Origin of the sequence: uncultured Peptoniphilus sp. (assembly GCF_946998875.1) — a bacterium.
In the GTDB taxonomy this organism is placed as follows: domain Bacteria; phylum Bacillota; class Clostridia; order Tissierellales; family Peptoniphilaceae; genus Peptoniphilus_A.
The window spans coordinates 1-57,671 of record NZ_CAMQAY010000006.1 but is presented as its reverse complement, the minus strand read 5'-3'; the positions used below and the strand labels follow the sequence as shown (position 1 = coordinate 57,671).

Below are 57,671 nucleotides of genomic sequence, written 5' to 3'. Positions count from 1 at the left end.
CAAGCCACCCACGATTTTTAATTTTCAGGCGTATTCTACGATGACCATAGTCTTTGTTATTGAGTCTAATATCAAGAATTTCATCTTTTAAAGATTTATCTTTATCTTCTTCGGTCCATTTTTTCTGCCAATACATAAATGTTGATTTTGGAAAATCAACTGCGGAAAGGATCTCTGCTAGCGGGTATTCTTGTCGGTGTTTGGATGTGTTCCTTGCCTTTTGTTCATTGCTTCTTCCCTCTCCAAACTCCTTAGCTGTTCCCAGAATTTTTTTGAATGGTCAATTTTCTGTTTTCAGCTTCTAGCTCTTTTATACGATTTTCTAATTGCTCACGTGTTTCAAGGCTCATTATATTTTGCTTTAAATGTGAAGAATCTTGAATTTTATTTGATTTACCTTTCATTGGTCTATCTACTTCCTTGGAATGCAGACCATCAATACCATTCTCTTTATATTTCCTTCTCCAGTTAGCAATGAGACTATAATTGTGGATACCAAGTTCTAGGGCAAGTTGTTGATAGCTGAGTTCAGTTGTTTCGTATCGTGTGATTGCTTCTAATTTAAACTCTACACTATGCTCGCGATTATTTCTAGAACGTTTTAAACCTTCAGCTCCAAATTCCTTGAAATTATTTACCCATTTGATAATTTGAGTATTGTTAACACCATACTTTTCCTCTAACTGACAATATCTTGTTTTACCTTTTAGATATCCATCTACCAACTTTCGTTTAAATTCATAACTATATTTTGCCATTAAAAGACACCCAAAAAGTTGAATTTTTAGGTCCAAATTTCGGGGGTCAGTGCAATCTAAAGATATTTGCAAAAATTTAAACTTTAAAAAATATTAATAATAGAAATGCTACTTTCTATGTGATAAACTTATTAGCGGAGAGATATATGGAAAAAATAAAAATTTTTGGAGTTGAAATTTTTAACATTGATAATAAAGAGTGTGAAAATATTTTAAGGGACTTCTTAAAGACAGAGGGTCTTAAAAAAATTTACACGCCAAACACAGAGATTGTCATGGCAGCTAAAAGAGACGAGGAGCTTAGACATTTAATTAATTCAGGCGATTTAATTTTGGCTGATGGCATTGGTCTTATCTACGCATCAAAGATGAGAAAGAAGCCTTTAAAAGAAAGGGTCACAGGTTTTGATACTTCTATTAAACTTCTTGAGCTGGCAGATGAGATGGGACTTAATTTATATTTTTTAGGTGGCAAGGAAGGCGTGGCAGAGGATGCCGCAAAGTCCGTCAATGAAAAGTATAAAAATCTTCATGTTGCAGCTTATCACAATGGCTATTTCAATTCTAGGATAGATGGCGAAACTTCGCCGGAAGAAAAAAAGATAATTGAAGAGATAAATTCAAAGGACATTGACATCATCTTTGTCGGTTTTGGCTTTCCCCGTCAGGAAAAGTGGATTGACGAATTTAAAGATGATTTAAAGGCAAAAGTTATTATTGGAAATGGTGGCGTCCTTGACATTTTATCTGGCAGGGCAAATAGGGCACCAGAGATTTTTATTAAGCTTGGGCTGGAGTGGCTCTACAGGCTTATAAAAAATCCATCTAGGTTAAAGAGGCAAATTGATTTGCCAAAGTTTTTGTTAGCAGTTATGAGAGATAAAAATTCAGTTGAGTGAGGAGTGGAATTTTGAATATCGAAAATAAAGCAGTTAATACTATAAGAATGCTGTCAGTGGATCAAATTGAAAGTGCAAACTCAGGACACCCTGGTCTTCCACTAGGTGCTGCCCCAATGGCTTACGCACTTTTTAAAAATCATTTAGTGAGAGATTCTAAGGACTTAGATTGGGAAAATAGGGACAGATTTATCTTGTCTGCAGGACATGGGTCTGCTCTTTTGTATTCACTTTTCTATCTATTTGATTACGGTCTAAGCCTTGATGATTTAAAAAACTTTAGACAACTTGACTCAAAGACTCCAGGTCATCCTGAGTATAATCACACTAGGGGAGTTGAGGCAACTACTGGTCCCCTTGGTCAAGGAGTTTCCATGGCAGTTGGTATGGCCCTTGCAGAAGAAAAACTTGCAGCCCTTTACAACAAAGATGACTTAAAACTTGTAGACCACTATACTTATGCCCTAGTTGGCGATGGCTGTTTAATGGAAGGAATTTCCAACGAGGCATCTTCCCTTGCAGGCACCTTAAAATTAAGTAAATTAATTGTCCTTTACGATTCCAATAAAATTTCCATTGAAGGCTCAACTGACCTTGCCTTCTCTGAAGATGTGAGAAAGAGATATGAAGCTCTTGGCTGGGACACTTTCCTAGTTAGTGATGGAAATAATTTAGACGAAATAAATGAAAAAATTGAAGAGGCAAAAAAATCAGAAAGGCCAGCACTAATAGAAGTGAAGACAAAAATTGGCTACGGCTCACCTAGAGAAGACTCTGCAAAGGCTCACGGCGAACCTCTTGGTAAGGAAAATAGAAAGTCAACTCGTGAGTTTTTTGAACTTCCTGACCAAGATTTTTATGTGGCAGATGATGTGAGAGATCACTTCAAAAAAATTGTAGAAGAAAATACAAGAAAAGCTGCTGAAAAGAAAAAAATTGAAGAAGAGTATGCTAAAAAATATCCAAAGGAATATGAGGACTACAAGGCTTCCTTTAATCCTGAAAAGAAGGAATTATTAGAAGATTCTTATTACGATTCTTTCACTAAGGACATGGCAACTCGTAGCGTATCTGGAGAAGTTTTAAATAAAATTGCAAAAGACAACATCCATATCTTTGGCGGCTCTGCCGACTTAGGTCCATCAAATAAGACTATGTTAAAGGGCGAAGAATATTTTTCAAAGGAAAATAGATCTGGCAGAAACTTAACCTTTGGCGTTCGCGAAAATGCCATGGGAGCCATTACTAATGGAATCCTCCTTCACGGCGGACTAAAAACTTATGCTGCAACATTTTTAGTATTTAGCGATTATCTAAAGCCAACAATTAGACTTGCTGCCCTAATGAACTTGCCTAATGTCTACATCTTCACTCACGACTCCATTGGAGTTGGCGAAGATGGCCCAACTCATGAACCAATTGAGCACTTGGCTATGCTAAGATCAATTCCTGGCATTATTGTTTTGAGACCAGCTGATGGAAGAGAGACTGCAGCGTCACTTAACCTTGCCTTTAATTCTAAGAACACACCTGTTGTTCTTGCCCTTTCAAGACAAAACTTGCCACAACTTGAAAATTCATCAAGAGACATTATGAAGGGCGCCTACATTATAAAAGAAGAAGAGGGCGAGCTTGAAAAAATTGTAATTGCAACAGGATCTGAAGTTTCTCTTGCTCTTGAAGCAGCAAAGGGACTTAAGGGAGTGCGTGTTGTTTCAATGCCTTCTATGGAACTTTTTGATGGGCAATCTTCTGATTACAAGGAAAAAATATTACCTTCAAAAATAGAAAAGAGAATTTCTCTTGAAGCACTTTCATCCTTTGGCTGGCACAAGTACATTGGCATAAAGGGCATGGCAATTTCCATAGATACCTTTGGTGCAAGTGGCAAGGGCTCTGAAGTCTTTGAAAGATTTGGCTTCACAGCAGAAAATATTAAGAAAAAGATAGAAGAACTTTAAAATATAAAATTAGGAGGGCAACCTCCTTTTTTATTTAGGAAAACTGAGAGGTAAAGATGAACTTAATTAAAGAAAAAAAATGGGCGATAATTTTTTCTCTTATGGCCATGCTCCTTTGGGGTTCTGCCATTCCCCTCATAAAGCTCACTTATATAGAAGCTGGGATTTTGCCAAATGACCCTGGCGGAAAAATTTTTATTGCTGGCATAAGATTTTTTATGGCGGGGCTTTTGACCTATATATACTTTTTTATTTTTAACAGACAAAAAGTTGAAAGGGACAAAATAAATTACAAATTTATAATAATTTTGGCCCTAATACAGACAACACTTCAGTACAGCACCTACTACATCGGTCTTTCCAACACGCTAGGCTCACTTGCAGCAGTAATCCAAGCATCAAATGCCTTTATAACTGTAATAATTTCTGTAATTTTAATTGCCGATGAAAAATTCACTAAGAGAAAAGTTGCAGCCCTTATTATTGGTTCTATTGGCATAATCATAATTAACTTAAAGGATGCAGGGAACTTTCACTTTAAGCTTACCGGTGAAGGATTTATTTTAATCGCCACAACACTTAACGCCCTTGCATCAGTTTTAATAAGAAAATATGGAAGAGATCAAAATTCCTTTTTAATGACAGGCACACAATTTCTCCTTGGAGCCACTCCACTTATAATTATTGGTGCTTTGAGTCACAAATCTCCTGTAAATGTTAGCTTAAAATTCTTCCTCATGCTGTGTTATGGAGCTTTTATTTCAGCCACATCTTTTACAATTTGGACATCAGTCCTTCAAAGGCACAGTGCAAGTGAATTTGGCATATACAAATTATTTATTCCGATTTTTGGAACAATTTTATCTGTCCTAGTCCTTGGCGAAGAACTCACAATATATATAATACTTGGACTAATTTTTGTGCTCCTAGGCGCAGTGGTTTTGAATAAAAAGTAAAGAAGGAAGAGATGTTTAAGGCATCTCTTTTTAATTGCAAAAAAATGCAAAAATAATTTTATAAATGTTATAATTAAGTCGGGAGTGATATTTTGAAATTAAAGAAAAATCACGCAATAATTTTAGTTTTATTATTAATATTTTTTGGATTTTTATATTTTAACCACAAAAATTTTTCCAAGGACAGAACCATTGTTAGACTTAAGGGTGTAAGTGTCAATGAGCCCATAAAGGACTTTTCCATTTCATCTAAGTCAGTTTTTTTGTGGGCTGATCCTGTTTTATACATAACAGATAGAGATGGCAACATCATAAAAAAAATTCAGAGAGAAGACGAAAATATTGAGGCATTTTTCGCCAACAATTACGCCTTTTTGTATGAAAAGGACTTGGGCAAGGTCCACATGTACTCTGAAATGGGCGAGCTTCTTTCTACAACAGATGTCAAGGGCGAAGTCTTTAACATTTCCTATGAAAATGCAAATATTATTTTTCATGTAATTGACGAGAAAAATGAAATTTTATACTTAATGGGCAATGACTCTACTCTCACAGAAATTTACAGGACGGGAAATCAAATTTTAACTCACGACATTTTAGATTCAAAAAATCTTTCTGTTGCAGAGATAAAAAATGATGCCAGTGGCTATTCTTCTCTTCTTTATTCTCTTCACAAGGGAAATAAAAAGAGCCAGGTCCTAAATCACGAGATAGTCTTCTTTGTGAAAAAGGACAAGAGGTCTGTCCTCGCCCTTACAGACAAGTCCATTTATAGATTTATGGATGAAGGCAAAAAATATGAGGCGAAGATACCCAATATCTCCGATGTTTTAGTGGAGGGAAGGGACACTTATCTTCTTCACTCAGGCATTATCACCAAGTATGATTATGCTCTAAAGCCTGGCGAGAAAAAAATAATTGCAGCCAATGTCAACAAAATGGAAAATGTCTCTGGCTCAATTTATGTCTATGGACCTAGCGATGTTGGTGGAGAAATAGGAAATCGTGGAGAGTTTTACACGAGACTTGGCTACTCTCTTGACAAAATAAAAATCAACGGACTTTTAATTGGCGCCCTTAGAAATGGCGAGCTAAATCTTTATTCCGTTGTCAATTCAAATGCAGTGAGAGAAGATGAAAATAAAATAGAAACCACTTATAAAGAGGTGTAAAGTGAATTTAAAGAAAAACACAAGCGCTGTTGCAAATGAAGCTGATGCGGCCCTTCAGTCTACCTTTGGAGGTCTTGGCTCTTGGCAGAGGTTTGCTGTAGTTGCAGCCATAATTATTGGAATTTTTATAATTTTACAAATTATAGATGGTTTTATTAATAGACAATTAAATTCAGAAAAGATAAAAGAAAAGAGCTCCTACAACAGGATTGTCACAGTTGCAAATTTAATAAAGAGAATTTTAAAAGTTGTTTTAATTTTTATTGGATTGACAATAATTATGAGCGTCTTTAAAATTTCCATTGCGCCTATACTTGCAACTCTAGGTGTCTTTTCACTGGCAATAGGTGTTGGCGCGCAAAACCTGGTAAAGGATTTAATCAATGGATTTTTTATTATCTTTGAGGACCAATATTCTGTTGGAGACTTAGTTGAAATAGGAGACATTGAAGGTGTAGTGGAAGATGTGGGTCTTAGGGTTACAAAAATTCGCGACTTCAATAAGATTCTTCACATAATTCCCAACAGCAATATCTCCATTGTCTCCAATAAGGAAAGGTCAAATGTGAGGACGAGAATTGATTTTTATGTGGATAATTCTTGCGACCCATCCTTTGTAAGTGAGAAAATAAAGGAAGCCCTAGAAAAATATAGGGACCACGAGGACATGGTCCTGGGACCAAATTTTTGGGGAGTTACTGAAAATGACAAGGACGCCTACAAGATGAGTCTTGTCTATTATACAAGGCAGGGCAACCAATATGACATTGAATATGCAATAAGGGCAGAGATTTTAAAAACTATGCAAAGAGAAAATATAAAAATGCCAATTATTAGAAATAAATTGATACAAAGGGAGGACAGTGATGCTATACTATAACTTGGGTGACATCGTTACGCTAAAAAAAGGACACCCCTGTGGCGAAAATAAATGGGAAATAGTAAGAAAGGGCGCCGACATAAAGTTGAAGTGCCTAGGTTGTGAAAGAATCATTTGGATGAGCCGAATGGATTTTGAAAAAAGGGTTAGAAAAATTTTAGAAGATGATAAATTTGTTAGCATAATCCATCACAAGAAAGAAGGAGAATAAAATGGATGTAAAAGAAATTTATGATGCAAAAGAACGATTAAAGGGTCACATTAAAGAGACGCCAGTAGTTTATGCCCCAAACCTAGGAGAAGATGTTTACTTAAAAGTAGAAGTTTTGCAAGACACAGGCTCTTTTAAACTAAGAGGAGCTTATAACAAAATTGCCACTCTTACTGACGAAGAAGCAGAAAAAGGTGTTGTAGCTTGCTCTGCAGGTAACCACGCTCAAGGTGTTGCAAAATCAGCAACTGAAAGAGGAATAAGATCTATCATCTGTATGCCTTACCATGCACCACTTTCCAAGGTTCAAGCAACAAGAAATTATGGAGCAGAAGTAGAACTTGTTAAGGATTCCTTTGACGATGCAGCAGCTTATGCAGCAAAACTTTCAAAGGAAGAAGGCTTAACTTTTATAGCACCTTTTGATGACGAAAAAGTTATTGCAGGTCAAGGAACTATTGGACTTGAAATTTTGGAAAAACTTCCTGACACAGACATAATAGTTGTGCCAATTGGCGGCGGTGGACTTATTTCTGGTATCGCCCTTGCAGCAAAGAGCATCAATCCTAATATAAAGATTATTGGAGTTCAAACAAAAATTTCTCCAAGCATGTATGAATCTATTAAAGAAGGAAAAATTATAACTGTTAAAGGCGGCTCAACTATTGCCGATGGTATTGCAGTAAAAACTCCAGGAAAACTTACTTTTGACATAGTTAAGGAATATGTAGATGAAATAGTATTGGTAACTGAAGGAGAAATTTCATCAGCTATACTTACCCTTCTTGAAAAAAATAAAATTATAACAGAAGGAGCAGCAGCTTCAACTGTAGCAGCCTTAATGTATAAGAAATTTAACCACAAGGGCAAAAAAGTTTGTTGCGTACTTTCTGGCGGCAACATTGATGTAACAAGAGTTTCAAAAGTTATTGAAAAGGGTCTTTACAAGACTAACAGAAGAATGGAACTTAAGATCAAATTAAATGACCAACCAGGAGAAATGACTCGCATGACAAAACTTCTTGAAAGAGAAGGAGCAAACATAGTTAAAATTGGTCAAAATATAGATGTAGTTGGCGATACAATTGACTCCATGATAGTTAGCCTAGTCATTGACACAAAGGACAAGGCACATCAAGAGCAAATAATCACAGCTTTAAACCAAAACTTCTATGTATTTAAGGCTAATTATAACGACACACAATTTTAAAATAAATTAGCTTAAAGAGAAAGAGGGTTCGCCCTCTTTTTTTCTTTTGCAAAAAAGTTAAAAAATTTTTTAAAAAGGTCAAAAAAAGTCAAAAACACTATTGACATTCTTTGACCAATGGCCTATACTAAAGATGGTTAGCAGATGAGTTAATCGGCTGCTAATAATTTAAATATAAAGGGGAGTTTTTAAATGAGTATTAAACCATATGAAAAAAATTATTTGAGAGATACAAGATTTGATGATTTTTATGACATGATAGATTCTTTCTTTAACGACGACTTCACACCTCAAAGGGCAATGAGAGCTGCTACTTTTAAGGTTGATGTAATTGATGAAGACAAGGACTATAAAGTTGAAGCTGAACTTCCTGGATTTTCTAAAGATGAAATTGATGTAGATTTTGAAGATGGAAAACTTACAATTTCAGCTGAAAAAAACGAAGAAGTTAATGACGAAAACAAAGAAAAGAATTATATTCACAGAGAAAGAAAATCTTCAAAAATGATGAGAAGAATGTTCTTCAAAGATGTTGACCAAGAAAACATGTCAGCAAAGCTTGAAGGAGGAATTCTAGAAATCACAATTCCTAAAAAGATAGAAGAAAAGAAAAACAAAAAGATTGAAATTAAATAATCTTTTGATAGATTAAAAAATAAGTTGATAAGTAGAAGTTAGAATATTCATAAATAATCCAAATAGAATAATTTAAGACCGAGGGCGACCTCGGTTTTTTCATGTATAAAAGTTTTGCTTATTTATAATTTAAAAATTATTTTATCAAAAGAAGGATGTAGACCCTAGAAAAATAAAGAGTAGATGAAATTTTTTTTATTTATTATAATGAAATTGGAGGGTTTATGATAAATTCAGATATTATTGCAAGACTGTCTACCTATGCACTCATCTATGAAGTGTCGCTGAGCCCAAAGCCTGGGCTTGTCACTCTAATAGATCAGGGCGCTCATGTGGACATGAATTACATAGATTTTATAAATTCAGCTTTAGTCCTTCACGACTACTTTAAAATTGCCTATGAGCTTGGCGAAAAGTCAGATGGCGAAGATTATAGGGAGCTCAGAAAATTTGGCGTGATTTATGAAGAGAAGATGAAAAAGGCAACAGGTGGTGCCAACACCCACAAGGGAATTATTTTTTCTCTGGGACTTTTGGTCTATGCCACTGCCATTGAAATAAAAAAAGAAAATTTTTCCTTTGAAAAAATTATTGCTAGGGTTTCCTATTTGAACAGAGGAATTACTGGTGAATTAAATAAAAATAATGCTACAAGTCACGGCGAAGAAAATTTTAAAAAGTATAGCGTCAAGGGCATAAGAGAAGAGGCTGAAGAGGGCTTTAAAAAGGCCCTTCTTGGTTTAGAATTTTTAAAAATGACCGAAAAAGAAGTGAACTTTGACTACTCCCTTACAGGCACCCTTTATTATTACATGACCTTTATTGAGGACTCAAATATTATAAAGAGGGGCGGCATGGAAGGACTTGAATTTTTAAAAGAACGCGCCAGCTATGTCATGAAAAATAAACTTTACAAGACTTCAGAGGGCATGATGGAAATAAAAAAAATAAATGATGACTTTAAAAGGAGAAACTTAAGCCCAGGTGGCTGCGCCGACTTTTTAATTTTAAGTCTTTATTTTTATCTATTGGAGGATTACTGTGATTGAGTACAGACAAGTGATGAAATTCGAAAAAAAGAAAATTGAAAAATTTTTAAAGGACTTTGACATTAATTACGAAAAGGATGTGGACTACACTATTGCTGCTTTTGATGGCGACAAAATTGTGGGCACAGGTTCAGCAGCTGGAAGAGTATTAAAGTGCTTTGCCATTGATGAGGCTTACCAGGGCATGGGAATTACTAACGCAATAATAACAAGGCTAATAGATTACCAGTATGAAAGAGACGAAAGGCACCTCTTTATATTCACAAAGCCAAAAAATATAAAAATATTTTCGGACTTCGGCTTTTCTCTTGTGGAAGAGACTGAAGATGTGGCACTCCTTGACAATAAAATAGAAGAACTTCATAAAATTTTAAAAAGCATGAAAGATGATAGGGAGTCTGGAGCAATAGTAATAAACGCCAACCCCATGACCAAGGGTCACCTCTACTTAATTGAGAAGGCGAGAAAAATGACGGACCTCCTCCACATCTTTATGGTGGAAGAAGATGGCTCAACTTTTCCCTATGAATTTCGCTATAAAATCGTGGCAGAAGAAGTTTCTAAGTTTGACAATGTAATTCTTCACAGGGGCAACGACTACATTATTTCAAAAAACACCTTTCCAACATACTTTTATAAGGACGAGAAGACAGTTTTAAAGGCTTATTCAGAGCTTGACACAAAAATTTTTGGCAGATACTTTGTAAAAGCCCTAAACATAAAAAAAAGATTTGTAGGCACAGAAGATAAGGACCTTGTGACAAAAAATTACAACGACACAATGAAGAAAATCTTGCCACAATATGGAGTAGAGCTTATAGAAATTCCAAGGATAAAAAGTGGCGACCAAGTAATTTCTGCATCACATGTTAGAAAACTTTTAAAAGAAAGAAATTTTGAAGAAGCCTATAAGTATTTGCCTGAAGCCACAATTGTGGCACTAAAATCAGAGGAAGGGCAGAGGATTATAAATGAAAGACTCTAAAATTATTGCCATGAGAGAAATGCTTGAAGCAAAGGAAAAGAGATACTACAAGATAAAAGCCTTAACGGAAAAATATGACTTGCCAGTCCTATCCTTTATGCTAAATATTCCTGGCGAAGAAAAAAATTTTGAAGAGGCAGCGGATTTCCATATTTCTTATATAAATAAGATTCAAAAAATTTTAGAAGATAATGAAATAAAAATTATATTTGAAGAATATCAAAACCTAAAAACAGGAATGGAATACCTTGCAGTTCTTAATGGAGAAGGAAAATTTATAAAGGAAAAAATGATTGAGCTTGAAGAAGAAGACCTTGGCGGAAGACTCTTAGACATCGACATCTATGACAGAGACTTTAGACAAATATCAAGATCAAGCCTGGGACTTTCTGAGAGAAAGTGCATAATATGCAAGAACATAGCAAGGACCTGCATTAAAGAAGAAAGACACAGCCTAGATGAGCTAAAGGAAAAAGTAAGAGAAATTTTAAAAAGTGAAAAAGAATAAAACAACCCCCAAAGATTATATTAAACATAATCTTGGGGGTTTTTATCAATATTCTATATAGTATTTACTATTTCCAAAGCCATCAAAGTCGTCAAAGTCATTCTTCCTGCCATAGTCCCTATAGTCTCCCCTAAAAAGAGTTGTTCCAACAATGAAGTAACTATTTTTACCAAGGCCGCCCTTTCTTATATTATTGCTTGCCCTGATTTGAACACTTAGACAAGTATAGTTGGGATCCATCATATTGTCTCGATGACCTGGAGAATTCCACCAATTTGTATAGAACTTTTCTGCCATAGCCCTTTCATCAGTCAATATTTTATTAAGCTCGGGCATCATATCATCACCAGTATAGGAATAAGCTAGATTAGCAAGATTTTCACCAATAGTAGTTGTACTAATCTGCGGCTCTAGATAATCAATAGCCGTTTCCCATTCGCGCCCATCTAAACGGACATGACTCCTTCCACTTACAGTAATGGAACCATGTTTTGCCAGTTCTTCTGAACGAATAGTACATCCTCTATCCAAGTCATCAGCCCAGCTTAGAGGATTGAGACCTAATTTTTGACGGTCTGCATTTACCAGACTTAAAAACTCTTGATGAAATTTATCGTGGTTAAAACTTTCGCCATTGTTAAAGGAATTTATTATTTCAAGATTGCTTTTGCTCGCAGTTTTCTTAATGTCGGTATTATTATTTGCATTAGTATTTATATTAGGATTAGGGTTTTCTGATGCATTTGTGCCAATATATCCAGGTAATTCTATTTCCTTTGCATTTTTTTTAGAATTTTCCAAGAAATTCAACTGTGAAGATTTGCCTTCATTTGATAAAGAATTAAAAATCATGACAAACACATCGCCACGAGGAGCATAATCATTGGGATTGATATTTCCGATGCCACTATTTGGCCCGATAATTCCCATGGAATTTGCCCAATTTATCCAGGAAGATGGCCATGTTGCTTTATCCACATCAGAACTTGTCAAGTCAGCTTTGTTGGCAGCAACTAAAATTTTTAAAATTTCAGCATAGGTAATATTATTAGAAGGCTTAAAACTTCCGTCAGGATAGCCAGCAATGGCAGGAATGCCTTGAGGATTTTTTATTTGACAGGCAGCTTCAACATAGGACCTAGCCCAATGATCTTTTCCTAGGTCCTTAAAAATTTGCTTGTCACTGGACTTTGCATTTACGCCCTTTATTTGTGAAAGGACTACAGCAATTTCTGCACGAGTAATGTTTTTCTCTAGACCAAGACTTCCGTCAGGATAACCCTTCACCACGCCAGAACTTTTTAAAGCATCAATTTTATCATTTCTTTCAGATGCCAGGACTGAACTTGGAATCAAAAGACTTGTCGACAACAAAATGACAGAAAAGATTTTACAAAATTTTTTCATTAAATTCTCCTTAAAATTTGCCTTATTTAGATAAATAATTATTTTTACCAGACTTAAGAGCATTAATAGAAAATAATCACTTAAATCCTTGATATTAGTATAAGTGATTTAAGAAACTTATGCCACAAAATAAGCTAATAAATCTTAAAAAAAAGAAAAAATTTTGAGGAGGTAGTTGATTTTCATAAACCTTATATAAATGAGGTTCATGAAATTTTAGAAGAAAGTGATATAAAAATTTTTTAGGAATATAACAACCCAAAACTTGAATGGAATAACTTGCAGTCCTTGATGGAGAAGGAAAATTTATAAAGGGAAAAGTAAGGTAAATCTTTAAAAGTAAAAAGTAATAGAAAACTAAGGAAACATATAGGTATACTCTATACCTACACTTGTTTTTTAATATTAGTTTTATAAGGGTTGTTTTGATAGAATTTTTACAAGAGGTGAATATTTTGGAAAAAATTAAAATGAAAAATCCAATAGTCGAAATGGATGGAGATGAGATGACTAGGGTCATCTGGAAAGATATAAAAAAAGAATTACTTGAACCCTACATTGATTTAAAAATTGACTACTATGATTTATCAATGGAAAATAGAAATGACACTGATGATGAGATTACACTTGATTCTGCAAAGGCTGTAGAAAAACACAAGGTAGGCGTTAAGTGTGCTACTATCACAGCCAACGAAGACAGGGTAAAAGAATTTAACCTAAAAAAAATCTATCCATCGCCAAATGCTACAATAAGAGCATATCTTGACGGAGTAATGTTTAGAGAACCTATTACCTTTGATTGTTTGGACATTTTAATCCCTACATGGAAGGAGCCAATAGCAATAGCAAGGCATTCCTTTGGAGATATTTATGTTTCAAAATCTTTTAGCCTAAAAAAAGGTGAAGAATTAAATGTTTCAATTAATGGAGAAAATAAATATTCATATAAACCAGATTACGATGCAATATTTTTAACTCAATTTAATAAAGTTGAGTCGATAAAATATTTTGCACATGAGTGTTTTAAATATGCCCTTGAAAAAAAGATGAATTTAATTTTTTCAACTAAGGACACAGTAGTTCCAGGTTATGATTCAGTTTTTAAAGAAATATTTAATGAAACTTTTGAAGAATATAGAAAAGAATTTGAAAAGAATGGATTAGTTTACAATTATTACTTAATCGATAATGCCATAGCACAAATTATGAAATCAAAGGGCAACATCCTTTGGGCTCTAAAAAATTATGACGGCGATGTAATGAGTGATATGATTTCTGCAGTTTATGGATCACTATCACTGATGGAATCATCAATAATTGGAAATGGAACTTACCTATATGAAGCGGCACATGGAACAGTAACTGATCACTACAGAAGATATCAAGAGGGTGAAATCACTTCAACAAACTCAGTTGCCCTAATATTTACTTGGGCGTCTGGTATTGAAAAGAGAGGCCAACTTGATGGAAATAAAGAATTAGAAGAATTTGGTGTAAAATTAAAAAAGGCTGTTAGAGCCACTATAGAAAATGGATTTATAACAGGCGATTTAATATCAAGTTACAATAAAAAAGATTATGTAAAAGTAAATTACATTGAATTTATAGAAAAGGTAAAAGAATTTTTAGACAAGTCTCTATAAATTATGAGAGCAGGCAAGTTTAACTGACCTCCTTAAGTTAGTTTTTAAACCTAACTTTTGGGATCGTTATTCAAAGCTTGCTCTTTTTTTGCCAATGAAAAAGGATTTGTGCCTATGAAATGTTTATTAATTATAAAAATGAATGAATTGTAAAACCAAAAAGAATACCTAAGTAGCAAAGCAAGTTTATAGTTAAAGAAGGGTACAAAAAAACCGGCTTAGAGCCGGATTTTAATCTTAACTTTATAGATGTATTATTCCAAATACTAGACCAGCTATAACCATTAAAACGGATACAGGGTATAGATATTTGAAAGAGAACTTAATGTGGTCCTTTAATTCTAGATCTTCAACTAGTCCAAGTGCAAGATATGTTGCAGGAACCAGTGGAGATATCATTAGAGATACGTTCTTTCCAATTAACATAGCCATTGCTGTGTTTATTCCTTCTACGCCAAAAGCCTTTCCAACTTCAATAATTGGTGGCATTAGTCCAAAGAAGTATGCATCAGTACCTACTAACATTCCCATAGGAAGTGCTAGGAATCCAAAGATTAAGTGAGTAAACCTGCCAAGGGCACTAGGAATAATATTTGTAAGAGTAATTGCCATTGCTTCAATCATTCCAGTTCCGTCCATTATACCGACCATAATACCTGCTGATAAAATTGTTGCGGAGATAGTTAAAGCAGATGCAGCGTGCTCCTTGATTTTTTCATTTTGTGCCTTAAGGTTAGGATAGTTAATGCAAAGAGCAAGAGATAGTCCAATCATAAATACATAATAAGATTGAAGGACATCGACCATTAAAAGACCAATTACAGCAATAGTTAAAATAATATTTAATGGAAGAAGCTTCTTAAATCTTGGGTCAAGTTCTTCTTTAGTCTTTTCAACAACTGAAGATTCAATTTTCAAAGTTGTTCCTGCTCCTCTTTTCTTCTCTATAGTACCGAGGATAACAGCCAAAGTTATTGTAGAAACTATACCAAAAATTTGAATTGGAATTAATTTTAACCAAAGTCCAGTTGCATCAACTCCAAGAACTGTGGCAGCTCTTGCAACGGGTCCACCCCATGGTAAAAGGTTCATAACACCCATGGCACAAGCAGTTAAACAAAGTAAAACTTGAGGTCTTATTCCCATTCTCTTGTATATAGGATACATTGTTGGGATAGTAATAAGTACAGTTGTTGCTGTAGCACCGTCAAGGTGAGCTATTATACCTATTATTCCTGTTGCAACTGTAATTGCAATAACATTTTCTCCCGCCATAGCAACAAGTTTATCTACTATGACATCAAATACTCCAACATCACTCATAATGCAGAAGAATATAATGGAGAAAATAAATAAAATAGAGTTGTTAGAAACTGTTTTCATTCCTGCGCCAATCATTTCTTTAAGATCGGCAATATTAGTTCCAATTAAAAGAGCAGCTAAACTAGGAATTAAAACAAGAACAACAATGGGACTCATCTTTCCCTTTAATAGCAAAACTATAATTGCTAAAACTAATAAAAAACCTACTAATGATAACATAATTTACCTCCCGTTATGTAATTGACATAAAGTCTTCATATATATAAAATATTATCGTACTAAAGAAGCCATATAACAAATATGAATTAAAAATATGTCATATAGTTTTTAACTATGGGAGTGGATTATGAACGACAAAGAATTGCTTTATATTAAAACTATAGCTGATACACAGTCAATTTCTAAGGCGGCAGAAGAGCTTTTTATTGCTCAACCAAGTCTTAGCCAGGCTCTTCAAAGAATAGAAAGGGAATTGGGCACACATTTATTTATTCGTGAGCCAAGGGGAATGAAATTAACCTATGCAGGAGAAAAATATTATCTCATGGCAAAGGAGATACTAGATATTTACAGCGACTTCAAGTCTGAAATAACTCATATAAATGAGTTAAAGGCAGGAAGGCTGGTCATAGGCATAGCAAGATATATGGGTATGAATATTCTTCCCAAGATTCTGCCAGATTTTAACAAAAATTATCCAAATGTAGAGATAATTATTAGGGAAGAAAATACAAGGGTACTTGAAAATTTGGTCTTAGGTGGAAATGTTGATTTTGCACTCACTCATGTCCATAAAAAGGAAATGAATGAGAAAATAAATTATGAAATCCTAAAGGAAGACGAATTTCTCTTAGTAACTCCTAAAGGTTATTTAATAAATTCAGACAAAATAAAAATTAAAAATGGAAAAAGTTATGTGGATTTGAGAGATCTTGAAGGAGAAAAATTTATACTTCTAGATATTAATAAGGGCATAAGAAAGGTTCAAGATAGAACGATAAAATCTTATGGAATAAACCCAGAAGTTGTCTTTACTACAAAAAACTTTGAAACCGCAAAAAGACTTGCTGCCAATGGAATGGGGATTACTATAATACCCAAGGACTATTTAAACATCTTTAGCCAAGATAAAAGTTATGACAGTTTTAATTTATCTGATACAGAAGAAAATATTTGGTACACTGCAATTCTAACAATCCCAGATATATACAAGTCCCAAGCTACTAAAGTTTTTATAGATGAGGTAAAAAGGTTTTTTAAATAAATTTAATTTTAAAGGACTGCTTTTATTAAAGTAATTCTTGTTTTTCAAAGTAAAATTAATTCAATATATTAACCTAATAAATTTAAAGAAAAGCAAGCAATGACCTTGCTTTTTTAAAATTTATTACTAATTTAGAAGCGTTACCACAAAATTATTTTGTTGAACCTACAACATAACATTTGCTGTAGAGTGCGAGAAATAGGCTCTATCTTATTGCGTAACAATGAGTTTTTGGGGTATTATAAAAGTAAATGTAAAGGAGGTTTTTTCTATGAAGAAAAAATATTTTGGACTTAACCTTCCAATGTTATTGGTTTTAGCAATAATTGTTTTCATAGCAACATACACGGGAGTTTTGTCAAAAGATTTAGCGGGCGGCGTTGCCCTTATGTTCGCAATAGGTATTATTTTATATGAAATTGGAGAGATTATTCCAATCTGGAATACTTATGTTGGCGGTGGACTTGTTCTTGCCTTCTTAGGTGCAGCAGTTCTAGTTTATCTAAATGTTATACCAGAAGAATATGTAGAACTTATTTCAGCTGTTAACTCAAAGCCTATGGGACTATTAAACTTCTTTATCATAATGCTTATCTCTGGTTCACTTCTAGGACTTAATAGAGATCTTATGATCAAGTCTTTTGCAGGATATATTCCAGCAATCCTTGGTGGAGTTTTAGGTGCTGCCATTCTTGGTATTATTGGTGGACTTTTCTTTGGAGTTTCTCCATCTGAAACTGTTTTAAAGTATGTTCTTCCAGTAATGGGCGGAGGTAACGGTGCAGGTGCAGTTCCTCTAAGTCAAATTTATGAAAGAGTTACTGGAGATGCTGCTGCGAACTACTATGGCTTTGCTATTTCAATTCTTACAATTGCAAATATCTTCGCTATTATTGCTGGTGGTATTTTAAATAAGATTGGTAACAGTAAGACAGGCCTTACAGGAGATAAGAAAACTCTTATGAGATCAGCTCCTGAAATTGAACAAAATGAAGAAAAGTTCACTACACAATTAAAGGACTACGCTGGAGCAATTTTAATGGCTCTTACTTTCTACCAACTAGGTAGACTTGTAGCTGATAAAGTTTGGGATCCACTAGTTCCTTCAGTGCCAATTCATCCCTTTGCCTTTATGATTATTATTGTTGCTCTTGCTAATGGACTTGGAATTGTTCCTGGACCACTTAGACAAGCTGCTAAGGAAGTTCAATCTTTCTTTACAAAAAACATTGTAATCTTAATTATGGTTGGGGTTGGTGTTGAAACTGACTTAGTTGAACTAAGAGACGCTATCACTTTTGGAAATGTTGTTATGTCATTTTTAATTGTTGTTGGCGCTGTTATTGGTTCAGGACTTGTTGGACACCTTGTAGGATTCTTCTTTGTTGACTCAGCTGTTACTGCAGGACTTTGTATGGCAAACAGAGGTGGATCTGGTGACTTGGCAGTTCTTGGAGCAGCTGACAGAATGGATTTAATTTCTTATGCACAACTTTCATCAAGACTTGGTGGAGGTATTATACTTGTTATAGGATCAATACTCTTTGGAACGCTCATGTAGTAGGAGGGATATTTTTGAAACTAAAAAAAGAAGCAATGGCTGGAACTCTTGAGTCAAATGATATTTTAATAACAGTTGACAACGGCGAAGGCATTTCCATTGAACTAGAAAGTTCAGTGAAAAAACAATTTGGCAAACAAATTGAAAAAGTTATTAGAGAGACCTTAGAAGAATTAAAGGTAGAAAACGCAAAAGTTACAGCAGTAGACAAGGGAGCCTTGGACTACACTATTAAAGCAAGAGTAGAAGCAGCATGCTTTAGAGCAGCTGAAAGTACAGAATATAATTGGAGCTGATATTTTGAAAGAGAGATTAAGAAGAACAATGATGTTTCTTCCAGGTAACAATCCTGCAAACATCACTGATGCTCACATTTATGGCCCTGATTCAATTATGATCGACCTTGAAGATGCAACGAGTATCAATCAAAAAGATGCGGCAAGATTTTTAGTTTACAATGCACTTAAAACTTTAGACTACGGAAAAACTGAAGTTGTTGTAAGAATAAATGCCCTTGACACACCTTTTGGACGTGAAGATATTAAGGCAGTGGTTAAAGCTGGAGTAGATGTAATTAGATTACCAAAATCAGAAACTGCACAAGATGTTAAAGATGTAGATGAAATAATAACTGAAGTGGAAGAAGAAATGGGCTGCCTTGGTAGAACTCTTATGATGGCTGCCATTGAATCTCCAACTGGTGTAATTAATGCAGTTGATATTGCCAAGGCATCACCTAGAATGATGGGTATTGCCCTTGGAGCTGCCGACTATGTTACAAACTTAAAGACACAAAGGTCTAAGCATGGTTGGGAACTTTTTGCAGCAAGAAGTCAAATTGTACTTGCAGCAAGAAATGCAGGCATTGCTTGTTTCGATACAGTTAACACAAACTTAAGCGATATGGATGCATTTAGAGAAGAAGTTCAATTTATAAAGGACCTTGGCTTTGATGGCAAGTCTGTAATTCACCCTAAACAAATTGCTGTTGTAAATGAAGTTTACACACCAACTGAAAAGGACATTACTAAGTCACTAAGAATTATAGCCGGTTCAAAGGAAGCTGAAAGAAAGGGCTCTGGAGTTATAACAGTTGACGGAAAAATGGTTGACTATCCAGTTATTGCTGGTGCACAAAGAGTTCTTGACCTTGCAGTTGCAAGTGGAGTGCTAAAGAAGGAGGATATTGATGAACTATAATAAAAATGCAGTAGGAAGAGATATCCCTGAATACCTTGAAGGCATTGGCGAACTTGTTCCCTTTAAAGGCGAAGGCAAATATCTTAGAACTGATAGAAAGGCTTCTCCAAAAATTAGATATGGAAGAAGAGACGAAAGTAAACTTTTAGGCTCTATTGAAGAAGCTGTAAAGAAAAGTGGACTTAAAGATGGAATGACAATTTCCTTCCACCACCACCTAAGAAATGGTGACTATGTTGTAAATATGGTTATGCAAGTTATTGCGGATATGGGCATTAAGGACTTAACTCTTGCTCCATCATCACTTTCACCTTGCCACGACAAACTAATTCCACTAATTGAGAAAGGTGTAATCACTGGCATTCAATCATCTGGACTTAGGGGAGAACTTGGAGAAAAAATTTCTGGGGGAATCCTTAAAAAACCATGTATAATTCGTTCTCACGGTGGTCGTGCAAGAGCAATTGAAGATGGCGAACTTCACATTGATGTAGCCTTTTTAGCTGCACCATCTTGTGACGAATACGGCAACATGAATGGTAGAGAGGGAAAAGCTGCTTGTGGCTCACTAGGTTATGCCATTGTTGATGCACAGTATGCTGACTGTGTAATTGCAATCACAGATAATCTTGTACCATTTCCAAATATTCCTGCATCAATTGGCATGATGTATGTTGATTATGTAGTTAAAGTTGATGCCATTGGAGATCCAAAGGGAATTGTTTCTGGCTCAATTAGATTTAACGACAACCCAAGAGATTTATTAATTGCAAATAATGCTGTAAAGGCAATTAAAGCATCTGGACTTTATAAAGATGGCTTTAGATTCCAAACTGGAGCTGCAGGTTCAACACTTGCAGTGGCAAAAATCCTTCGTGAAGAAATGAAGAAGGACAACATAAAAGCATCAATGGCACTTGGTGGAATCACTGGATATATGGTAACAATGCTTGAAGAAGGTCTAATCGATGGTATTTACGATACACAATCCTTTGACCTTGATGCAGTAAGATCAATTCGCGAAAATCCAAAGCACTTTGAACAAACAGCATCATCTTATGCAAATCCAAATAACCCAACACCAGCAGTTAACACTCTTGACTTCGTACTACTTGGCGCACTAGAAATCGACACAGACTTCAATGTCAATGTAATGACAAGATCAGATGGAGTTATTAACCAAGCAGTTGGTGGACACCAAGATACTGCACCTGGAGCAAAGATGTCACTTATCCTTGCACCACTTGTAAGGTCAAGAAATCCAATTATCATGGATAAAGTTACAACAGTTTGTACACCAGGCGAATCCGTTGATGTAGTATGTACAGACTACGGCATTGCTGTTAATCCAAAGAGAAAAGATTTAATTGAAAAATTTGAAGAAGCTGGACTTGAAATTAAAGACATCAAAGAATTGCAACAAATGGCAGAAAAACTTACAGGTAAACCTGAAGAAATTAAGTTCTCTGACGAAGTAGTTGCAGTTGTAGAATATAGAGATGGCTCTATAATTGATGTAATTAATAAGGAAGCTTAAAGAAAATAAACCATACTATTAAGAGAGACTGCGGTCTCTCTTTTTTTACTTTTATAAGAGCTCACCTAAAAAATTTATGCATCTTAAAAACTTATTCACAATAAAAATTTTATAAGGTAAAAGATTATGCCCTACTTTAAAATTTTGCCTCACTTGCAAAAAGTTCCTGACAAAAATTTTTGATTTTAAATAAAAAGAAAATTATTTGACATAAAGATTATTAAATGCTATCATAGTATAAAATTTAAACTCAACAGAGAGAAGAGTAACTTGTTGGACTGATTACAGAGAGCTTCGTTTGGTGAAAGAAGTAGAAGAAAAATAAGCGAACATGGTCTTTCTCGAGTGCTTGTCGATATTTAGATGAGTACGGGCTCGCCCGTTATAGCGATAGAGTATGGCAGTACTTGAAGAGTCCCTTATTGCGAGATAAGGGAGAATTAAGGTGGTAACACGAAGCTTTCGTCCTTATGGGACGGGAGTTTTTTTATTTTATAAAGCCAGCTAAAAATTTAAATTTACTCACAAGTACAAATTTTATAGAGGAGAGGAATAAGTAAATGCCTTTAATAATACCTAAAGATTTAATAGTTGAAGAAGTTTTAGAGAGAGAAAATATTTTTACAATGAGAGATTCATCTGCTAAGGAGCAGGACATAAGACCTCTTAGCATTGCCATTGTAAATTTAATGCCAAAAAAGGAAGAGACAGAGCTTCAACTTTTGAGAATGTTATCTAACACAGCCCTTCAAATAAATATTGATCTTGTGAGAATGGAGTCCTACAATCCAACAAATAGCGATTTAAAAAGACTAAAGGCCTTTTATAAAACCTATGAAGACATTAAGCACAAGAAGTACGACGCAATGATAATAACTGGAGCACCAATTGAAACTATTGCCTATGAAGAAATTAAATATTGGGACGAATTAAAGACAATTTTTGAATTTGCCAAGGAAAATGTCTACTCCACAATGTTTATATGCTGGTCAGCCCAAGCAGCCCTCTATCACTATTACAACATTGACCACAAGGTTTCTAATGGAAAAATATTTGGCGTCTTTGAATTTGATAAGCTAAAGGACAATAAAATCGTCAAGGGTTTTGACGACACATTTTTAGTTCCAACATCAAGACATACTTATGTTGACGCAGAAGATTTTGAGGGCTTTGATGATTTAGAAGTCATCGCAGCAAGGCCTGACACTGGAGTTTCCCTTGTGACAACAAAGGACAACCGCTTTGTATTTAACTTTGGCCACTGGGAATATGACAAGGACACATTACACAATGAATACATCAGAGATATTTCTCAGGGCAAGAAAATTGCTCCACCGCAAAATTATTATGAGGACAATGACCCAAAGAAGGAAATAAAAATTAGGTGGAGATCTGCAGGAAACTTGTTCTTCTCCAACTGGCTAAACTACTGCGTATATCAAGAGACACCTTTTGCCATTGAAACAATAGAAGGCAAGTCTGTTTCAAAATTTGGCGGCAGCTCTTTAAAGGATGCAGGACAATTTGCCAAGGTGAAAAAAATTATTTTCTCAAAAGAAGATAGAGATGTCATAGTAGTTTCTGCACCGGGAAGAAGATTTAAAGAAGACACAAAGGTTACAGACGAATTAATTTCTCTATCTGATAAAAATAAAAAAATTGAGGACCTTGAAAAAATTATAAAATCTCTTGAAGATGAACTAGCTGCCCAAAGAGTTTATAGGGACACCCAACTTGTAAAAATTGAAAAAAGATTTTCTGAAATTGCAGAGGACTTAAAGCTAGAAGAATTTTGGGATGAGGAATTAAAATTTGTCTTTGACCAGATAAAAAATTCAAATAACAAGGACTTTATCGTCAGCAGAGGTGAGTTTTTAAATGCAAAACTAATGGCAAAATATTTAGATTACGACTTTATAGATGCCAAGGACTTAATAATTTTTGATGAAGAGGGACAAGTTGATTTAAAAAAATCAAGAGAAGCAATAAGAAATCACATTGGCGACAACCAAAAGGCTGTGGTGCCAGGCTTTTATGGCAGCGACAACAATGGCGACATTGTAACTTTCACAAGAGGTGGCAGTGACTACACAGGTAGCCTTATAGCCTACGCCCTAGACTCAAAAGTCTACGAAAACTGGACTGATGTAAATGGAATAATGACTTCAGACCCCAATAAGGACCCTGACGCAAAGACAATTGACAAGCTAAATTTTAAAGAGCTAAAGGAAATAATAGATAAGGGCGCACAAGTTTACCAAGGCGATGCCATTAAACCTGTTGAAGAAAAAAATATTACCATAAAAATTTTAAACACAAATAATCCTAGAAATCACGGAACAGTTATTAAAGACTAAAAAAAGGAGCCAGAGTGTAAAAACTTTGGCTCCTTTTAAAATAAAAGGCTGGTTCAATGAAGCCTTTTTAAAAATTATAGAGATTCTGCAATTTTTTCTGTCAAATCAATAACTCTTTCAGTGTAACCCCATTCGTTGTCGTACCAAGAAATTAATTTAACCATTTTTCCGTTAACTGTTGTAAGAAGTGAATCAAAAATAGAAGAGTGAGTGTTGCCTATGATATCAGAAGAAACAAGTTCGTCTTCAGAATATTCAAGGATGCCCTTTAATTCATTTTCAGCTGCCTTTTTCATTGCTGCATTGATTTCTTCTACTGTTGCTTCCTTTTCAAGCTCAAAAGTAACATCAACAAGAGAGCCAGTTGGAACAGGAACTCTTAGGGCAAAGCCAGTTAAAATTCCGTCAACTTCTGGAATAACTTTTCCAACAGCCTTAGCTGCACCAGTTGAAGTAGGAATAATATTTTCAGCGCCCATTCTTGCACGACGCATGTCTTTTTTGTGAACGCCATCGTGAATATTTTGGTCATTAGTGTAGGCATGAACTGTAGACATAAGTCCTCTTTTGATGCCAAAGTTTTCTAAAACAACTTTAGTAATTGGAGCAAGACAGTTTGTAGTACATGATGCGTTGGAAATAATGTCGTCTTTAGCTGGGTCATACTTGTCGTCGTTAACTCCCATAACAACAGTGAGCATGTCGCCCTTGCCTGGAGAAGTTAAGACAACTTTTTTTGCTCCGCTAGTTAGATGTCCCCTAGCCTTGTCTTCATCCTTGAAGGCACCTGAAGAGTCGATGACAATGTCAACGCCAAGTTCCTTCCAATTCATTTGGTCTGGAGTTTTTGATTCAACAAAAGTAACTTTCTTTCCATTTATAATCATTCCGTCATCAGTAAATTCAATTTCACCAGGGAATCTTCTATAAATAGAATCAAATTTAAATAAGTGAGTTCTTTCTTTTAAAGTTTTGTCTAAATTTCTAACGGCTACATGAGTAACTTCGAAATTACAATCATCTCTTAGAGCCCAAATTCTAAGAGCATCTCTGCCAATTCTTCCAAATCCCATTATGCCAACATTTTTTTTCATAAAAACCTCCGTAATCATTGCATTCTTATATTCATTATAACACAAGTAGAAAAAAGTGAAATTCAAAAATTATTGTGATAATATAGGTAAAAAGGAAGTGGCAATATGAATAGCGGAATAAGTAGAGAAGAGGGCCTAAAACTTTTAAAGGAATACAACAAGGAGGAGTTTCACATAAGACATGCCCTAACTCTTGAAAGTGTTATGGGCTATTTTGCAGAGGAATTTGACAAGGACAATGTTGACTTTTGGAAAAGGGCAGGACTTCTTCACGATGTTGATTATGAAAAATATCCTGAAGAGCATCTCAAAAATACGCCGGAAATTTTAAAGGGCGCAGGTGGAAGTGATGAATTAATTCACGCAATTTTATCTCACGGTCACGGACTATGTTCAAGTGTAAAGCCCGAGCTTTTTATGGAGAAAGTTCTCTTTGCAGTAGATGAGCTTACAGGTTTAATCTACGCTGCATCCCTTATGAGACCATCTAAGAGCACTAAGGATATGAATTTAAAAAGTGTGAAGAAAAAATTCAAGGACAAAAAATTTGCTGAAGGATGTTCTCGTGATGTAATAAAAAAGGGAGCAGAAAATTTAGGCTGGGAACTTGATGAATTAATCGAAAAAACTCTTCTCGCCATGCAAGATAGGGAAGATTTAATTGAAAATTCTTTAAAAATTGAGACAAGTTGTTAAAAATTTATCCAAAATCCTATAAATTCGTTGATAAGAATGGCTTGCTGTGTTAGAATTTATATGTTATAGAAATTTAAGGGAGGTAGTTGTTTGCAAACTTTATTATCTATTATAATTATTATTACAAGCATTATTATAATAACTGTAGTAGCACAAATGGAATCAGATCAAGCTGGTCTTGGAACTCTTCAAGGTGAAGAAACTACAACTTGGGGTTCACACAAGGGCTCAAGTAAAAAAGACATCCAAAACAAGATTGTGATTGGTTCAAGCGTCGTTTTTGCACTTGCACTTATTGTTTTAGCTGCAATTTAATTAAAATTAGGAAGGAATTAGAATGATATTTTTTCTACTTCCTGTAGTGGTCTTTATTGCAATTGTATTTTTATTAGCTGGTCTTTTATAAATACCTTGCAATTAAAATTTAAGGAGGATTAAAATGAATATTTTATATTTAGCTCCTATAGTCGGCGTTTTGGCACTTTTATTTGCCTTTTATAAGGCGAGTTTCGTGTCAAAACAAGATGCCGGAAATGAAAGAATGAAGGAAATTTCTTCTTACATTTCAGAAGGAGCTATGGCATTTTTGACAAGGGAATATAAGGCTCTTGTTATATTTGTCATTGTACTTGCAATTATTTTGGCAGTAGGACTTAAATCAATTCCAACTGCTATTTGTTTCATTGTTGGAGCTATCTTTTCAGTAGCTGCTGGTTATGTTGGTATGAAAGTTGCCACAAAGGCAAACGTTAGAACAACTAATGCAGCTTGGAAGGGTGGACTAGGTAAAGCCCTTGACGTTGCCTTTTCAGGTGGAGTTGTAATGGGAATGTGCGTTGTTGGTTTAGGAATCATTGGTATTACTTGCGCATACTTCTTTACAAAGGGACAAACTGAAATTATTACAGGATTTTCACTTGGAGCATCTTCTATTGCACTTTTCGCAAGAGTAGGTGGAGGAATTTATACTAAGGCAGCCGATGTTGGAGCTGACCTTGTAGGTAAAGTTGAAGCTGGAATCCCAGAAGACGACCCAAGAAACCCTGCAGTTATTGCTGATAACGTAGGAGATAATGTTGGTGACGTTGCTGGAATGGGCGCTGACTTATTTGAATCCTATGTAGGAGCACTTCTATCAGTTATCACTCTTGGAGTAGTAGCTTATGGAGAAGATGGAGTTAAATTTGGTCTTCTTGTTGCAACAGTTGGTATTTTAGCATCAATTGTAGCAGCTTTCTTTGTAAAGGGAGACAAGAACCCACAAAAAGCTCTTAACGCAGGAGAATATGTAGCAGCAGCAGTTACTATGATTGCTTCAGCTATTTTATCAAATGTAATTTTCGGAAGCTTTGCACCTTTTGCGCCAGTAATTATTGGTATTGCAGTTGGTCTTATTATTTCTAAATTTACAGAATATTATACAGCTGATGATTATGCACCAGTAAAAAGAATTGGAGCAGAATCACAAACTGGAGCTTCAACAAATATTATTGCTGGACTTTCTGTTGGTATGATGTCTACAGTTGGACCAATTATTATTATTGCTATTGGTATTATTGCAGCTTACCTTGGAGCTGGCGGAAACGCAGACCCAATTATTGGACTTTACGGAATTTCACTAGCAGCTGTTGGTATGCTTTCAACAACTGGTATGACAATTGCCGTAGATGCTTACGGACCAATTGCTGATAACGCTGGTGGTATTGCAGAAATGTGTGACCTACCAGAAGACGTTCGTGATATAACAGACTCACTTGACTCTGTTGGTAATACAACAGCAGCAATAGGAAAGGGATTTGCAATAGGTTCAGCAGCACTTACTGCCCTTGCACTTTTCGTTTCTTATATTAACGCAACTGGACTAAGTGGAATTGATATTTCTAAGCCACAAGTTATAGCTGCAACATTTATCGGTGGTATGCTACCATTTGCCTTCTCTGCACTAACAATGTCAGCAGTAGGTAATGCGGCTTCAGAAATGATTGACGAAGTAAGAAGACAATTTAAAGAAATCCCTGGCATCATGGAAGGCACAGGAACTCCTGACTATGCAAGATGTGTAGACATCTCAACAGGTGCAGCCCTAAAGCAAATGATCGTGCCAGGACTTATAGCAGTAGTAGTTCCAATAGTAGTGGGAATTTTACTTGGAACTGAAGCCCTAGGCGGACTTCAAGCAGGAGCTCTTGTAACTGGTGTACTAATGGCAATCTTTATGTCAAACGCTGGTGGAGCTTGGGACAATGCAAAGAAATACATTGAAGGTGGAGCACACGGTGGTAAAGGTTCAGAAGCTCACAAGGCAGCTGTAACTGGAGATACTGTTGGTGACCCATTCAAAGATACATCAGGACCTTCTCTTAATATTCTAATTAAACTTATTACTGTTGTATCCCTTGTATTCGCACCACTATTTGTTGCCTACGGCGGAGTATTCCTATAAAAAAATAAATCTGTTAGAGAAAAATCTCTAGCAGATTTTTTATTGCAAACAAGACTAAATTTTAAAAACTCTGTCAGGACCTTTACCTGGCAGAGTGTTTTATGTGTTATATGTCAAATATTTTAAGACTCGTAAATTCGAGCCTATTTTTTATGCAAAGATGAACACATAAAATTTAATAAAATTCAAAAACTAAAATAAATTGACTAAAACTCTGAGATTTTGCAAATTTTTAAGTTTGCTTAATTATTACTTACATATGCAATTTCATAAACTCTAGTTAACTTTTGTGAAATAATGTTATACAATAGTATTGAAAGCATTAACTTTTTTAATTTTTTATATATAAGGAGGTTTTTATGAAAAAAAGCAAGAGAATTATTTCATTGTTTTTATCCTTACTAGTCCTGCTTTCTACATTTAATGTATTTGCAGTAAGACACCCTGTAAGAGATATACCTTTAAATGGAATAATAGTAAATGATCATATCGTTTATAGCGATGTATATCCATACATTAAAAACTCTAGAACCTATGTACCTATCAGATTTATTGCTGAAGAATTAGGTTATGATGTTAAATGGGATGGAGCTAATAAAAAAGTAAAAATGACAAATGGCAGTACCAATGTTGAACTTACTATTGGCTCTAACAAAATGATAGTAAATGGTAAGACTCTTACTTTAGACGCACCTGCTGAAATTAAAGATGACAGGACTTTTGTACCACTTCGTGCAATCGCCGAATCTTTTGGTGAAAAAGTAGATTATTCTAAGGATTATAAGGCAGTATATATTGGAGATAACCCTGTATATAACAAAGATTACAAGGTAGTTTATTATTATGAAGGTGCTAATCCAATCATCACTGATTACACAGTAAATATTGTTACTTATAAAGTAATAGTAAATAGTGGAAAATTCTTCGATTGTGACAGTATGGAAAGTTTATTAACTTTATTATTTGCTGATTTTGATTATTATAGAGTAAATGGAAAATCTACAATTGGTAATATTAAAATTTATAAAACACTTAATGTTTATTCAAATAATAATAAATTTTCTAACAATCAAGAAACAACATCTAATCGAGTTGTAGATGATTCAAAATATTATAAAATTAGTATTGTGAATGATAAATCTGAATTATTAGCACATGTATTCGTTATACTTAAGCCTAATACATCTATTCCACAATATATTAGGTACTTAGATGGAACTATAAAATTTGTAAATTCTTGGGATGAGGTAGATGCAGAAAATAAAAGACTAGCTGAAGAAGTATTAAGTGGTAAATCTATAAAAGAAGTGAGTACAGCTAAAAAAATCACATCCGAAACTAGTAATAAGTATTATACTACAAATCGTAATAATCAAAGTAATGTTGATTATTTAAGAAGCAAAAATACAGATAAAACAAGTTATACTACTGAAAGTTATAATGATGAACCAGTATATGATATAGCAAAGATTGTGTATGATTCTAAAACTCAAACGCTAAAATATATTGAATTTTCTGACGGTACTAGAAAACCTGTAAGTACAATAGATGAAATCTATGCAGAATATGATAGGATTGATAGAGAATATAAGAAAGGCAGACCTTTAATAGATAGGTATCAAAATGTAAGAAGAATATCTGACCCAAAAAATTAGATATTTAAAAATAAATTTAATAAAACTACTATTTTAGTAACAAAAGTTTTGTTTTGTGACTAATTCTTTATAGTCTTATTTTTTTTCTCCACCTTAAAGATTTTACATCCAAGATTTTGAGACTCGAAAACTCGAGTCTCTTTTTTTGCAAATATGAACATATAGAAACTAATAAAACTTTAATTCTAAAATAAAAACTACTTAAAAAATAATAATAGAAAATCTTTTATTATTTTTTAATAAAAGTACAATAAAAAACCACTAGCCTTAGCCAGTGGTTGTGATTTAAAAATTTTAGCAATCTGTTGGGTCCAGTAAATTGTTTAATGTCTTTACGTGGACTCCAGTTGCATTTTTTGGAAGATAGCCTGCCTTCTTATCCCTATAGGCTGTTGCTGCTATGTCTAGGTGAACCCAAGGTGTTCCTTCTTTTACAAACTCGCCAACAAAAAGTCCTGCTGTAACGGACCCTGCCTGCCTACCAGAAGTGTTCTTGATGTCTGCAACTTCTGACTTGTTTAATTTTTTGTAGTCTTCATCATAAGGGAAGGCCCACATTTTTTCTCCAGATAATTTTCCTGCTTCAAGGACTTCCTTGTAGAAGTCTTGGTTATTTGTAACAGCGCCTGTGTAAACTTCTCCAAGGGCAATTGTAACTGCGCCAGTAAGTGTTGCAAGGTCAATGATTTTTTCTGCTCCAAGATCATTTGTGGCATAGTGGACTGCATCGGCAAGGGTAATTCTTCCTTCGGCGTCTGTGTTTGCCACTTCAATAGTAAGTCCCTTCATGGAGTCAATTACATCTCCAGACTTGTAAGATGTGCCTGAAATCATATTTTCGCAAGCGGCTACTACTCCAACAACATTTACCTTGGCCTTGTTCTTTGCAAGGGCATAAATTGTACCAATAACTGTGCCTGCACCGCCCATGTCGCAGTGCATGTAGTTCATGCCGGCAGGTGTTTTTATGTTGTAACCACCAGAATCGTAAGTTAGTCCCTTGCCAACTAGGGCAATTTTTTCTGTCTCAGCATTTTTGTATTCCATTACAATAAGTCTTGGACGGTTAGTAGCACCTGCGGCAACTCTTAAAAAGGCCTTCATGCCAATTTTTTCTATTTCATCTTCTTCATAAACTTTTACCTTTACACCAAGCTTTTCTAATTTTTCTTTAGCAATATTAGCAAGAGTTTCTGGATAAATTACATTGGCCCTTTCATTTACAAGGTCTCTTGCAAGAAAAACTCCATCCATAATATTTTCCATTTTATCTAGGCCGGCACGAAGCTTTTCTTCTGGACCCTTAAAGGCAGAGTAGTTCACTGTAAGTTCAAAGTCAGCCTTCTTTTCTTTGACATCAGTTTTTTTTGTGAACTCATATTCACCTTGGCGAAGTCCTTCATAGGCTGCCATAATAGTTTTTCTGTTGCACATAGAAAGATCTGGCATTTTTATTTCTACTTCATGTTCTTCGTTGTCTCTTAGAATATTTCCAAGTTCAAAGAAAAGATTTCTCACATCTTCTAGGTCAAGTTCATCTTCTCCTAGACCCATAAAAATTTCTGATTCTTCAAGAAAACTAGGAAGGTATAAACTTTCCTTAAACTTGTAAGAAAATTTTTTCTTTTCAAGATATTCCTTAATCTCTTCTGGAAGCTTATCATCTTTTTTTACAAAGTGGACCTTTAGTCCGCCTTCTTTATACAAATTAAATTTAATCATATTTCACCTCTACCTTAATTATACATGAGATTTGAAAAAGGTCTAATCCTAAAAATTAAAGATAAGAGGAAAATATACTTAATACATAACTGTTTTTTCGAGATGAATTATGATATTATTAAATTATAAAATAATAGCATCAATTTAGTTGATAACGCTGGATTGGTGTTTTTTTAGGTGGTGTTTTATGGGTAAAGAATTAAAAGCTTCAATAATGTTATTTTTCACATCAATAATTTGGGGACTTGCCTTTGTGGCGCAAGCTCAGGGCATGGAACACATAGGACCCTTTACATTTACAGCTGCAAGGTCTGTTGTTGCTATAATTTTTTTGTACCTAACCTATGTGTTTTTTAATAAAACATCAAAAACCTATAGAGAGCAAAAATTTGACATGAAAAGAACCATAAAGGGTGGAATTCTTTGTGGACTTGTCTTTACTTTTGGCATTAATTTTCAACAATTTGGTCTTGTCTATACAACTGCAGGCAAGGCAAGTTTTCTCACTGCACTTTATATAGTTTTCATTCCAATAATTGGACTCTTTTATGGAAAGAAAATAAATAAAAAACTTCAAATGTGTATAGTTCTTGCCATGATTGGAACTTATCTCATGTCAGTAAAGGGAAGCCTTAGCATGAATATTGGCGATTTGATTACAATTTTTGGTTCAATTGTTTTTGCTATTCACATTTTAATGCTATCAGAGTTTTCCAAGGACACTAATGCAGTTTTAGTTTCCTTAATTCAATTTGCAGTTTGTGGATTTTTCTCCCTAATAGCTGCTCTTATTTTTGAGGGAATAGATATGAGTGCAATTTTAAAGTCCTACCTACCTATTTTGTATGTGGGGATCTTGTCATCAGGCGTTGGATTTACAATTCAGCTAATGGCACTAAAGGAACTGGACCCAGTTGTTGCATCAATGATTTCTTCTTTAGAGTCAGTTTTTGGTGCTCTCTTTGGCTGGCTCATTCTTTCACAAAGCATGAGTGAGAGAGAAATTATTGGCGCCATAATTATTTTTGTGGCAACACTTATTGCCCAACTGCCAATAGAAGCTTATTTGAATAAAAAATTGGAAGGACGCTAAAATTTTTCACAAGAATTTTATATTAATTAAAATAGATTTCACATTTATGATATACAATCTTTGAGAGGTGAAGATATGTCACTATTTGAAAAAATTTTCCAAAAGGCTGGTAAGAAGATAATTACCATTGACGGAGAGTATGGCAGCGGTGCTAACGAAATTGCAAAAAAAGTTGCTGAAAAATTAAACTATGAACTATACGACGAAAAATTAATTGAACTCATGAGCCTTGAAGGAAAGGTAAAGCCTGATGAGATAAAGAAAGACGATTCCTTCTTGCAGGGAACTATTTACGACTTATATAGGCAAAATTATTCCTACTCCCAAGAGGACATTGCAACAAATGATGCAGCCTTTCTCTTGGACTCAAGGACTATAAGAGAAATTGCAAAAAATAAAAAGGCAATAATCTTTGGCAAGTGCGGAGACTTTGTCTTGGAAGATTTTCCAAAGTTATCTGTATTTATTTATGCTTCTCAAGAATTTAAGGAAGAGAGAATTTTAAATACTTACAAGGTAAAGGAAGACAAGCTCCAGCTAAAGCTTGAAAGAGAAAACAACAGAAGGGCGAACCATTACGGCAGAAACACTGGAAAAGTTTGGGGCGACAGAGCGAATTACGACCTCTTAATAAATTCATCTGCCTTTGACTTCGAAAGCGTGGCAAATTTAATTGTAGATATGTCACAAAATAAAAAATAAGATCCTGACGAAAGTCGGGATTTTTTCATCGAAAAAATTTATAAAAACTTTACAAGATCTTCAAATAAAATATATATTTCATAGAAAAATGCTTTGTAAAATATATATAAGCGAAAAAATTATAAAATTTTAAAACTTGCAACTTGGAGTTTACAAATTGACAAGCACTATTTATAGCTTGCCACCATAAATTTTTATAAAATTTACTTAGAAAAGGAGGTAAGACTATGATTTTAGCAGACAAAATTATAAATCTTAGAAAGAAAAATGCTTGGTCACAAGAAGAACTTGCAGAAAAACTTGGCGTAAGCAGACAATCTATTTCAAAGTACGAAGGGGCACAATCTATTCCCGACATGGATAAAATTTTAAAGCTCAGCAAAATTTTTGGTGTCACAACAGATTATCTCATCAAGGATGAGATAGAGGACCCGGAATTTTTAGATGAGGAATATGAAGAAAGTAAGACGAGAAAAGTTTCCATGGAGATGGCAAGTGATTATTTAGCCTTAAAGGAAATTTCAGCAAAAAACCTTGCCCTTGGAGTTTCTCTTTGCATAATTTCTCCAATTTTATTAGTAATTCTTTCACAGGCCTATGAAAGCTTACTTTTGCCAGTGTCAGAAAATGTAGTTGTTGGACTTTCTCTTACAGTATTATTTTTATTTATAATTGCTGCAGTTGGGATTTTTGTAAGAGAAGGGATGACCTTAAAAAAATATGAATTTATAGAAAGTGAAGCTATTGATACTGATTATGGAGTTGATGGCATGGCGAGGGATAGAATGGAAAAGTTTCACGATTCTTTTGTCAAGAACAACATAATTGGCATCTTACTTATAGTTGCCTCAGTCCTTCCAATTTCTATTGGCATGATTTTTTCAGCTGAAGACCTGGTTATGGCAATATCAACGGCCTTTTTATTGGCACTTGTCGGCCTTGGCGTAAATTTTTTGCTGAGAACCAATATTCCCATGAGTGCCCTAAAGGCACTTTTAGAAGAAGAGGACTTTACTAGAAAAAATAAGGAGCTTAAGAAGAAGATAGAGCCCTTTATCACAGCCTATTGGATTCTTATGACGGCAATTTATCTTGGCTATTCCCTTGTCACAAATAGATGGGACAAGTCATGGATAATTTGGCCAGTGGCAGGCGTCTCCTACGTCCTATATTATTTAATTTTAAGATTTTTCCTGGAAAATAATTTTAAAAAATAAAATTTTGAAAAATAGATTTCACTTATATGAGATCTATTTTTTTTGTTATTCTTTGTTCTTTGGGTATAAAATAAAAATAAGGAAAAGATGGTGATGAAATGAAGGATTTAATTATTACAAAAGTTATAAATAAGGTGGGCGTAATTTATTTAAACAGACCTGAAAAATTAAATGCCCTTAATTTTGAAATGATAATAAAAATTAGAGAAATTTTAGAAAAATGGGAAGATGATGACAAGATAAGGGCAATTTTATTTGATAGCTTAAGTGAAAAAGCCTTTTGTGCTGGTGGAGATTTAAAGGATCTCTACAACAACTATATTAATAATGAGTCTTGCCAGAAAAAAGATGAGTTTTTCGCCACGGAATTTGAGCTAGACAAGTACATTGCCTCCTACAAAAAACCAATAATAAGCAACTGGAGAGGCATAGTCATGGGCGGCGGTCTTGGTCTTAGCATAAACTCCGACTATATAATTTGCCATGACTCTGTAAATTGGGCTATGCCAGAAACTGGTCTGGGCTTTGTTCCAGATGTTGGCATGGGAAAATTTATATCCAGCCTTCCAAGGGCCTTGGGTCATTATGTAGGCCTTCTCGGAAGAAGCCTTGAAGCTTCTGATTTAATTAAGTATAATTTTGCCCATGTCTATATAAATTCAGAGGATTATGAAAAAATAATGGAAAAACTTTTTGATTTTTCAGAAATTTATGAGGGAGAAGAATTAATTGAAAAATTAAAAGACTATGGCGATAAATATAATTTGCCAACAAAGGATTCTTTTGTAGATAAAAATTTTGACAAAATCGAAAAATATTTTAATAAGGATAGCCTAGAGGAAATTTATGAGGTCTTAGAAGAGAATCTTGAAGATGAATTTGCAAGAGAAATTTATTATGACTTAAAGGCAAGGTCACAGTTTATGCTTCAAGTGCAATTTGAAAAGTATTTTTTATGTAAAAATTTGACCTACCATGAAACTGTGGACCTTGACCTAAAAATTTTAAACTATGCAGTAAAAACTGGAGACATGAAAGAGGGCATTAGGTCAAGGGTAATAGATAAGGATTATTTGCCAAAGTGGTCAGTAGCTTCACTTGACCATGTAGATATGGAAGAAGTAAAAAAATTATTAGAAGTAGAAAAATAAAAAAATATTCTTAAAAGATACTATTTTAAAACAGTCATTGAATTAAAGTAGTATCTTTTAAAATTAAAAGATAAGGATATCTAAAAAGACAGATAAAGCGAGGATATATTAAAGAAAAACATTTATCCAATCGCAATAAAATTAAAAATATTTTAATGAAGAAGGATTATTAAAAAAAGAAAGATAAAATAATAAACAAAATCAAGTGACAAATACTATGATTTAAGTATATGTAGAAATACTAGAAAGTTTTTATTTACAAACTTCTTTGTCTTATATAAGTAGGAAAAACTTATAGATTTTTACTAATTTTTGTAAGCGCGTTTCTCTTATTATTTAAGGAGGAAAAATGAAAAAAATAAATGAAAAACCTCGTAATGGAATGAGTAAGTTGTCACTAGGTTTTGTTTCTTGCCTTTTAGGCTTTTCTTTAATGCTAGGTTCAGTACCAGGACAAGCCTATGCAAGTTCAGTTAAAAATTATACGCAAATAGCCTTAAAGCCTGACAAGACCAATAAAGAAAGAGAAGAAAGTCAAAGACCAGGTACAGGTGGCGAAGATCAAAATGCAAATGAAAAGTTTGCAGCAAGGGTTAAAAAGGCCAAGGAAGAATTGAAAGTCTATTTAGATACAATGGACGATAAAGTTCTTGATAATGAAGCAATAGAATATGGTGACAATCAAGTAAAATCTCAAATTAAAAACTCTATAGCTAGGGCAAAAGAATTATTAGCAAAAGATTCTAATTCAATAAATGAAGAAGAAGTGGCAGAAATTGAAGCAATGCCATTTAAAAAAGTTGATGGTAAAAAATCTGGCTTATTTAGAGATTATACTAAAAAAGCCCTTGTTAACTTTGAGGTTTCTGGAGATAGGGATAAGTTAAACCCACATAACAATAAAAAATATGTTGCCCTTAAGGACAATAAAATAAGAATTAAATCTACTTTAAAAGATGCAGGAAAGATTGGAGAAAATGAAAAATTCTTCTTCAAGCTTAACTATGTAACTGTAGATGATTTTAATGCTATGAAACCTTCGAAGGAAGTAGATATAACTTCAACAGCTACACCTAAATACAAAAAACAAGAGCTTCCAAGAGAGGACTACTCTGTTAAGGCTGTGGATGGTGGTTATGAAATTGTAATAACTAAATTACCAGACAAGGCAAAATATATTAAACCTATTGTATTAGTTAAGTTTGCAGAGAATACTTATTTTGAAAATGGTGACATGGTAGAAGTTACTGAAAGCGCAATAGAAAATGCTCCAAATGAAAAACCTAAATCAAAACATGGAGCCTATATTTTTGGCTACGGTGACAAGAGTTTTCGTCCTGAGGGAAAGATAAGTCGTGCTGAAGCAGCTTCTATGATAGGAGTCTTGGCTGGATTAGACTTAGACAATAAGGACAAGCCTAACTTCAAAGACACACCTAATGGATGGTATAATGCAGCCATAAATGCTATGGTTAAAAACAACTTGATGTTCGCAGACGAGAATGGCAACTTTAGACCTAATGAGCCAATAACTAGGGCAGAATTTGCTAGAGCCATAGCTGGCATTGATAAGAAGAACAACAAGACCGCTCCTTTTGCAGATATCAAGGGTCACAAATTTGAAGATGCAATCAATCAAGTTTATGGTAATGGACACATTGTTGGCTATCCAGATGGAAGTTTTAAACCAGATGGTGTTATTACTAGGGCAGAAGCCGTTACAATTTTAAACCACTATGATGGTCGCTCTATTAACAAAAAAGATTTAGAAAAGATTATTAAGGGCTTTAATAGTTTCACTGATGTCAAAGAAAATCACTGGGCCTATGTTCAAATTTTCTTGGCAGCAAATGATTATCAAGAAATTTTAAATTCCTTGGCTAAGAAGAATTAAAAATTACTAAATTATCTTCATTTTCTCAAAAATGGATGCAGTCTTTACTGTGTCCATTTTTTTATAGAAATTTATATTGTAGGCTAAAAAAGAATTATAAAATGGAAATTCTTTATCCTATTTGCATCTTTTGATATTCTTAAGTGCAAAAATTTTTTATTTCTTTATGTTTTTTAAAATCAACAAAATTTGATATAATATGATACTGTAATTGTAGTTAAAAAATTATTTTCGGGTAAGATGAATGGAAGATGACCATTGAAAACTTTAAAGATATGTGAAAAATTTTATAATACCAAGGAGATTAGCTTTGAAGATTTTTCCCACCTAATGAATTTGGATAAAGTTGAAGCCGAAGATTTATATGCCTTTGCAAGAGACCTAGCAGTAAAAAACTTTGGCCGAGAGATTTACATTAGGGGCCTAATAGAAATTTCCACTTATTGCAAAAACAATTGCTACTATTGTGGTCTTAGGTTGGCCAACAAAAATACCAAGAGGCTTAGGTTGTCTAAGGAAGAAATCTTGGACCTTGCCAGCCACTCAGTGGACCTGGGGATAAAAACCATTGTCATGCAGGGTGGCGAAGATGACTTTTATAGCCTTGATTACTTAAAAGAAATTATTTATCATATCAAAGAAAAGCTTCCTGATGTTGCCATAACACTTTCTCTTGGTGAAAGAGATTTTCAGGACTTTGAGGCCTTGAAAAATATGGGGGCTGACAGGTACCTCTTGCGGCATGAAACCTATTCCAAGTCTCACTACCAAAGGCTTCATCCAAGCTCTATGAAGTTTGAAAACAGGATTGATTCCATTCTAAAATTAAAGGACTTGGGCTTTCAAACAGGTTGTGGCATGATGGTGGGTTCACCTTATCAAAGGCTTGAAAATTTATATGAGGATTTAAAATTTATTTTAAAATTAAGGCCTCAGATGGTGGGAATTGGACCCTTTATACCCCAACATGACACTCCTTTCAGGGACTTTGAAGGCGGCAAGTTAGAAGATGTTCTTAAAATTTTATCCATTGTAAGGATTGCTGACGAGAAACTTCTCTTGCCATCAACAACTGCCCTGGGAAGTATTGACGACCTTGGACGAGAAAAGGGAATTTTGGCAGGGGCCAATGTTTTAATGCCCAATGTTGGGGCAGAGAAACTTAGAAAAAATTATAAGCTTTACGACAATAAAATCGGTACAGAAGTTCAAAACTCTGACGACTTTATGGGACTAGAGAAAAAACTAGAGAAAATTGGATATAAGATTTCCAAATCTAGAGGAGATTATAAGTAAGGATCAAGGAAGAGTGAAGAAATTGTACAAGCTAGATTCAAAAATTGCAGAAGAATTTATAAACCATCAAGAGATCTTAGACACTCTTGACTATGCAGAAAAAAACAAGAATAATAAGGACCTCTTAGATGAAGTTCTTGAAAAGGCAAAGAAGGAAAAGGGACTTAACCATAGGGAGGCGGCTTTACTTCTACTTGCTGAAGACAAGTCTTACCAAGAAGAAATTTATAAGCTTGCAAAGAAAATTAAGGAAGACCACTACGGCAACAGGATTGTTTTGTTTGCCCCCCTTTATCTTTCAAACTATTGTATTAATGGTTGTGTTTATTGCCCTTACCATGCAAAAAATAAATCAATTAGAAGAAAAAAATTATCTCAAGAAGAAATTAAAAGTGAAGTTATAGCCCTTCAAGACATGGGCCACAAGAGACTTGCCCTTGAACTTGGTGAAGACCCTGTGAACAATACAATGGAATATATTTTGGAATCCATTAAGACAATTTATTCTATTAAACATGAAAATGGTCAAATAAGAAGGGTCAACATAAATATTGCTGCTACTACTGTGGAAAATTATAAAAAATTAAAGGATGCAGAAATTGGAACCTACATCCTCTTCCAAGAAACCTACAACAAGAAGTCCTATGAAGAACTTCACCCAACAGGACCAAAGCATAATTACGCCTACCACACTGAAGCCATGGATAGGGCCATGGAAGCTGGCATCGACGACGTTGGGATTGGAGTTTTATTTGGACTAGAAACTTATAAGTATGAATTAGTTGGACTCTTAATGCACGCAGAACACTTGGAAGCAAGATTTGGAGTTGGACCTCACACAATTTCTGTTCCAAGAATCCAACCTGCCGATGACATTGATCCAAGTGATTTTAAAAATGAACTTGCTGATGATATTTTTGAAAAACTAATTGCCCTAATTAGGGTTTCAGTACCTTACACTGGCATGATAATCTCAACTAGAGAGTCACAAAAAGTTAGAGAACGCGCTCTTGAACTAGGTGTAAGTCAAATTTCTGGTGGATCAAGAACTTCTGTTGGTGGATATGTTGAGGAAGAATTAGAAGAAGATAACTCTGCTCAATTTGATGTTGCAGATAATAGGACCCTTGAAGAAGTTGTGGATTGGCTAATGGAACTTGGTTATATCCCAAGTTTTTGTACAGCCTGCTATAGGGAAGGAAGAACTGGCGACAGGTTCATGCAACTTTGCAAGTCAGGACAAATCTTAAATTGTTGTCAGCCTAATGCCCTTATGACTTTGAAGGAATACATGCTAGATTATGGAAATGAAAAGACAAGAGAACTTAGCGAAGACTTAATTGCAACAGAACTTGAAAAAATTCCAAATGAAATTGTAAAGAAGAAGGCTAAAGAATATATAAGCGAAATGGAAGAAGTTGGAAAGAGAGATTTTAGATTTTAATGGAACTTAATAAGACAAATTCTGGTAACAGGATTCACATAGGATTTTTTGGAAAGGTAAATTCGGGCAAGAGCTCAATAATAAATGAATTTTCTGGCCGAGATATTTCCATTGTTTCAAACCAAGAGGGGACAACTACAGATCCAGTTTACAAGTCAATGGAGATTAAGAGCTTGGGGCCATGTCTTTTAATGGACACGCCAGGCATAGGAGACGAAACAGTCCTTGGACAAAAGAGGATGAAGAGAACTGACGAAGTTATATCGAAAACTGACATTGGAGTCCTAGTTGTATCAGATACCCAAACAGGACCTGAAAGGGAAATGCTAAGAAAATTTAAGGACACCCCAATCCTTCTTGTAATAAATAAAATTGACCTCTTATCAGAAAAAGAAATAAAAAAAATAAGAGAAGACTTTTCTTCTTATAAAATAGTGGAAGTTTCTGCCCTAAAAAAAATTGGCTTTGATAAGCTCTTAGAGGAACTCTTGAAATTTAAACCAAAGAAGGAAGAGAGACTTTTTGACGGAATGGTGGAAGAGAAGGACCTAGTCCTCTTAGTAATACCCCAAGACATTGCAGCACCAAAAAACAGGATTATCCTTCCACAAGTTCAAACAATTCGTGAACTCCTTGATAGGAACGCCCTGGTTTCCATGGTAAAGCTTGAAGAGCTTCCTGATATCCTAAGACTTTTAAATAAGAAGCCAGACCTAGTAGTTGCAGACTCCTCTGTCTTCTTAGAAGTTTATGAAAAAATCCCAAGAGATGTTAAGCTAACATCCTTCTCAGTCTTATTTGCAAAACTAAAGGGTGACATTGATGAATACATCAAGGGAGTAGAAGCTCTAAAAAAAATAAATGAGAATTCAAAAATATTAATAGCAGAGTGCTGCACCCATGCCCCAGCAGAAGAAGACATTGGAAGAATAAAAATTCCAAACATGATAAGAAAGAAAGTTGGCCAAGGCTTACAGGTTGATGTGAGTTCGGGTTCAGTCTTCCCAGAAAATATTTCGGATTACGACCTCATAATCCAATGTGGCGGCTGCATGCTCAATGCAAAAAATATTAGGAGTAGAATCGAGAGTACAAAAGAAAAAAGCATCCCAATAACAAACTACGGAATAGTAATAGCATATTTCAAGGGGATACTGGATAAAATAAATTATTAAAGATAATTAATAATAAAGAGCTGTGGTGACACAGCTTCAGATTGATGATAAGGCAGGCAAAAAAGCCTGCTCTTTTAATATAATCATCTAATTCAAAGAAAAAATTAGGAATACTGCGATATAAATTGAGTCCTAATAAAGATTTAACTTTGAATAAATTAATGGTTTTTTTAGCAAATACATTAAAATGCAACAAACCCAGAAAATATTCCTGGGTTTGTCTACAATCTGAGGACATTCTATAAGGAATGCCCTTTTTTTGACCTTATTAATTTTTATTTTAGAGAATCGTCCCTTGTGACCTTAATTTTATATTCACTTAAAACAGTGTCGCCCAAGATAATTTCTTCTATAGCCTTTTTAGATTCTTCGTCAGCTTCCTTTAAGAGACCTCTCTTAATGGCATTATTTTCAACTTCCTTCTTTTGGTCCTTGGAAAAGTTGTTGTAGTCCTCAATGTCAATTCTATTAAAAATAGATTCTCTCTCATCAAAAACTTTTAGTGAGTCCTCGTAAATTTCGTGACTCAAAATTTTTGCCGGTTGAATTTTTATTTCAATGCTTTTATCATGAAGTTCTACCTTCATTTTTTCAAGGTCCACACCTGCATTTATAAGTCCGTCATAGGAGACTATGAATTTTTTTGATGTAAAGGGAATTTTATAGCCATAAAAAGTATTTTGATTTTCAAACTGTCCCATATTTGTATAGTGATATTTTAGTGTCGTAAGTTCCTTGGCGCTAACTAATTTATTAAAAATTAAAGTCGCAGTGATATCTGGTTCCATTTCAGCTTTCATGACCTTTTTGCCAGCAAAGAAAGTTGCTAAAAGTGCCACTGCAAGTAGGAGAACCAAAATTATTATTCTTTTAAATTTTTTCATTATACACCTCCATCTCGAAATAATTATAACATAAATATTTTTAATAAAAAGTTCTTTAAGTACATTCTTTTCTGTTATAATCACAAATTCTTTGATATAATTAATCTAAATTAGTCAAAAAGATATGGAGGAAGATGTTAATGGACGATGGCGCCTTGTGGGCTAAGCTAATATTAATCGCAATACTTACAGGAATTAACGCATTTTTTGCGTCAGCAGAAATGGCAATGGTTTCAGTTAATAATAATAAAATAAAGGAATTGGCAGAAGAGGGAGACAAGAGGGCAAAGACGCTACTGTCTATATCCTCTGACCAAACGAGATTCTTATCTACTATACAAGTTGCAATAACTCTTGCAGGATTTTTCTCATCTGGTTCTGCAGCTACAAGTATCTCACAAGTTTTTGGAGTCTACTTAAGTAAGAGGGGCATACCTTATGGCTTTACAGTGTCCTTTATTTTGGTGACATTTTTATTATCTTACATCACCCTTGTCTTTGGAGAGCTTGTGCCAAAGAGAATAGCTCTTCAAAACTCAGAAAATGTTGCACTGAAATCAAGTAATGCAATTGCCTTTGCCTCAAAAATATTTTATCCTTTTGTAAAACTTTTGTCCTTCTCAACGGCATTAGTTTTAAAGATTATGGGCAAATATTCAGAAGATGTTGAAGAAAAAATTTCAGAAGAAGAATTAAAATCTTATATAAAAGTTTCCACTCAGCAAGGAGTAATAAACTCAGCTGGTGAAGAGATGATAGTAAATATTATGGACTTTGATGACAAGTTGGCATACGAAATAATGACGCCAAGGACATCAATTTACATGGTGAACTATGACGAATTTAACACAGATACAGTTACAGAAATTCTAAAGATGGGCTACTCAAGGATGCCAGTCTTTAGAGAAAATACAGACAACATTCTGGGAACAGTTTACATCAAGGATCTTTTCGTAGAATATGCAAAAAATGATTACGAGTCCATTGACTTGGACAAGTGTATAAAGTCGCCTTACTTTGTGCCTGAAACCAAAAAAATCGACATGCTCTTAAAGGAACTTCAATCCTCAAAAAATTATGTGGCAATACTAATTGACGAGTACGGTGGCTTCTCAGGCATGGTTACAGTGGAAGACATAGTAGAAGAAATCGTAGGAGAAATTGAAGACGAGTACGACAAGGAAAACCACTCCCTAGAAAAAATTTCTGATAACGAATATATAGTTGACGGGTCTATGGATATAGAAGACATAAACGATGAGCTTGGCACATCACTTTATTCAGAAAACCATGAGACAATCTCTGGGCTTATAATTGAAAAGCTGGGCTTTATACCAGAAGAAAATGAAAAGAAAAAGCTTAGTGTCAAGACTTCTGGCTGCATCTTGACAGAACTTGCAGTGGCAGACAAGAGAATAGTGAAGGCAAGCATCAAGGTCATACCAGAAGAACAAGAAGAAGCAAAGAGAGAGTACAAAGAATTTAATTCATAAAATATAAAATGTGAAAAGTAAAAGTCCGCGAGGGCTTTTATTTTTTCTTAAAAAATAAAAATCACCATAAAAAAAGAAGTTTAGCCTTATCTTTTACAAGTTAAACTTCTTTTTCTTTTATAAATTTTTTATTTTACCAAATGCTAAGTATGTGCTGCATCAAGAGGCTGACGCAAATTATTCCTATCCAGCAAAGGGCGCCTTCTAGGATTGCCTTGCCACCTTGGGAAATTAATTTTTTTATGTCTGTGTTAAGTCCAATTGCTGACATTGCCATAATGATGAAAAATTTTGACAAAAATTTCATGCTTGACAAGAAAGTTTCTGGAAGGGGCAAAAGTGTTGTTACTATTGATGCAAGTAGGAAAAATAAAATAAATGTTGGGAAAGCCTTTAGTGGATTTACTTTTTCCTTGCTGTCCTTTGATTTTATTATTCCAAGCACAAGGGTAATTGGAATTATTGCAAGAGTTCTCGTTAGTTTTACAATTGTTCCGTAGTTAAGGGCTGTGTCGTCATTAAACATTGTTGACCAAGTGCCTGATGCTGCCACAACAGATGATGTGTCGTTAATGGCTGTGCCTGCCCACATGCCAAAGCCTGTGTGAGTCATGCCAAGCTTAACGCCAAGAGTTGGGAAGATTAGTGCTGCAATTATGTTAAATAAAAATATTACAGAAATTGATGTGGCAATGTCTTCGTCCTTGGCATTAATAACTGGTGCTGTTGCAGCAATGGCAGAGCCACCGCAAATTGATGAGCCAACGCCAACTAGGGTGGCAATGTCAGAATCAATATTTAAAACTTTTGCTGCTGCAAAGGCAATTATAAGTGCAGTGGAAATTGTTGAGAGAATAATTAGTAGAGATGACTTACCAACAACTATAATCTCTCCTAGGTTTAGTCCAAAGCCCAAGAGAACTACGGCAAGTTGCAAAACTTTTTTTGATGTGAATTTTATGCCAGCTTCAAGAGACTCTGGTCTATTGAAATTATTTAAGATGATTCCAAATAAAATTCCAAAAACTGGTCCACCAATTACAGGAAATTTTTTGCCTAAAAAATAGGCGCAAGCTGCAATGAGTGCTGAAAATAAAATTCCACTTATATCTTTTTTCTTCATTATAATGTCCTCCTATTTATTTTTTATGAAACAATTATCTATTATACATTAAAATGGGAAAAATTTTTGTGACTTTTGCAAAATAATTTATTTAAGCCTTAAAAATCTAAAAATTTTCCACAAAAATGTGAAGTATTACAAGCTTTATAGTATAATAAAAATAGCGTGCCACGAGATTTTTTCATAAAACTTGTGGAAATTTATTTTATTTATTATAATACTTTTATTATGGAGGTAATATGAGATTATCAAAACTTTATATGCCTACTCTTAGGGAGGATCCACAAGATGCAGAGATAGCATCACACAAGTTTCTCCTAAGAGCTGGTATGATTAGAAAATCTGCTAGTGGTATCTATACATATTTGCCACTTGGCTATAGATCTATTCGAAAAATTGAAAATATAGTTCGTGAAGAGATGGATAGAGCTGGCTCAATGGAAATTTTGATGTCAGCTATTCAACCTGCTGAAATCTGGAAAGAGTCTGGTAGATGGGAAAAGTTTGGTCCTGAAATGTTTAAGTTAAAGGACAGAAATGACAGGGAGTTCTGCCTTGGACCAACTGCGGAAGAATATTTTACCACTCTTATTAGAGATGAAGTTAAGTCTTACAAGGACCTTCCCCTAAATTTATATCAAATTCAAACAAAGTACAGAGACGAAAAGAGACCGAGATTTGGAATAAATAGGGCAAGAGAATTTTCCATGAAGGATGCCTATACCTTTGACACTTCACCAGAAACACTTCACGAGGCTTACATGAATATGTATGAAGCTTATGAAAGAATTTTTGACAGGTTAGAGCTTGATTATAAAATCGTTGAAGGGGATAACGGCGCCATGGGTGGCACTGGCTCCCACGAATTTATTGCCCTATCTGAAACTGGCGAAGGTGTAATTGTTTATGCTGAATCTGGAAAATTTGGAGCAACTGAAGAAAAGGCTCCTGTTGAATACCTTCTTCCAGAAAGAGAAGACAAAAAAGACTTAGAAAAAGTCCACACACCTAATGCAAGCACCATCGAAGAAGTTTCTAAATTTTTAAAAGTTGACCCAAAGAAGTGTGCCAAGGCAATTGACTTAATGCTAGGAGATGAACCAGTTTTAGTATTTATTCCTGGCGACAGAGAATTAAATATGGCAAAGCTTGTATCCTACACTGGAGTTGCTGAACACGACATAAGAATGATGGAAGAAGCTGACATTGAGGCTATTAAGACTAAAAAAGGCTACACTGGACCTATTGGACTTGATGTTAGAATGATCTTCGACAAGAGGGTAACTGAAATGGATAACCTTATTGTTGGAGCCAACCTTGATGAATACCACTACATCAATGCAAATTATGGAAGAGACTTTGAGGGTGAAGTTGTAGATGACCTTCTTCTTGTTGCTGAAGGTGACAAGGTTCCTGGAACTGACGAAGAATATAAATTCGCCAGAGGTATTGAAGTGGGAAATATTTTTAAATTGGGTACAAAATATTCAGAAGCTTTAAATGCAACTTATCTTGACGAAAATGGCAAGGCAAATTACTTTTACATGGGCTCTTACGGCGTTGGTGTAACAAGATCTGTAACGGCAATAATAGAACAAAACCACGATGACAATGGAATAATCTGGCCAATGGCTGTGGCACCATATGAAGCAATTGTTACAATAGTAAATGTTAAGGATGAAGATCAAGTTAAGCTTGGAGAAAAGATTTACGAAGACTTAAAGGCTAAGGGTATCGAAGTTCTTCTTGATGACAGAAAGGAAAGAGCTGGAGTTAAGTTTAAGGACAGAGACTTAATTGGTATTCCACTAAGAATAACTTGCGGCAAGAAGTCTTCTGAAGGCTTAGTTGAGTATTCAACAAGAAGAGAAATGGAAAATTCTGAAATTTCTTCTGAATATGCAGTAAAAAATGTTTTAAATGAAGTAGAAAAGGTTAGATAGTATGAGCGATTTTAAATTTGAAATTACAGAGCACTTGGGAGTTTTATCTGAAAGTGCCAAGGGCTGGACTAAGGAGCTTAACAAGGTTTCTTTTAACGGCAGACCAGCTAAGTACGACTTGAGAGAGTGGGACCAAAACCACGAAAAAATGTCAAAGGGTGTCACACTTAATGACGAAGAGATGGAAATTCTCTCTAAAATCCTAAAGGACAGAGGGATTTAATATATTTTTAAAATAACTTATGTTATAATGTAGAGATGTAAAAAACGCCATAGAGCGAGGAGGCTATTAAAATGGAAATTAAAAAGAAAGAAAACAACACTGTCTTTTTTGACATTGTTTTAAAAAGAGAAGATATAAATAATGCTGAGACAGAAGTGTACAAGAAAAACAAAAAGCAATTCCAACTACCTGGATTTAGAAAGGGTCATGTTCCTAGAAAGATGATCGAAAATATGTATGGCAAAGATGTATTCTTTGAAGATGCTATTAACGAACTTCTTCCAGCTGAATATGAAAAAGCTATTAAGGAATTAGATTTAAAAGTAGTTGACCAACCTAACATCGACATTGACGAAGAAAGCATCAAAGACGACAAAGATGTTATTGTTAAGGTATCTGTTGATGTTAAACCTGAAGTTGAACTTAAAAACTACGAAGGAATTGAAATTGAAGATCCAACTCTTGAAGTAACTGACGAACTTATTGATTCTGAAGTTGAAAACGAAAGAGCTATGAATGCAAGAATTATTAATGTTGACGATAGAGCTGTAGAAGATGGCGACACTGTAAACATCGACTTTAAGGGTTCTGTTGATGGAAAATATTTTGAAGGTGGAGAAGCTGAAAGCCAAGACCTTAAAATTGGCTCCAACACATTTATCCCAGGCTTTGAAGAACAATTAATTGGTCACAATCTTGGCGAAGAATTTGACATCACTGTTAAATTCCCAGAAGATTATCACCAAAAAGATCTTGCAGGAAAAGATGCAAAATTTGAAATTAAATTAAATAGCATTTCTTATGAAGAACTTCCAGAACTTGACGACGAATTTGTAAAAGATATTTCTGAATTTGACACACTTGATGAATTTAAGGCTGACATCAGAAAGAAAAAGGAAGAAGAATTCAAGACAACTTCTGAAATGGAAAAACAAAGAAGAGCCATTGATAAAATCGGTGAAATGGTAGATGTTGAAATCCCTGAAGCCATGATCAACGCTCAAATCGACGACATGATTAGAAATTACGACCAAAGTCTTAGAGCTCAAGGCATTAGCTTTGAAGATTACATCAAGATGATTGGTCAAAGTCTTGACGATTTCAAAAAAACTATGAGACCTGAAGCAGAAAAGACTGTTAAAAATGACCTTGCCCTAGAAGCTCTTGTAAAAGATTTAGCAATTGAAATCACTGACGAAGAAATCGAAGAAGAAGTAAATAAAGTAGTTGAAGAATACTTCAAGGACGACAAAGAACACATGGAAAAGATGAGAGACTACATGTTAAATCAAAACAAGGAAGTTGTAAGAGACGACCTTGAAAAGAGAAAGGCAATTGACACTCTTGTTGAAAAGGCAAAATTTGTTGAGCCAAAGGAAACTACTGAAGAAGAAATTAAAGAAGAAGTAAAAAAAGATAAAGAAGAAGATAAATAATCAGAGGATGTGATTAAATGGCATTAGTGCCAATGGTAGTAGAACAAACTAATAGGGGCGAAAGGTCCTATGACATTTATTCAAGACTTTTAAAGGATAGAATTATTTTTGCAAGTGGCGAAGTTGATGATGTCATGGCAGACTTAATCGTTGCTCAACTTTTATTTTTAGAATCTGAAGATCCAAATAAGGACATTCAACTTTATATAAATTCACCTGGTGGTTCTGTGTCTGCAGGCTTTGCCATTTACGACACTATGAATTATATTAAGCCAGATGTTTCTACAATTTGTATTGGAATGGCTGCATCTATGGGAGCATTTTTGCTTGCCTCTGGAGCTAAGGGAAAGAGATTTGCCCTTCCAAATTCTGACATTATGATTCACCAACCTTCTGGTGGTGCACAAGGTCAAGCAAGTGACATTCAAATCAATGCAGAAAAGATTTTAAAAATTAGACACAAATTAAATGAAATTTTGGCTGAAAGAACTGGTCAAGATCTTGAAAAAATCGAAAGAGATACAGATAGAGATTATTGGCTATCATCTGAAGAAGCAAAAAAATATGGTTTAATAGATAAAGTTATAGAAAAAAGGGTTTGAGGTGAGATATGTCAAATACAGATGAAATTTTGAGATGTTCATTCTGTGGCAAAACGCAAAACCAAGTGAATAGATTAATCGCCGGACCTAATGTAAATATTTGTGACGAGTGCATCGAGAGATGTCACGCAATTTTAGAAGAAGAAATTCCCCGTGAGATAAATAAGGATTTTGACTTAAAAAAACCTGCTGAAATCAAAGAGATTTTGGACCAATATGTGGTAAAGCAAGAGGATGCCAAAAGGGCCCTTGCAGTTGCTGTATATAACCATTACAAGAGAATTTCATCTTCCAAAAAAATTGACCCAGATATTGAACTTCAAAAGTCCAACATCTTAATGATTGGACCTACAGGTTCAGGCAAAACTTTACTTGCACAAACTCTTGCAAGACTATTAAATGTTCCCTTTGCCATTGCCGATGCCACAACTTTAACTGAGGCTGGTTATGTTGGCGAAGATGTTGAAAATATTATTTTGAAATTAATTCAAAATGCTGACTACGACATTGAAAGGGCAGAAAAGGGAATAATTTACATTGACGAGATAGATAAAATTGCCAGAAAATCTGAAAATGTATCTATCACAAGAGATGTAAGTGGAGAAGGTGTGCAACAAGCACTTTTAAAAATAATTGAAGGCACTGTTGCCAATGTTCCGCCACAAGGTGGCAGAAAGCATCCTTCTCAAGAATTTATTCAAGTTGACACCACAAATATTTTATTCATTGTTGGTGGTGCCTTTGACGGAATTGACAAAATTATTGAAAATAGAACTGCCAAGTCCTCTATGGGATTTGGGTCTGAGATTATTGACAAGAAGGCCAATAGAGAAAATATTCTTAAAAAAGTTGAAACTGAAGACTTATTAAAGTTTGGACTTATACCAGAACTCATAGGCAGGCTTCCTGTAACTATAACTCTTGAAGAATTAGACGAAGATGCTCTAGTAGAAATTTTGACTAAGCCAAAGAATGCCCTTGTAAAACAATACAAGGAGCTATTAAAGTTTGACGATGTTGAATTAATTTTTGACGACGAAGCCCTAAATTATATTGCAAAGAAGGCAATAGAAAAGAAGGCAGGAGCTAGAGGATTAAGAGGAGTTATCGAAAACACCATTATGAATGTCATGTACGAAATTCCTTCAAGAGATGACATCAAGGCAGTAAAAATAACTAAGGAATCAGTAGAAGGCACAGCATCTGCTGAGTTAATAAAAAAATAAAAATAAATTTAGCCGTGGTTGACACGGCTTTTTTAGAAGGTGAAAAATGCAAAATTTAAAATTACCACTAATCCCTCTTCGCGACTTAGTAATCTTTCCCCACATGGTCATGCACTTTGATTGCGGCAGAAAAATTTCTGTAAACGCAATTGAAAGGTCGGAAATGCAGGACTCAAAAATATTTTTGGTGGCGCAAAGAGATTTGGAAGTTGAAAACCCAAAGAGAGAAGACCTCTTTGATGTTGGGACTGTGGCAACTATAAAACAAATTTTAAAACTTCCAGGTGGAGTTGTTAGGGTCCTAGTTGAAGGAGAAGAGAGGGCAAGAATCTCAAGCCTTGATATTAGCGACGAAATAATTGAAGCGGATATAGAAATCCTAGAAGAAGAGGAAGTTGACTACACAGAAGACGACGAAATCGAGGCAGCACTTCGCCTTGCTTTAAATGACTTGGAATCTTACGCTTCCTTAGATGAAAAATTCTTCCCAGGACTTTTATCTAACATTGCAGACACAGACGACCCATCAAGGTTTATCGACACTGTTGTTGGCTATCTTGACTTTAAACTTGAAGAGTACCAAAAGTTACTTGAGACAACTGATATTTACGAAAGACTTGTTGCCTTTCACGAGATAATGAAAAAGGAAATAGAAATTCTTTCCATAGAAAAAAATATCAATGACCAAGTGAAAAAGAAAATGGATGACATCCAAAGGGAATACTATTTAAAGGAACAGCTTCGCGTCATCCATAAGGAGCTTGGCGATGAGGAAGATGAGGGCGAAGTTACAGAAGTTTACAAGAAAAAAATTGAAGAAAAAAATCTTCCTGATGAAGTGAGGGAAAAAGCCCTAAGTGAAATAAAAAAACTTAGAAATTTAAATTCACAGTCGCCAGATTATTCCATGCTCATAAATTACTTGGACTGGATAATTGACCTTCCTTGGCTTAATGCTGGAGAGGAAAAAGTAAAATTAAGTGACGCTAGAAAAGTTTTAAATGAAGAACATTACGGACTTAAAAATGTCAAGGAGAGAATCCTAGAATTTATTGCCGTGAGAATTTTATCTGGCGACAAAAATAAGGGTCCTATACTTTGCCTTGTGGGACCTCCAGGAGTAGGTAAGACTTCCATTGCCAAGTCCATTGCCAATTCCCTCAACAAGGAATTTGTCCGCATGAGCCTTGGCGGTGTAACTGACGAAGCAGAAATAAGAGGACACAGAAGGACTTACATCGGCGCTCTTCCTGGCAGAATTATTTCTCTCATGAAAAAAGCTGGCAAAAATGACCCAGTATTTTTATTTGACGAGATTGATAAAATTGGAAATGACTTTAAGGGCGACCCTGCATCAGCACTCTTAGAAGTCCTTGATCCAGAGCAAAACAATTCCTTTACGGACAGGTATATGGAGCTTCCCTTTGACTTATCCAATGTATTTTTTATAGCCACGGCAAATACAAGGCAGACTATACCAAGACCCCTTCTTGACAGAATGGAAGTTATAGAAATTGGTGGCTACACACCAAATGAAAAATTAAATATTGCAAAAAGATATTTAGTTTCAAAACAAATTTCTGAAAATGGTTTGAAGAAGGAAAATATAAATATTTCTGAAAAAGCTTTAAAGGACATAATAGATTACTACACTCGCGAATCTGGCGTTAGAGGTCTTGAAAAGCAAATTTCAAAAATTGTGAGAAAGGCTGCTCTAAAAATTGTGGAAGAAGATTTAGAAAAAGTTTCTGTATCCACGAGAAATATTTCAGACTTTCTTGGCGAAAAAATTTATTTAATAAATGAGAGAGAAAAAAATTCTGAAGTAGGTTCAGTTAATGGACTTGCCTGGACAGAAGTGGGCGGCACTACACTTGTCATTGAGACAACTGTAATGCCGGGCAAGGGGAAATTAACTCTTACAGGATCTCTTGGCGATGTCATGAAGGAATCAGCCATAGCTGCTATATCTCACATTGCATCTAATGCAGAAGACTTTAAAATTGATCCAAACTTTAGAAGTGAAAAGGACATTCACATTCACGTTCCTGAAGGCGCAGTGCCAAAGGATGGACCTTCAGCAGGAATTACAATTGCCACATCAGTCCTCTCTGCCCTAACTAAGAGGCCTGTGAGAAGTGATGTTGCCATGACTGGAGAAATTACCCTTCGCGGCAAAGTCCTTCCAATAGGTGGGCTTAAGGAAAAACTTTTGGCTGCAGAAAGGTATGGAGTTAAGACTGTAATCATTCCTGAAGAGAACAAGAGGGACTTAAAGGAAATCGAAGAGGCAGCCGTTGAAAAGCTGGAGATAAAAACTGTTTCAAACTTCAAAGAAGTTGCAGAGATTGCGATAGGTGATTTTAGTGAAGATAAATAAGGCAGAACTAGAAAAAGTTGCAGTTTTGGAAAAGCAATATCCTCTGGCAAATCTTCCTGAGTTTGCCTTTGCAGGCAGATCCAATGTGGGCAAGTCATCCTTTATAAATGCTATGCTAAATAGAAAAAATCTAGCGAGAACTTCATCAACACCAGGAAAGACTAGGACAATTAATTTTTACAAGGTAAATGACGACCTTCGCCTAGTGGACCTACCTGGCTACGGCTACGCAAAAGTTGCAAAAACAGAAAAAGAAAAGTGGGCAGGCATAATCAATAGATACCTTGAGAATAGAGAAAATCTTTTGGAGACAATTCTTTTGGTGGACATTAGGCACGAGCCAACAGATTTAGATAAGCAGATGTATGACTACATCCTTCACTCAGGCTTTTCTGGCATAGTCATTGCCACAAAAAAGGACAAGATAAAAAAATCGCAGCTAGATAAACACATTTCTGTAATAGCAAAAAAACTTGGCGTTGAACATAGAGAAAATATAATTCCCTTTTCTTCATCAGAAAAAGATGAAGTCAAGGATACGTGGTTTATCTTTGAAGATATGATGAGATTTCACAAAGAAAAATAAAGTAAAGAAGAACCTTAAAGGTTCTTTTTTACTGTGGCATGACTATGTGAAAAGTAAATTTCACACAGTTTTAAAAAATTAAACATAAACTTATGTTAAGATGTAAAAAACGGAGGAGATTATGAAAGTTAAAAATAAAATTATGACAGCGGCGCTTTCACTATTGTTACTTCCAAGTGCAGTTTTTGCTAGTGCAGGAGACGAAATAGTGACGCTTGGCGCTGACTTAAGTGAAGAACAAAAAAGTGAAATGCTTCGCGAGATGAAGGCTGATGACAAGGCAAAGATCATTGAAGTCACTAACAAGGAAGAGTACAAGTACTTAGGCGATGTCCTTTCCTCAAAGGAAATTGGAAATAAGGCAATATCTTCTGCCATAGTAAGATACAAAAAGGCAGGCAGCGGGATAAACATTGATTTATCAGACAACATTCGCGTTGTAAGTGAAGATGCCTTTTTAAATGCCCTTAACACTGTAGGAATTGAAGACGCCGACATTTATGTAACGGCACCTGGAAAGGTAAGCGGGACAGCTGCCCTCACTGGAATTTTAAAAACTTATGAAGAAAACACTGGCAAGAAACTTCCAGAAAATTTGAAAAAAGTTGCCAATGAGGAATTAGTTGTGCAAACAAAACTTTCTGAAGAGCTTGGCGACGAAAAAACTAACGACATTATTTACGAAATCAAAGATGCCATGGCAAAGAATATGCCAAAGGACGAAAAGGAAGTTAGATTTATAATAGATAGTGTTACAAATAATTACAATATAAATTTAAGTAAAAGCCAAGAAGACAAGCTTGTGGGTCTCTTTAACAACATGAAAGATGCCGATGTAGATTGGAATAGGGTGGCAGATACTGCAGTAAAATATAAGGACCAGGCATCAAAATTTTTAAACTCACCTGAAGGAGAAAAGGCAGTAAAAAATACAAAGAACTTTTTAGAAAAACTAATAGACTTTATAGTTTCACTATTTAAATAATTTAAGAGAAAAGATTCACCAGGATGTTATGTGGTGAATCTTTTTTTGTATTATCCTTAGGTTTTATTTTTATTTTTTATAATGTATAATAAAATAAAATTACTATAGAGGGGGATTTTATTATGGCATGGGATGATCAAACAGGTAAAGCAATTGGAGAAAGTGGAGATAAGTATGTTGTTCTTCAAGTTGTGCTTACAGAAAAATTTTTAGGTACTGGTTCGGGGGCTACAAGTTTAACAAATCTTCAAGCAGCAATAAACAAGCAAGCAGCCTTAGGGTATAGACTACATACTATTACTACTTCATCATCTGGCTCAAAAGGATTTCTTGGTGGTGATAAAATACAAGCAACAATGGTGTTTGAAAGAATTGATTAATTAAACTTATTAAAGTATAAAAAAGGTTATGCATCTATCAAAGCGATAGGTGTTTTTTAATACTAAATTGTACCAATAAAAAAAATCCGGCGAACCGGATTTAATTAATATTTTGCCTGCTAATAAATTTTTGCCTAATAATATTTTATCTGCTAATAAAATTTTACCTTCAATTTAAACTTTTAGAACTTATTGTAGTGGACCTTTGATGATATATCGAATTCTTCGTGGTCCTTTGTGCCTGATTTTTTGTAGCCAATTGGAATCAAACATTGTGCTCTATAAGGTTTTTTCACGCCAAAGTTTTCTTGGAAGTATTCTTCGTAGGAGATTTTTCCTGCAGTTTTGCCTTCCTTGACATTGATCCACGAAGATGAAAGTCCTTCTTCTTCAAGGAGAAGTTGTAAGTAGGCTGCTGTAAGTGATGCTTCTTCCACCCAAGTCTTGCAGATGTCTGTGTTTGCAATTACTATTACAATTACTGGTGCATCCTTTAGGTAGAGGGTTGCGAAGGAATCCATATTGGAAAGTTCTTCGATTTTTTCTTTGTCGTCTACAATTATAAATTCAACGGGGTGAGAGTTGCCATTTGATGGTCCCATTGATGCGTACATCAAAAGTTCTTCCAATTTTTCTCTGTCAACTTCTTTATCTTTATATTTTCTAACTGTTCTTCTTTTTAAAATTAATTCTTTTAACAAAATATCACCTCACATACATTCTACCACAAACTTTAATTAAAGTAAGTGTGCAAATATATTCATAATATTTTTAAATTCTAAAGCTATCCTTGTAAATATTAAGGATAAAAGCTATTTTTAAGAGATAAAAATTCTTTGAAAATATTTTCATAAAGACTTGACAAAAATATTTTACTACAGTACAATATAGGAGAAGTGAAAACTTCATCATCTTTTTTCTTCCCTTAGAGAACAGTTATCTATTTACATAATCTGTTCTCTTTTATTTTGTCTAATTTTTTGTGTGCATAATATTTTTTGCAGTTCCCCCAAATTTAAAATAAATTAAAAAGATTTCACTTTTATTACAAGGAGAAAATTTTTAAATCTTTATAAAGACACTATATAAAGTATAAAAATCGTATATATTTCATTAATGTTACAAGATAGGCTCTTTGTAACACAAACTTAAAATAGAAATTGTTTCAAAAAATTATTATTAAGTTATAATAATAGTGAAGGTGATAAAAATGAAGATTTTGAAAAAGACTTCATTGATCATTATCTCCACAGCATTGATTTTAACAAGCACTGTATTTGCAAAATCCTTTAGAGACACAAGAGGGCACTGGGCAGAATCATCTATTGACTTTATTACAGACAAGGGAATAATGTCTGGCTATGATAACAGCACATTTAAACCTAACGAAAACATTACGAGAGTTGAGTTTTATGCCACAGTAAATAGTTTAATTGGCTTCGACAAAACTTATACTGTCACATTTTCTGATGTAAACACTTCTGACTGGTATTATAGTGATGTAGCTAAGGGCATAAAGGCAGGATACATTACACCAACTACGGGAAAGTTAAATCCAGAGAGAGATATTACAAGGGAAGAAGTTGCAGAAATCCTTGGTTATGTTTACTCATTACCTACTAAGGCAAGCGCAACTAATGAATTTGGCGACAAAAATAAGATTAGTGAATCGGCAAGAGGTTATGTAGGCGCTCTAGTCGATGCAGGAATACTACGAGGATACTCTGATGGAAACTTTTATCCAACAAGATCAATTAGGAGATCAGAAGCTGCTACGCTTTTTAGGTCGATGATTTCTAATTACAACTATCCACAAAAAAAGGCTCTAAATAATAGTAAAATTAAATTTGGAAGCAGAAATCTCTACGAATAAGACAGGTAACTGTCTTATTTTTTTTGCTAAAAATTTTCTTAATTTATTAAATTGTGACAATTTGATATAATTTTTTTAAGGAGTGAAGAAATGAGTATAATTGTTAAAATAGATGAAGCAAGATTTCCCAACTTAGGAAGAGGAAGCTTTGAAGGTAAAAAATATGAATTTAAGGGCGGCATCCTTGGTCAGACAGTGGAGATAAAAGCTAGAGGCAGAAGATCTAAAAAGGCAAAACTATTAAATGTAATCGAAAGATCAGGTCTTGAAAAAGGGTCTCCTTGTCCTCACTTTGAAAAATGTGGCGGCTGCAGCTATCAGACCCTAACTTATGAAGATGAACTTAAGTATAAAAAAGACTTAATCGAAAAATTATTTAAAGAACATGGCATGGAGAGAGAGCTGGAAATAATTCCATCGCCAGTCCACAAGTTTTACAGAAATAAAATGGAGTACACCTTTGGCGACGAGTACAAGGATGGACCCCTTGCCCTTGGACTTCATGTAAAAAATAGATTCCACGAGATAGTAAATACCACTGATTGCAATATTGTAGACGGTGACTTCAATAAAATAAGAAGCCAGGTCCGAAACTATTTCGAAAAAATTGGAGAAGCCCACTACAACAGAATGAGACACGAGGGATTTTTGCGCCATCTCTTAATAAGAAAGGCTACAAGAACTTCCGAGATAATGATTTTACTTGCCACATCAACTCAAAGTGAGCTTGATAGAGAAGCCTTTGTAAAATTTTTACTTGATTTAGACCTTGAAGGCAAAATCGTCAGCATTTTTCATGTAAAAAACGACGCCCTATCTGATGCAATTGTCCCAGAAGAAATGGATTTAATTTATGGCAAGGATCACATTGAAGAAGAAGTCCTTGGACTAAGATTTAAAATAAGTCCCTTCTCATTTTTTCAAACCAACACCAGATCAGCTGAAGTTCTCTACAAAATGGCTAGAGAAAAAATTGACGCAAGAGATAAACTTGTCTTTGACCTCTATTCAGGAACGGGAACCATAAGTCAGGTCTTGGCAGCATCAGCAAAGAAGGTTATTGGAGTAGAAATAGTAGAAGAAGCAGTGGAGGCAGCGAGAGAAAATGCTAAGCTTAACGGGATCGACAATGTTGAGTTCATAGCATCAGATGTCTTAAAAGTATTAGATGACCTAGACAAGAATCCAGACCTAATAGTCCTAGACCCGCCGAGAGAGGGAATAAATCCAAAGGCGATCGAAAAAATAATAGACTTCGATCCAGAAAAATTTCTATATATATCCTGTAACCCCGTAACCCTAGTCCGAGATCTGGGAGTCTTTAAAGAAAGAGGCTATGAAATAGAAGAATTAGAAATAGTAGACCAATTTCCAAAAACCTCTCACGTGGAAACGGTAGCACTTTTGTCCAAACTCGATGTCGATAAGCACATAGATG

At 34.7% G+C, this 57,671-nt stretch carries 51 protein-coding genes and 1 other annotated feature (1 of these 52 running past the window's edge); of the genes, 42 read left to right on the top strand and 9 right to left on the bottom strand.

Annotation, left to right across the window (positions count from 1 at the left end):
• A protein-coding gene (locus tag Q0U74_RS03640) for an IS3 family transposase (RefSeq protein WP_297392744.1) crosses the window boundary here: on the bottom strand, positions 1-265 show its beginning. It extends 665 nt beyond the left edge of the window; 265 of the gene's 930 nt are visible here — the first part of the coding sequence; the start codon lies at positions 263-265; its stop codon lies beyond the left edge, outside the window.
• On the bottom strand, positions 252-758 hold the full coding sequence (locus tag Q0U74_RS03635; protein WP_297392740.1) for a helix-turn-helix domain-containing protein: 507 nt from the start codon (positions 756-758) through the stop codon (positions 252-254). Before Q0U74_RS03635 ends, Q0U74_RS03640 begins: the two co-directional genes overlap by 14 nt.
• 146 nt (positions 759-904) lie before the next feature.
• Here Q0U74_RS03635 and Q0U74_RS03630 point away from each other — a divergent pair, with 146 nt between their 5' ends.
• From Q0U74_RS03630 to citX, 11 genes are all read left to right on the top strand, one after another.
• Positions 905-1,657, top strand: coding sequence for a WecB/TagA/CpsF family glycosyltransferase (locus Q0U74_RS03630; RefSeq protein ID WP_297392739.1), 753 nt, complete (start codon positions 905-907; stop codon positions 1,655-1,657).
• Positions 1,658-1,668: 11 nt separating this feature from the next.
• Positions 1,669-3,618: a transketolase gene (gene tkt / locus Q0U74_RS03625; RefSeq protein ID WP_297392738.1), complete on the top strand. Its 1,950-nt coding sequence runs from the start codon at positions 1,669-1,671 to the stop codon at positions 3,616-3,618.
• A 56-nt stretch (positions 3,619-3,674) separates the two neighbouring features.
• A complete protein-coding gene (locus Q0U74_RS03620; RefSeq protein WP_297392737.1) occupies positions 3,675-4,574 on the top strand; it encodes a DMT family transporter in 900 nt (299 codons plus the stop codon).
• 92 nt (positions 4,575-4,666) lie between these two features.
• Positions 4,667-5,746, top strand: a complete 1,080-nt coding sequence (locus Q0U74_RS03615; protein WP_297392736.1) for a hypothetical protein — start codon at positions 4,667-4,669, stop codon at positions 5,744-5,746.
• A gap of 1 nt (position 5,747) precedes the next feature.
• Positions 5,748-6,626, top strand: a complete 879-nt coding sequence (locus Q0U74_RS03610) for a mechanosensitive ion channel family protein (protein ID WP_297392735.1) — start codon at positions 5,748-5,750, stop codon at positions 6,624-6,626.
• Positions 6,613-6,837, top strand: coding sequence for a DUF951 domain-containing protein (locus Q0U74_RS03605; protein ID WP_019125222.1), 225 nt, complete (start codon positions 6,613-6,615; stop codon positions 6,835-6,837). The genes Q0U74_RS03610 and Q0U74_RS03605 overlap by 14 nt, the downstream gene beginning before the upstream one ends.
• 1 nt (position 6,838) lies before the next feature.
• Positions 6,839-8,047: a threonine ammonia-lyase gene (ilvA, locus tag Q0U74_RS03600; RefSeq protein ID WP_297392734.1), complete on the top strand. Its 1,209-nt coding sequence runs from the start codon at positions 6,839-6,841 to the stop codon at positions 8,045-8,047.
• Positions 8,048-8,239: 192 nt separating this feature from the next.
• Entirely contained in the window at positions 8,240-8,683 is a 444-nt protein-coding gene (locus tag Q0U74_RS03595; RefSeq protein WP_297392733.1) for an Hsp20/alpha crystallin family protein, read from the top strand.
• 224 nt (positions 8,684-8,907) lie between these two features.
• Entirely contained in the window at positions 8,908-9,732 is an 825-nt protein-coding gene (locus tag Q0U74_RS03590; protein WP_297392732.1) for a triphosphoribosyl-dephospho-CoA synthase, read from the top strand.
• Positions 9,725-10,717, top strand: coding sequence for a [citrate (pro-3S)-lyase] ligase (gene citC, locus Q0U74_RS03585; RefSeq protein WP_297392731.1), 993 nt, complete (start codon positions 9,725-9,727; stop codon positions 10,715-10,717). The genes Q0U74_RS03590 and citC overlap by 8 nt, the downstream gene beginning before the upstream one ends.
• Entirely contained in the window at positions 10,704-11,225 is a 522-nt protein-coding gene (citX, locus tag Q0U74_RS03580) for a citrate lyase holo-[acyl-carrier protein] synthase (protein WP_297392730.1), read from the top strand. The genes citC and citX overlap by 14 nt, the downstream gene beginning before the upstream one ends.
• A 45-nt stretch (positions 11,226-11,270) precedes the next feature.
• Here citX and Q0U74_RS03575 read toward each other — a convergent pair whose 3' ends face one another.
• Positions 11,271-12,632, bottom strand: a complete 1,362-nt coding sequence (locus tag Q0U74_RS03575) for an S-layer homology domain-containing protein (RefSeq protein ID WP_297392729.1) — start codon at positions 12,630-12,632, stop codon at positions 11,271-11,273.
• 455 nt (positions 12,633-13,087) lie between these two features.
• Here Q0U74_RS03575 and Q0U74_RS03570 point away from each other — a divergent pair, with 455 nt between their 5' ends.
• On the top strand, positions 13,088-14,275 hold the full coding sequence (locus Q0U74_RS03570) for an NADP-dependent isocitrate dehydrogenase (protein ID WP_297392728.1): 1,188 nt from the start codon (positions 13,088-13,090) through the stop codon (positions 14,273-14,275).
• Positions 14,276-14,518: 243 nt separating this feature from the next.
• Here Q0U74_RS03570 and Q0U74_RS03565 read toward each other — a convergent pair whose 3' ends face one another.
• Complete coding sequence (locus Q0U74_RS03565; RefSeq protein WP_297392727.1) at positions 14,519-15,817, bottom strand: CitMHS family transporter; 1,299 nt, start codon at positions 15,815-15,817, stop codon at positions 14,519-14,521.
• Between the two features lie 127 nt (positions 15,818-15,944).
• Here Q0U74_RS03565 and Q0U74_RS03560 point away from each other — a divergent pair, with 127 nt between their 5' ends.
• The 6 genes from Q0U74_RS03560 (at position 15,945) to metA (ending at position 23,517) form a co-directional block, all read left to right on the top strand.
• A complete protein-coding gene (locus Q0U74_RS03560) occupies positions 15,945-16,862 on the top strand; it encodes a LysR family transcriptional regulator (protein ID WP_297392726.1) in 918 nt (305 codons plus the stop codon).
• A 271-nt stretch (positions 16,863-17,133) separates the two neighbouring features.
• A complete protein-coding gene (locus Q0U74_RS03555) occupies positions 17,134-18,423 on the top strand; it encodes a 2-hydroxycarboxylate transporter family protein (protein WP_297392725.1) in 1,290 nt (429 codons plus the stop codon).
• A gap of 14 nt (positions 18,424-18,437) precedes the next feature.
• Complete coding sequence (gene citD / locus Q0U74_RS03550) at positions 18,438-18,719, top strand: citrate lyase acyl carrier protein (protein WP_019125209.1); 282 nt, start codon at positions 18,438-18,440, stop codon at positions 18,717-18,719.
• A gap of 4 nt (positions 18,720-18,723) precedes the next feature.
• Complete coding sequence (gene citE / locus Q0U74_RS03545; RefSeq protein ID WP_019125208.1) at positions 18,724-19,623, top strand: citrate (pro-3S)-lyase subunit beta; 900 nt, start codon at positions 18,724-18,726, stop codon at positions 19,621-19,623.
• Positions 19,613-21,160 carry a citrate lyase subunit alpha gene (citF, locus tag Q0U74_RS03540; RefSeq protein ID WP_297392724.1) on the top strand — a complete coding sequence of 516 codons (1,548 nt, stop codon included), beginning with the start codon at positions 19,613-19,615 and terminating at the stop codon, positions 21,158-21,160. Before citE ends, citF begins: the two co-directional genes overlap by 11 nt.
• Before the next feature lie 244 nt (positions 21,161-21,404).
• Positions 21,405-21,633, top strand: a binding site (T-box leader).
• An 87-nt stretch (positions 21,634-21,720) separates the two neighbouring features.
• Positions 21,721-23,517, top strand: coding sequence for a homoserine O-succinyltransferase (metA, locus tag Q0U74_RS03535; RefSeq protein WP_297392723.1), 1,797 nt, complete (start codon positions 21,721-21,723; stop codon positions 23,515-23,517).
• Between the two features lie 74 nt (positions 23,518-23,591).
• Here metA and gap read toward each other — a convergent pair whose 3' ends face one another.
• Entirely contained in the window at positions 23,592-24,611 is a 1,020-nt protein-coding gene (gene gap, locus Q0U74_RS03530) for a type I glyceraldehyde-3-phosphate dehydrogenase (protein ID WP_297392722.1), read from the bottom strand.
• 105 nt (positions 24,612-24,716) lie between these two features.
• On the opposite strand from gap, the gene Q0U74_RS03525 reads away from it, so the two are divergent.
• The 4 genes from Q0U74_RS03525 to Q0U74_RS03510 all read left to right on the top strand — a co-directional run bounded on the left by Q0U74_RS03525 (position 24,717) and on the right by Q0U74_RS03510 (position 29,405).
• The gene (locus Q0U74_RS03525) at positions 24,717-25,307 is read left to right on the top strand and encodes an HD domain-containing protein (protein ID WP_297392721.1); all 591 of its coding nucleotides are present in this window, start codon (positions 24,717-24,719) and stop codon (positions 25,305-25,307) included.
• A gap of 90 nt (positions 25,308-25,397) precedes the next feature.
• The gene (locus Q0U74_RS03520; protein ID WP_297392720.1) at positions 25,398-25,622 is read left to right on the top strand and encodes a preprotein translocase subunit SecG; all 225 of its coding nucleotides are present in this window, start codon (positions 25,398-25,400) and stop codon (positions 25,620-25,622) included.
• A gap of 124 nt (positions 25,623-25,746) precedes the next feature.
• Complete coding sequence (locus tag Q0U74_RS03515; protein ID WP_297392719.1) at positions 25,747-27,750, top strand: sodium-translocating pyrophosphatase; 2,004 nt, start codon at positions 25,747-25,749, stop codon at positions 27,748-27,750.
• Positions 27,751-28,109: 359 nt separating this feature from the next.
• Complete coding sequence (locus tag Q0U74_RS03510) at positions 28,110-29,405, top strand: copper amine oxidase N-terminal domain-containing protein (protein ID WP_297392718.1); 1,296 nt, start codon at positions 28,110-28,112, stop codon at positions 29,403-29,405.
• A 294-nt stretch (positions 29,406-29,699) separates the two neighbouring features.
• Here the strand turns inward: Q0U74_RS03510 and Q0U74_RS03505 are convergent, their stop codons facing one another.
• Positions 29,700-31,127, bottom strand: a complete 1,428-nt coding sequence (locus tag Q0U74_RS03505) for a leucyl aminopeptidase (RefSeq protein WP_297392717.1) — start codon at positions 31,125-31,127, stop codon at positions 29,700-29,702.
• A gap of 187 nt (positions 31,128-31,314) precedes the next feature.
• Between Q0U74_RS03505 and Q0U74_RS03500 the strand changes: the two genes are divergently transcribed.
• From Q0U74_RS03500 to hydF, 8 genes are all read left to right on the top strand, one after another.
• Positions 31,315-32,220, top strand: coding sequence for a DMT family transporter (locus tag Q0U74_RS03500; RefSeq protein WP_297392716.1), 906 nt, complete (start codon positions 31,315-31,317; stop codon positions 32,218-32,220).
• A 75-nt stretch (positions 32,221-32,295) separates the two neighbouring features.
• Positions 32,296-32,922 carry an AAA family ATPase gene (locus Q0U74_RS03495; protein ID WP_297392715.1) on the top strand — a complete coding sequence of 209 codons (627 nt, stop codon included), beginning with the start codon at positions 32,296-32,298 and terminating at the stop codon, positions 32,920-32,922.
• A 227-nt stretch (positions 32,923-33,149) separates the two neighbouring features.
• The gene (locus tag Q0U74_RS03490) at positions 33,150-34,139 is read left to right on the top strand and encodes a helix-turn-helix domain-containing protein (protein ID WP_297392714.1); all 990 of its coding nucleotides are present in this window, start codon (positions 33,150-33,152) and stop codon (positions 34,137-34,139) included.
• Between the two features lie 98 nt (positions 34,140-34,237).
• A complete protein-coding gene (locus Q0U74_RS03485; RefSeq protein WP_297392713.1) occupies positions 34,238-35,290 on the top strand; it encodes an enoyl-CoA hydratase/isomerase family protein in 1,053 nt (350 codons plus the stop codon).
• A gap of 349 nt (positions 35,291-35,639) precedes the next feature.
• Positions 35,640-37,184 carry an S-layer homology domain-containing protein gene (locus tag Q0U74_RS03480; RefSeq protein WP_297392712.1) on the top strand — a complete coding sequence of 515 codons (1,545 nt, stop codon included), beginning with the start codon at positions 35,640-35,642 and terminating at the stop codon, positions 37,182-37,184.
• A gap of 258 nt (positions 37,185-37,442) precedes the next feature.
• Positions 37,443-38,480: a [FeFe] hydrogenase H-cluster radical SAM maturase HydE gene (hydE, locus tag Q0U74_RS03475; protein WP_297392711.1), complete on the top strand. Its 1,038-nt coding sequence runs from the start codon at positions 37,443-37,445 to the stop codon at positions 38,478-38,480.
• Positions 38,481-38,502: 22 nt separating this feature from the next.
• Complete coding sequence (gene hydG, locus Q0U74_RS03470; RefSeq protein WP_297392743.1) at positions 38,503-39,924, top strand: [FeFe] hydrogenase H-cluster radical SAM maturase HydG; 1,422 nt, start codon at positions 38,503-38,505, stop codon at positions 39,922-39,924.
• On the top strand, positions 39,924-41,099 hold the full coding sequence (hydF, locus tag Q0U74_RS03465) for a [FeFe] hydrogenase H-cluster maturation GTPase HydF (protein WP_297392710.1): 1,176 nt from the start codon (positions 39,924-39,926) through the stop codon (positions 41,097-41,099). The genes hydG and hydF overlap by 1 nt, the downstream gene beginning before the upstream one ends.
• A 275-nt stretch (positions 41,100-41,374) precedes the next feature.
• Here hydF and Q0U74_RS03460 read toward each other — a convergent pair whose 3' ends face one another.
• Positions 41,375-41,983, bottom strand: coding sequence for a DUF4230 domain-containing protein (locus Q0U74_RS03460; RefSeq protein ID WP_297392709.1), 609 nt, complete (start codon positions 41,981-41,983; stop codon positions 41,375-41,377).
• A gap of 140 nt (positions 41,984-42,123) precedes the next feature.
• Here Q0U74_RS03460 and Q0U74_RS03455 point away from each other — a divergent pair, with 140 nt between their 5' ends.
• The gene (locus tag Q0U74_RS03455) at positions 42,124-43,476 is read left to right on the top strand and encodes a hemolysin family protein (protein WP_297392742.1); all 1,353 of its coding nucleotides are present in this window, start codon (positions 42,124-42,126) and stop codon (positions 43,474-43,476) included.
• Between the two features lie 133 nt (positions 43,477-43,609).
• Here Q0U74_RS03455 and Q0U74_RS03450 read toward each other — a convergent pair whose 3' ends face one another.
• Entirely contained in the window at positions 43,610-44,599 is a 990-nt protein-coding gene (locus Q0U74_RS03450; protein WP_297392708.1) for a YeiH family protein, read from the bottom strand.
• A 239-nt stretch (positions 44,600-44,838) separates the two neighbouring features.
• On the opposite strand from Q0U74_RS03450, the gene Q0U74_RS03445 reads away from it, so the two are divergent.
• From Q0U74_RS03445 to Q0U74_RS03405, 9 genes are all read left to right on the top strand, one after another.
• Entirely contained in the window at positions 44,839-46,542 is a 1,704-nt protein-coding gene (locus tag Q0U74_RS03445; protein WP_297392707.1) for a proline--tRNA ligase, read from the top strand.
• A 1-nt stretch (position 46,543) separates the two neighbouring features.
• The gene (locus Q0U74_RS03440) at positions 46,544-46,765 is read left to right on the top strand and encodes a YdbC family protein (protein ID WP_297392706.1); all 222 of its coding nucleotides are present in this window, start codon (positions 46,544-46,546) and stop codon (positions 46,763-46,765) included.
• 71 nt (positions 46,766-46,836) lie between these two features.
• Positions 46,837-48,201, top strand: coding sequence for a trigger factor (gene tig, locus Q0U74_RS03435; protein WP_297392705.1), 1,365 nt, complete (start codon positions 46,837-46,839; stop codon positions 48,199-48,201).
• A gap of 17 nt (positions 48,202-48,218) precedes the next feature.
• Entirely contained in the window at positions 48,219-48,803 is a 585-nt protein-coding gene (gene clpP, locus Q0U74_RS03430; RefSeq protein ID WP_297392704.1) for an ATP-dependent Clp endopeptidase proteolytic subunit ClpP, read from the top strand.
• Between the two features lie 8 nt (positions 48,804-48,811).
• Positions 48,812-50,029: an ATP-dependent Clp protease ATP-binding subunit ClpX gene (gene clpX / locus Q0U74_RS03425; RefSeq protein WP_297392703.1), complete on the top strand. Its 1,218-nt coding sequence runs from the start codon at positions 48,812-48,814 to the stop codon at positions 50,027-50,029.
• Between the two features lie 46 nt (positions 50,030-50,075).
• Positions 50,076-52,409 carry an endopeptidase La gene (lon, locus tag Q0U74_RS03420; protein WP_297392702.1) on the top strand — a complete coding sequence of 778 codons (2,334 nt, stop codon included), beginning with the start codon at positions 50,076-50,078 and terminating at the stop codon, positions 52,407-52,409.
• Positions 52,396-52,995 (top strand): ribosome biogenesis GTP-binding protein YihA/YsxC, encoded by a 600-nt coding sequence (yihA, locus tag Q0U74_RS03415; RefSeq protein WP_297392701.1) that lies wholly within the window; start codon positions 52,396-52,398, stop codon positions 52,993-52,995. The genes lon and yihA overlap by 14 nt, the downstream gene beginning before the upstream one ends.
• Positions 52,996-53,116: 121 nt before the next feature.
• Positions 53,117-53,980: a DUF1002 domain-containing protein gene (locus Q0U74_RS03410; protein ID WP_297392700.1), complete on the top strand. Its 864-nt coding sequence runs from the start codon at positions 53,117-53,119 to the stop codon at positions 53,978-53,980.
• 122 nt (positions 53,981-54,102) lie between these two features.
• Complete coding sequence (locus tag Q0U74_RS03405) at positions 54,103-54,360, top strand: DUF4177 domain-containing protein (RefSeq protein WP_288166798.1); 258 nt, start codon at positions 54,103-54,105, stop codon at positions 54,358-54,360.
• Between the two features lie 182 nt (positions 54,361-54,542).
• Here Q0U74_RS03405 and Q0U74_RS03400 read toward each other — a convergent pair whose 3' ends face one another.
• Positions 54,543-55,061, bottom strand: a complete 519-nt coding sequence (locus Q0U74_RS03400) for a nitroreductase family protein (RefSeq protein WP_297392699.1) — start codon at positions 55,059-55,061, stop codon at positions 54,543-54,545.
• A gap of 509 nt (positions 55,062-55,570) precedes the next feature.
• Between Q0U74_RS03400 and Q0U74_RS03395 the strand changes: the two genes are divergently transcribed.
• Complete coding sequence (locus Q0U74_RS03395; protein WP_297392698.1) at positions 55,571-56,233, top strand: S-layer homology domain-containing protein; 663 nt, start codon at positions 55,571-55,573, stop codon at positions 56,231-56,233.
• A gap of 90 nt (positions 56,234-56,323) precedes the next feature.
• Positions 56,324-57,671 (top strand): 23S rRNA (uracil(1939)-C(5))-methyltransferase RlmD (gene rlmD / locus Q0U74_RS03390; protein WP_297392697.1); only part of this gene is annotated, 1,348 nt, incomplete at its 3' end.

Excerpts from the sequence above, each read along its gene's own strand:
- Q0U74_RS03635 (WP_297392740.1), bottom strand. The coding sequence starts at position 758 with ATGGCAAAATATAGTTATGAATTTAAACGAAAGTTGGTAGATGGATAT.
- Q0U74_RS03630 (WP_297392739.1), top strand. The coding sequence starts at position 905 with ATGGAAAAAATAAAAATTTTTGGAGTTGAAATTTTTAACATTGATAAT.
- Q0U74_RS03620 (WP_297392737.1), top strand. The coding sequence starts at position 3,675 with ATGAACTTAATTAAAGAAAAAAAATGGGCGATAATTTTTTCTCTTATG.
- Q0U74_RS03605 (WP_019125222.1), top strand. The coding sequence starts at position 6,613 with ATGCTATACTATAACTTGGGTGACATCGTTACGCTAAAAAAAGGACAC.
- ilvA (WP_297392734.1), top strand. The coding sequence starts at position 6,839 with ATGGATGTAAAAGAAATTTATGATGCAAAAGAACGATTAAAGGGTCAC.
- Q0U74_RS03595 (WP_297392733.1), top strand. The coding sequence starts at position 8,240 with ATGAGTATTAAACCATATGAAAAAAATTATTTGAGAGATACAAGATTT.
- Q0U74_RS03590 (WP_297392732.1), top strand. The coding sequence starts at position 8,908 with ATGATAAATTCAGATATTATTGCAAGACTGTCTACCTATGCACTCATC.
- citX (WP_297392730.1), top strand. The coding sequence starts at position 10,704 with ATGAAAGACTCTAAAATTATTGCCATGAGAGAAATGCTTGAAGCAAAG.
- Q0U74_RS03575 (WP_297392729.1), bottom strand. The coding sequence starts at position 12,632 with ATGAAAAAATTTTGTAAAATCTTTTCTGTCATTTTGTTGTCGACAAGT.
- Q0U74_RS03565 (WP_297392727.1), bottom strand. The coding sequence starts at position 15,817 with ATGTTATCATTAGTAGGTTTTTTATTAGTTTTAGCAATTATAGTTTTG.
- Q0U74_RS03560 (WP_297392726.1), top strand. The coding sequence starts at position 15,945 with ATGAACGACAAAGAATTGCTTTATATTAAAACTATAGCTGATACACAG.
- Q0U74_RS03555 (WP_297392725.1), top strand. The coding sequence starts at position 17,134 with ATGAAGAAAAAATATTTTGGACTTAACCTTCCAATGTTATTGGTTTTA.
- citF (WP_297392724.1), top strand. The coding sequence starts at position 19,613 with ATGAACTATAATAAAAATGCAGTAGGAAGAGATATCCCTGAATACCTT.
- metA (WP_297392723.1), top strand. The coding sequence starts at position 21,721 with ATGCCTTTAATAATACCTAAAGATTTAATAGTTGAAGAAGTTTTAGAG.
- gap (WP_297392722.1), bottom strand. The coding sequence starts at position 24,611 with ATGAAAAAAAATGTTGGCATAATGGGATTTGGAAGAATTGGCAGAGAT.
- Q0U74_RS03525 (WP_297392721.1), top strand. The coding sequence starts at position 24,717 with ATGAATAGCGGAATAAGTAGAGAAGAGGGCCTAAAACTTTTAAAGGAA.
- Q0U74_RS03515 (WP_297392719.1), top strand. The coding sequence starts at position 25,747 with ATGAATATTTTATATTTAGCTCCTATAGTCGGCGTTTTGGCACTTTTA.
- Q0U74_RS03510 (WP_297392718.1), top strand. The coding sequence starts at position 28,110 with ATGAAAAAAAGCAAGAGAATTATTTCATTGTTTTTATCCTTACTAGTC.
- Q0U74_RS03505 (WP_297392717.1), bottom strand. The coding sequence starts at position 31,127 with ATGATTAAATTTAATTTGTATAAAGAAGGCGGACTAAAGGTCCACTTT.
- Q0U74_RS03500 (WP_297392716.1), top strand. The coding sequence starts at position 31,315 with ATGGGTAAAGAATTAAAAGCTTCAATAATGTTATTTTTCACATCAATA.
- Q0U74_RS03495 (WP_297392715.1), top strand. The coding sequence starts at position 32,296 with ATGTCACTATTTGAAAAAATTTTCCAAAAGGCTGGTAAGAAGATAATT.
- Q0U74_RS03490 (WP_297392714.1), top strand. The coding sequence starts at position 33,150 with ATGATTTTAGCAGACAAAATTATAAATCTTAGAAAGAAAAATGCTTGG.
- Q0U74_RS03485 (WP_297392713.1), top strand. The coding sequence starts at position 34,238 with ATGAAGGATTTAATTATTACAAAAGTTATAAATAAGGTGGGCGTAATT.
- Q0U74_RS03480 (WP_297392712.1), top strand. The coding sequence starts at position 35,640 with ATGAAAAAAATAAATGAAAAACCTCGTAATGGAATGAGTAAGTTGTCA.
- hydF (WP_297392710.1), top strand. The coding sequence starts at position 39,924 with ATGGAACTTAATAAGACAAATTCTGGTAACAGGATTCACATAGGATTT.
- Q0U74_RS03460 (WP_297392709.1), bottom strand. The coding sequence starts at position 41,983 with ATGAAAAAATTTAAAAGAATAATAATTTTGGTTCTCCTACTTGCAGTG.
- Q0U74_RS03455 (WP_297392742.1), top strand. The coding sequence starts at position 42,124 with ATGGACGATGGCGCCTTGTGGGCTAAGCTAATATTAATCGCAATACTT.
- Q0U74_RS03450 (WP_297392708.1), bottom strand. The coding sequence starts at position 44,599 with ATGAAGAAAAAAGATATAAGTGGAATTTTATTTTCAGCACTCATTGCA.
- Q0U74_RS03445 (WP_297392707.1), top strand. The coding sequence starts at position 44,839 with ATGAGATTATCAAAACTTTATATGCCTACTCTTAGGGAGGATCCACAA.
- Q0U74_RS03440 (WP_297392706.1), top strand. The coding sequence starts at position 46,544 with ATGAGCGATTTTAAATTTGAAATTACAGAGCACTTGGGAGTTTTATCT.
- tig (WP_297392705.1), top strand. The coding sequence starts at position 46,837 with ATGGAAATTAAAAAGAAAGAAAACAACACTGTCTTTTTTGACATTGTT.
- clpP (WP_297392704.1), top strand. The coding sequence starts at position 48,219 with ATGGCATTAGTGCCAATGGTAGTAGAACAAACTAATAGGGGCGAAAGG.
- clpX (WP_297392703.1), top strand. The coding sequence starts at position 48,812 with ATGTCAAATACAGATGAAATTTTGAGATGTTCATTCTGTGGCAAAACG.
- lon (WP_297392702.1), top strand. The coding sequence starts at position 50,076 with ATGCAAAATTTAAAATTACCACTAATCCCTCTTCGCGACTTAGTAATC.
- Q0U74_RS03410 (WP_297392700.1), top strand. The coding sequence starts at position 53,117 with ATGAAAGTTAAAAATAAAATTATGACAGCGGCGCTTTCACTATTGTTA.
- Q0U74_RS03405 (WP_288166798.1), top strand. The coding sequence starts at position 54,103 with ATGGCATGGGATGATCAAACAGGTAAAGCAATTGGAGAAAGTGGAGAT.
- Q0U74_RS03395 (WP_297392698.1), top strand. The coding sequence starts at position 55,571 with ATGAAGATTTTGAAAAAGACTTCATTGATCATTATCTCCACAGCATTG.